At 69.2% G+C, this 56,531-nt stretch carries 55 protein-coding genes and 1 pseudogene (2 of these 56 cut by a window edge); 26 read left to right on the plus strand and 30 right to left on the minus strand.

The window, feature by feature from the left end:
• A protein-coding gene (locus QSK35_RS38465) for an ATP-dependent DNA ligase (RefSeq protein WP_285752794.1) crosses the window boundary here: on the minus strand, positions 1–118 show its 5' portion. Its footprint begins 1,421 nt before the window's first position; only the first 118 of its 1,539 coding nucleotides appear in the window; its start codon is at positions 116–118; its stop codon lies beyond the left edge, outside the window.
• 149 nt (positions 119–267) lie between these two features.
• Between QSK35_RS38465 and QSK35_RS38470 the strand changes: the two genes are divergently transcribed.
• On the plus strand, positions 268–2,085 hold the full coding sequence (locus QSK35_RS38470) for a tachylectin-related carbohydrate-binding protein (RefSeq protein WP_285752796.1): 1,818 nt from the start codon (positions 268–270) through the stop codon (positions 2,083–2,085).
• Between the two features lie 69 nt (positions 2,086–2,154).
• Here the strand turns inward: QSK35_RS38470 and pdxR are convergent, their stop codons facing one another.
• Positions 2,155–3,510 carry a MocR-like pyridoxine biosynthesis transcription factor PdxR gene (pdxR, locus tag QSK35_RS38475; protein WP_285752797.1) on the minus strand — a complete coding sequence of 452 codons (1,356 nt, stop codon included), beginning with the start codon at positions 3,508–3,510 and terminating at the stop codon, positions 2,155–2,157.
• Positions 3,511–3,556: 46 nt separating this feature from the next.
• Between pdxR and QSK35_RS38480 the strand changes: the two genes are divergently transcribed.
• Positions 3,557–4,465 (plus strand): DMT family transporter, encoded by a 909-nt coding sequence (locus QSK35_RS38480; protein WP_285752798.1) that lies wholly within the window; start codon positions 3,557–3,559, stop codon positions 4,463–4,465.
• Between the two features lie 407 nt (positions 4,466–4,872).
• Here QSK35_RS38480 and QSK35_RS38485 read toward each other — a convergent pair whose 3' ends face one another.
• Entirely contained in the window at positions 4,873–6,267 is a 1,395-nt protein-coding gene (locus QSK35_RS38485; protein WP_285752799.1) for a class II fumarate hydratase, read from the minus strand.
• 63 nt (positions 6,268–6,330) lie between these two features.
• On the opposite strand from QSK35_RS38485, the gene QSK35_RS38490 reads away from it, so the two are divergent.
• From QSK35_RS38490 to QSK35_RS38500, 3 genes are read left to right on the plus strand one after another with little or no spacing between them, the layout of a single operon-like run.
• Positions 6,331–7,299 (plus strand): NAD(P)/FAD-dependent oxidoreductase, encoded by a 969-nt coding sequence (locus QSK35_RS38490; RefSeq protein WP_285752800.1) that lies wholly within the window; start codon positions 6,331–6,333, stop codon positions 7,297–7,299.
• Between the two features lie 9 nt (positions 7,300–7,308).
• Entirely contained in the window at positions 7,309–7,803 is a 495-nt protein-coding gene (locus QSK35_RS38495; protein WP_285752801.1) for a GNAT family N-acetyltransferase, read from the plus strand.
• A 45-nt stretch (positions 7,804–7,848) separates the two neighbouring features.
• Positions 7,849–10,104: an ATP-binding protein gene (locus QSK35_RS38500; protein WP_285752803.1), complete on the plus strand. Its 2,256-nt coding sequence runs from the start codon at positions 7,849–7,851 to the stop codon at positions 10,102–10,104.
• Here the strand turns inward: QSK35_RS38500 and QSK35_RS38505 are convergent.
• The 3 genes from QSK35_RS38505 to QSK35_RS38515 form a co-directional block, all read right to left on the minus strand.
• A complete protein-coding gene (locus QSK35_RS38505) occupies positions 10,061–11,329 on the minus strand; it encodes an FAD-binding protein (protein WP_285752805.1) in 1,269 nt (422 codons plus the stop codon). The two genes, QSK35_RS38500 and QSK35_RS38505, sit on opposite strands and share 44 nt — an antisense overlap.
• A gap of 114 nt (positions 11,330–11,443) precedes the next feature.
• Positions 11,444–11,632 (minus strand): DUF397 domain-containing protein, encoded by a 189-nt coding sequence (locus QSK35_RS38510; protein WP_285752806.1) that lies wholly within the window; start codon positions 11,630–11,632, stop codon positions 11,444–11,446.
• Positions 11,633–11,646: 14 nt separating this feature from the next.
• Entirely contained in the window at positions 11,647–12,456 is an 810-nt protein-coding gene (locus QSK35_RS38515; protein ID WP_285752808.1) for a helix-turn-helix domain-containing protein, read from the minus strand.
• Between the two features lie 116 nt (positions 12,457–12,572).
• Here QSK35_RS38515 and QSK35_RS38520 point away from each other — a divergent pair, with 116 nt between their 5' ends.
• Positions 12,573–12,782 carry an HC3 family zinc finger protein gene (locus QSK35_RS38520; protein WP_285752809.1) on the plus strand — a complete coding sequence of 70 codons (210 nt, stop codon included), beginning with the start codon at positions 12,573–12,575 and terminating at the stop codon, positions 12,780–12,782.
• Positions 12,764–13,021 (plus strand): hypothetical protein, encoded by a 258-nt coding sequence (locus QSK35_RS38525; RefSeq protein WP_285752812.1) that lies wholly within the window; start codon positions 12,764–12,766, stop codon positions 13,019–13,021. Before QSK35_RS38520 ends, QSK35_RS38525 begins: the two co-directional genes overlap by 19 nt.
• On the opposite strand, the gene QSK35_RS38530 is transcribed toward QSK35_RS38525, so the two are convergent.
• From QSK35_RS38530 to QSK35_RS38565, 8 genes are all read right to left on the minus strand, one after another.
• Positions 12,965–13,378 (minus strand): L,D-transpeptidase, encoded by a 414-nt coding sequence (locus QSK35_RS38530; RefSeq protein ID WP_285752813.1) that lies wholly within the window; start codon positions 13,376–13,378, stop codon positions 12,965–12,967. The two genes, QSK35_RS38525 and QSK35_RS38530, sit on opposite strands and share 57 nt — an antisense overlap.
• A gap of 32 nt (positions 13,379–13,410) precedes the next feature.
• A complete protein-coding gene (locus QSK35_RS38535; RefSeq protein WP_285752815.1) occupies positions 13,411–13,938 on the minus strand; it encodes a L,D-transpeptidase in 528 nt (175 codons plus the stop codon).
• 122 nt (positions 13,939–14,060) lie between these two features.
• The gene (locus tag QSK35_RS38540; protein ID WP_285752817.1) at positions 14,061–14,822 is read right to left on the minus strand and encodes a S1 family peptidase; all 762 of its coding nucleotides are present in this window, start codon (positions 14,820–14,822) and stop codon (positions 14,061–14,063) included.
• A gap of 120 nt (positions 14,823–14,942) precedes the next feature.
• Positions 14,943–15,983, minus strand: a complete 1,041-nt coding sequence (gene glpX, locus QSK35_RS38545) for a class II fructose-bisphosphatase (RefSeq protein WP_285752818.1) — start codon at positions 15,981–15,983, stop codon at positions 14,943–14,945.
• Positions 15,984–16,034: 51 nt separating this feature from the next.
• Positions 16,035–16,247 carry an exodeoxyribonuclease VII small subunit gene (locus QSK35_RS38550; RefSeq protein ID WP_285752820.1) on the minus strand — a complete coding sequence of 71 codons (213 nt, stop codon included), beginning with the start codon at positions 16,245–16,247 and terminating at the stop codon, positions 16,035–16,037.
• Positions 16,244–16,585, minus strand: coding sequence for a sugar ABC transporter substrate-binding protein (locus tag QSK35_RS38555; protein WP_285752822.1), 342 nt, complete (start codon positions 16,583–16,585; stop codon positions 16,244–16,246). The genes QSK35_RS38550 and QSK35_RS38555 overlap by 4 nt, the downstream gene beginning before the upstream one ends.
• Positions 16,578–17,819, minus strand: coding sequence for an exodeoxyribonuclease VII large subunit (xseA, locus tag QSK35_RS38560; RefSeq protein ID WP_285752824.1), 1,242 nt, complete (start codon positions 17,817–17,819; stop codon positions 16,578–16,580). The genes QSK35_RS38555 and xseA overlap by 8 nt, the downstream gene beginning before the upstream one ends.
• Entirely contained in the window at positions 17,816–18,304 is a 489-nt protein-coding gene (locus QSK35_RS38565; protein ID WP_285752825.1) for a lipid droplet-associated protein, read from the minus strand. The genes xseA and QSK35_RS38565 overlap by 4 nt, the downstream gene beginning before the upstream one ends.
• Positions 18,305–18,367: 63 nt before the next feature.
• Between QSK35_RS38565 and QSK35_RS38570 the strand changes: the two genes are divergently transcribed.
• The 3 genes from QSK35_RS38570 (at position 18,368) to QSK35_RS38580 (ending at position 20,793) form a co-directional block, all read left to right on the plus strand.
• The gene (locus QSK35_RS38570) at positions 18,368–19,312 is read left to right on the plus strand and encodes a 4-hydroxy-3-methylbut-2-enyl diphosphate reductase (protein WP_285752826.1); all 945 of its coding nucleotides are present in this window, start codon (positions 18,368–18,370) and stop codon (positions 19,310–19,312) included.
• 107 nt (positions 19,313–19,419) lie between these two features.
• Positions 19,420–20,349, plus strand: coding sequence for a trypsin-like serine peptidase (locus QSK35_RS38575; protein ID WP_285752827.1), 930 nt, complete (start codon positions 19,420–19,422; stop codon positions 20,347–20,349).
• 201 nt (positions 20,350–20,550) lie between these two features.
• Entirely contained in the window at positions 20,551–20,793 is a 243-nt protein-coding gene (locus QSK35_RS38580; protein ID WP_285752828.1) for a carboxypeptidase-like regulatory domain-containing protein, read from the plus strand.
• Here QSK35_RS38580 and QSK35_RS38585 read toward each other — a convergent pair.
• Together QSK35_RS38585 and QSK35_RS38590 are read right to left on the minus strand one after the other, a co-directional pair.
• On the minus strand, positions 20,790–21,509 hold the full coding sequence (locus QSK35_RS38585) for a DUF6542 domain-containing protein (RefSeq protein WP_285752830.1): 720 nt from the start codon (positions 21,507–21,509) through the stop codon (positions 20,790–20,792). The two genes, QSK35_RS38580 and QSK35_RS38585, sit on opposite strands and share 4 nt — an antisense overlap.
• A gap of 462 nt (positions 21,510–21,971) precedes the next feature.
• Positions 21,972–22,883: a DNA recombination protein RmuC gene (locus QSK35_RS38590; protein ID WP_285752832.1), complete on the minus strand. Its 912-nt coding sequence runs from the start codon at positions 22,881–22,883 to the stop codon at positions 21,972–21,974.
• Positions 22,884–22,982: 99 nt separating this feature from the next.
• On the opposite strand from QSK35_RS38590, the gene QSK35_RS38595 reads away from it, so the two are divergent.
• The gene (locus QSK35_RS38595; RefSeq protein ID WP_285752833.1) at positions 22,983–24,122 is read left to right on the plus strand and encodes an exonuclease SbcCD subunit D; all 1,140 of its coding nucleotides are present in this window, start codon (positions 22,983–22,985) and stop codon (positions 24,120–24,122) included.
• Positions 24,119–26,995 carry an AAA family ATPase gene (locus QSK35_RS38600; protein WP_285752835.1) on the plus strand — a complete coding sequence of 959 codons (2,877 nt, stop codon included), beginning with the start codon at positions 24,119–24,121 and terminating at the stop codon, positions 26,993–26,995. Before QSK35_RS38595 ends, QSK35_RS38600 begins: the two co-directional genes overlap by 4 nt.
• 231 nt (positions 26,996–27,226) lie before the next feature.
• Here the strand turns inward: QSK35_RS38600 and QSK35_RS38605 are convergent, their stop codons facing one another.
• On the minus strand, positions 27,227–27,733 hold the full coding sequence (locus QSK35_RS38605) for a methylated-DNA--[protein]-cysteine S-methyltransferase (protein ID WP_285752837.1): 507 nt from the start codon (positions 27,731–27,733) through the stop codon (positions 27,227–27,229).
• Positions 27,730–29,052 (minus strand): DNA-3-methyladenine glycosylase 2 family protein, encoded by a 1,323-nt coding sequence (locus tag QSK35_RS38610; RefSeq protein WP_285752839.1) that lies wholly within the window; start codon positions 29,050–29,052, stop codon positions 27,730–27,732. Before QSK35_RS38610 ends, QSK35_RS38605 begins: the two co-directional genes overlap by 4 nt.
• 80 nt (positions 29,053–29,132) lie before the next feature.
• On the opposite strand from QSK35_RS38610, the gene ychF reads away from it, so the two are divergent.
• A complete protein-coding gene (gene ychF / locus QSK35_RS38615; protein ID WP_285752841.1) occupies positions 29,133–30,212 on the plus strand; it encodes a redox-regulated ATPase YchF in 1,080 nt (359 codons plus the stop codon).
• On the opposite strand, the gene QSK35_RS38620 is transcribed toward ychF, so the two are convergent.
• Positions 30,209–30,430 (minus strand): hypothetical protein, encoded by a 222-nt coding sequence (locus QSK35_RS38620; protein ID WP_285752842.1) that lies wholly within the window; start codon positions 30,428–30,430, stop codon positions 30,209–30,211. The two genes, ychF and QSK35_RS38620, sit on opposite strands and share 4 nt — an antisense overlap.
• Before the next feature lie 107 nt (positions 30,431–30,537).
• The gene (locus QSK35_RS38625; protein WP_285752844.1) at positions 30,538–31,377 is read right to left on the minus strand and encodes a hypothetical protein; all 840 of its coding nucleotides are present in this window, start codon (positions 31,375–31,377) and stop codon (positions 30,538–30,540) included.
• 147 nt (positions 31,378–31,524) lie between these two features.
• On the opposite strand from QSK35_RS38625, the gene QSK35_RS38630 reads away from it, so the two are divergent.
• Positions 31,525–31,680 (plus strand): DUF6131 family protein, encoded by a 156-nt coding sequence (locus QSK35_RS38630; RefSeq protein ID WP_167974098.1) that lies wholly within the window; start codon positions 31,525–31,527, stop codon positions 31,678–31,680.
• A 237-nt stretch (positions 31,681–31,917) separates the two neighbouring features.
• Positions 31,918–33,132 (plus strand): mannosyltransferase, encoded by a 1,215-nt coding sequence (locus QSK35_RS38635; RefSeq protein WP_285752846.1) that lies wholly within the window; start codon positions 31,918–31,920, stop codon positions 33,130–33,132.
• On the opposite strand, the gene QSK35_RS38640 is transcribed toward QSK35_RS38635, so the two are convergent.
• Both QSK35_RS38640 and QSK35_RS38645 read right to left on the minus strand, forming a co-directional pair.
• On the minus strand, positions 33,049–34,026 hold the full coding sequence (locus QSK35_RS38640; RefSeq protein ID WP_285752848.1) for a glycoside hydrolase family 88 protein: 978 nt from the start codon (positions 34,024–34,026) through the stop codon (positions 33,049–33,051). The two genes, QSK35_RS38635 and QSK35_RS38640, sit on opposite strands and share 84 nt — an antisense overlap.
• Before the next feature lie 77 nt (positions 34,027–34,103).
• A complete protein-coding gene (locus QSK35_RS38645) occupies positions 34,104–34,397 on the minus strand; it encodes a 4a-hydroxytetrahydrobiopterin dehydratase (RefSeq protein WP_285752849.1) in 294 nt (97 codons plus the stop codon).
• Between the two features lie 131 nt (positions 34,398–34,528).
• Between QSK35_RS38645 and QSK35_RS38650 the strand changes: the two genes are divergently transcribed.
• From QSK35_RS38650 to QSK35_RS38660, 3 genes and pseudogenes are all read left to right on the plus strand, one after another.
• Positions 34,529–35,527, plus strand: coding sequence for a thiamine ABC transporter substrate-binding protein (locus tag QSK35_RS38650; protein ID WP_285752850.1), 999 nt, complete (start codon positions 34,529–34,531; stop codon positions 35,525–35,527).
• A gap of 32 nt (positions 35,528–35,559) precedes the next feature.
• Positions 35,560–37,113, plus strand: a complete 1,554-nt coding sequence (locus QSK35_RS38655; RefSeq protein ID WP_285752898.1) for an ABC transporter permease — start codon at positions 35,560–35,562, stop codon at positions 37,111–37,113.
• A pseudogene (locus QSK35_RS38660) lies at positions 37,113–37,742 on the plus strand (ABC transporter ATP-binding protein); the annotation flags it as partial. The gene QSK35_RS38655 and the pseudogene QSK35_RS38660, both read left to right, overlap by 1 nt.
• A gap of 567 nt (positions 37,743–38,309) precedes the next feature.
• Here the strand turns inward: QSK35_RS38660 and QSK35_RS38665 are convergent.
• The 3 genes from QSK35_RS38665 to QSK35_RS38675 are packed head-to-tail and all read right to left on the minus strand — an operon-like array spanning position 38,310 to position 41,172.
• The gene (locus tag QSK35_RS38665) at positions 38,310–39,119 is read right to left on the minus strand and encodes an ABC transporter permease (protein WP_285752852.1); all 810 of its coding nucleotides are present in this window, start codon (positions 39,117–39,119) and stop codon (positions 38,310–38,312) included.
• On the minus strand, positions 39,116–40,126 hold the full coding sequence (locus QSK35_RS38670; protein ID WP_285752854.1) for an ABC transporter ATP-binding protein: 1,011 nt from the start codon (positions 40,124–40,126) through the stop codon (positions 39,116–39,118). Before QSK35_RS38670 ends, QSK35_RS38665 begins: the two co-directional genes overlap by 4 nt.
• The gene (locus tag QSK35_RS38675; protein ID WP_285752856.1) at positions 40,123–41,172 is read right to left on the minus strand and encodes a LolA family protein; all 1,050 of its coding nucleotides are present in this window, start codon (positions 41,170–41,172) and stop codon (positions 40,123–40,125) included. The genes QSK35_RS38670 and QSK35_RS38675 overlap by 4 nt, the downstream gene beginning before the upstream one ends.
• Before the next feature lie 112 nt (positions 41,173–41,284).
• On the opposite strand from QSK35_RS38675, the gene QSK35_RS38680 reads away from it, so the two are divergent.
• From QSK35_RS38680 to QSK35_RS42795, 3 genes are read left to right on the plus strand one after another with little or no spacing between them, the layout of a single operon-like run.
• Entirely contained in the window at positions 41,285–42,013 is a 729-nt protein-coding gene (locus tag QSK35_RS38680) for a response regulator transcription factor (protein WP_285752858.1), read from the plus strand.
• The gene (locus QSK35_RS38685) at positions 42,010–43,272 is read left to right on the plus strand and encodes a sensor histidine kinase (protein WP_285752860.1); all 1,263 of its coding nucleotides are present in this window, start codon (positions 42,010–42,012) and stop codon (positions 43,270–43,272) included. Before QSK35_RS38680 ends, QSK35_RS38685 begins: the two co-directional genes overlap by 4 nt.
• Before the next feature lie 9 nt (positions 43,273–43,281).
• Positions 43,282–43,923 carry a (deoxy)nucleoside triphosphate pyrophosphohydrolase gene (locus QSK35_RS42795; protein WP_352244192.1) on the plus strand — a complete coding sequence of 214 codons (642 nt, stop codon included), beginning with the start codon at positions 43,282–43,284 and terminating at the stop codon, positions 43,921–43,923.
• Here the strand turns inward: QSK35_RS42795 and trpS are convergent.
• Positions 43,916–44,839, minus strand: a complete 924-nt coding sequence (gene trpS / locus QSK35_RS38695; RefSeq protein ID WP_285752862.1) for a tryptophan--tRNA ligase — start codon at positions 44,837–44,839, stop codon at positions 43,916–43,918. The genes QSK35_RS42795 and trpS overlap by 8 nt on opposite strands.
• 172 nt (positions 44,840–45,011) lie before the next feature.
• Here trpS and QSK35_RS38700 point away from each other — a divergent pair, with 172 nt between their 5' ends.
• On the plus strand, positions 45,012–45,314 hold the full coding sequence (locus QSK35_RS38700) for a YciI family protein (protein WP_285752864.1): 303 nt from the start codon (positions 45,012–45,014) through the stop codon (positions 45,312–45,314).
• Positions 45,315–45,355: 41 nt separating this feature from the next.
• On the opposite strand, the gene QSK35_RS38705 is transcribed toward QSK35_RS38700, so the two are convergent.
• From QSK35_RS38705 to QSK35_RS38715, 3 genes are read right to left on the minus strand one after another with little or no spacing between them, the layout of a single operon-like run.
• Positions 45,356–45,505: a hypothetical protein gene (locus tag QSK35_RS38705; RefSeq protein WP_285752865.1), complete on the minus strand. Its 150-nt coding sequence runs from the start codon at positions 45,503–45,505 to the stop codon at positions 45,356–45,358.
• A gap of 34 nt (positions 45,506–45,539) precedes the next feature.
• Positions 45,540–46,763: a lanthionine synthetase C family protein gene (locus tag QSK35_RS38710; RefSeq protein ID WP_285752866.1), complete on the minus strand. Its 1,224-nt coding sequence runs from the start codon at positions 46,761–46,763 to the stop codon at positions 45,540–45,542.
• Entirely contained in the window at positions 46,760–49,708 is a 2,949-nt protein-coding gene (locus QSK35_RS38715) for a lantibiotic dehydratase (protein ID WP_285752867.1), read from the minus strand. The genes QSK35_RS38710 and QSK35_RS38715 overlap by 4 nt, the downstream gene beginning before the upstream one ends.
• 163 nt (positions 49,709–49,871) lie before the next feature.
• Between QSK35_RS38715 and QSK35_RS38720 the strand changes: the two genes are divergently transcribed.
• Positions 49,872–51,041 carry a lanthionine synthetase C family protein gene (locus QSK35_RS38720; RefSeq protein WP_285752868.1) on the plus strand — a complete coding sequence of 390 codons (1,170 nt, stop codon included), beginning with the start codon at positions 49,872–49,874 and terminating at the stop codon, positions 51,039–51,041.
• A gap of 11 nt (positions 51,042–51,052) precedes the next feature.
• Positions 51,053–52,912 carry an ABC transporter ATP-binding protein gene (locus QSK35_RS38725; protein ID WP_285752869.1) on the plus strand — a complete coding sequence of 620 codons (1,860 nt, stop codon included), beginning with the start codon at positions 51,053–51,055 and terminating at the stop codon, positions 52,910–52,912.
• Here the strand turns inward: QSK35_RS38725 and QSK35_RS38730 are convergent.
• Positions 52,909–53,058, minus strand: coding sequence for a hypothetical protein (locus tag QSK35_RS38730; RefSeq protein ID WP_285752871.1), 150 nt, complete (start codon positions 53,056–53,058; stop codon positions 52,909–52,911). The genes QSK35_RS38725 and QSK35_RS38730 overlap by 4 nt on opposite strands.
• A 162-nt stretch (positions 53,059–53,220) precedes the next feature.
• Between QSK35_RS38730 and typA the strand changes: the two genes are divergently transcribed.
• Both typA and QSK35_RS38740 read left to right on the plus strand, forming a co-directional pair.
• Positions 53,221–55,116: a translational GTPase TypA gene (gene typA / locus QSK35_RS38735; RefSeq protein WP_285752872.1), complete on the plus strand. Its 1,896-nt coding sequence runs from the start codon at positions 53,221–53,223 to the stop codon at positions 55,114–55,116.
• Positions 55,117–55,214: 98 nt separating this feature from the next.
• Positions 55,215–56,531: the 5' portion of an ABC transporter family substrate-binding protein gene (locus QSK35_RS38740; RefSeq protein ID WP_285752875.1), read on the plus strand. Its footprint extends 357 nt past the window's final position; the window shows 1,317 of its 1,674 coding nt (coding positions 1–1,317); it begins with the start codon at positions 55,215–55,217; its stop codon lies off the right edge, out of view.

The raw sequence follows: 56,531 nt of genomic DNA on the forward strand, positions 1-56,531 counted from the left end.
CTTCGACAACCTCGGGGGTTGCCGACCGCAGCAACGCGGACAACGCCTTGACCTTGGCCAGGCGGGACCGCGTCGCGGCTACCGCGACTGATGTGTCTACGACCTCGGAGAGGAGCACGTCTCCATGGTGCACCCGGGGTCTGACAATTTTGGTTTCGCGCTGGTCCGAAGCGTCCCGTGTGGACGGCAACAAAACTGTCGGACCCCTCCGCGAAGCTGTCGGCACGAGGCAGAATGCGCCTCGAAGCACACTCCAAGAGGGGAATCATGCGCACACTGGGGGTAGCCGGCTCGATGCTGGCTGTCATCACTCTGTCCACCTCGCTCACGAGTCCGGCCGCGCAGGCGGCCGACGAGCAGCCGTTGAAGTGCACCGCGCCCGCGCAGGTCTTCACGGTCCAGCCGAACGGCGACCTGTGGCTGTTCGAGCACTCGAAGCCGGACACGGGCGACTTCGCCTGGGGCAACGGCAGAAGAATCGGCACGGACTGGGCGCACGGGCGCACGCTCGTCGGCTGGGCCGGCTTCGTCTACAGCATCACCGGCACGGGTGACTTCCGCCGCTTCTGGTGGAAGGACGGCCAGTGGCAGGGCGGCGGCACGTACAGCGTCATCGGCCGCGGCTGGGGCATCTACGCCACGGACACCGCCTACGCCAAGCGGATCACGGTCGACCAGCGCAACCACGTCTACTCGATCAACCAGTCCGGCGAGCTGGTCTGGTCGTCGCAGCCGGACGGTTCCCAGCTGAAGTCCGTGGTGATCGCGAAGGACTGGGGCAAGTACACGTCGATCGTGGCCTCCGGTGAGGGCGTCATCTACGCGCGTGACGCGCAGGGCGAGGTGTGGCGCTACCGGTTCCACGCCGACTCCGGCCGGTTCTACGAAGCGCGGACGCCGGTCACCGGAAACGGCGGCTGGAACAACTACAAGGGGCTCAGCGGCGCCGGCGGCGGCGTGATCTACGGCGTGAACAGCGCGACCGGCGATCTCGAGTGGCGGCGCGACGCCTCGGTGAACAACGACGCGGACGTCTCGAACTGGAAGCAGACTCGGGTCATCGGCCACGGCTGGGGCAACGACGTCGACACGGTCGTCGTGCCGGACACGTGCCGCCGTGAACCGGACCACGGCCCGTCCCGGCCGGTCGTCTCCGCGGAGACCGGAACGCCCAGCGCCCTCGTCAACGCCGACGGCAAGCTCAAGATCGCGTACAGCACGAGTGACAAGGGCCTGCGCGTGCTGACCGAGGACAGCGAGAACTCGTGGAGCTCGAAGGTCGTCGGCGACTTCCACATGCTCGACGTCACCGCGCAGCCCGGTCCGCAGGGCGCTCTCAACGTCGCCGCCGAGTACTACGACGGCGTGAAGACGTTCACCGTGGGCGCGGACGGCCAGATGTCGGCGCCGGTCGAGCTGGGTGGCTACTCGACCGCGATGCCGGTCGTGACGGTCAACGGCAACGCGTACTTCATGGACGGTCAAGGCGCCCTCTGGTACCGCTACGCGGGCAAGCCGTGGCAGCGCAAGCTCGGCTACGACACCTACGGCGGTCTCCGCGGGATCACGCGGCCGGACGGCGTCGTCGTGCTCGTCGCGGTGAAGAAGGACACCCTGGACACGGTCGTGATCACCGACGACCACGGCCAGATCAGCGGCGGACAGGTGATCGAGGGATACGCGTTGGAGCCGGCGCTCTCGCTCGACTCGGACGGCACGGTTCGCGTGACGGTCAAGGATGTCGTCGAACGCAACGTGAAGACGCGTCGCCTTGGGGCTTCGTCGTGGACGGTGCTGCCGGATGTGGAGCCCGCGTACTACGGCCAGGTGTCGGGCGCCGTCCAGGACGGCAAGGTCGACCTCGTCATGCGGGGCAACGCCGGCAAGATCGTGGTGAGCTCGCAGACCCAGGTCAACGGCTCCGAGTTCGGCCCGTGGGTCGAGGTCGGCAACGGTGACGCGTCCACGCCGAGCATCGTGCGGAACCAGAACGGGCAGCTGGTGCTCACCTACCGCGACTCCTCGAACAACGTATTCGTCTACAAGAAGACGCCCGAGGGTTACGTCGGCGGGAAGATCGGCTGATCAGTCGCGGCGATGGCGGTGGCCGCTTCTGTGGGCACCGCCTCGTCCGTCGGCTCGCCACCAAAACTGTCAGACCCCCGCGGCACAATGAATCTCACGGACCGCGTCGCGGAGTCGGTCCGGCGAGAGCGCCGCGTATCCGAGTACCAGACCGGGGTAGCTCGGCTCGCCGGCGTAGAAGTTGGCGAGTGCCATGGCGTTGACGCCCCTGCTTGCGAGTTCCTGTTGCAGGGCAAGGTCGTCCGTGCCGTCCGGCAGTCGCATCACCACGTGCAGGCCGGCGGCGACGCCGATCGGCCGCCATGATGGGAGGTGGTCGGCGAAGGCATTCAACAGAGCGTCCCGACGCTTGCGGTACAGCGCGCGTGTGCGACGCAGGTGCCGGTCGTAGCCTCCCGTGCGGATGAGGTGGGCCAGGGCAGCCTGCGGGATGGTCGCGCTGCCGAGGTCGTCGAGACGTTTGCGGTCCACGACGGTGTCCCGGAGCCGATCCGGCACCACCAGCCAGGCGAGCCGCATCGCCGGCGCCAGCACCTTGCTGGTGCTGCCTTGGTAGACGACGTGCTCAGGGGCGAGCGACTGCAATGCTCCCAGCGCGGGACGGTCGTAGCGGTGCTCGGCGTCGTAGTCGTCCTCGATGATCAGGGCGTCGCGGGACTGGGCCCACTCGACGAGCGCGCGTCTGCGTTCGGGATGCAGCACCACGCCCAGCGGGAACTGGTGCGCGGAGGTCACGAGCACCGCACTGCAGTCCGTTGTGGACAGCAGATCGACGCGGATGCCGTGGTCGTCCACGGGAATCGGCACGGTACGCATCCCATGTGACGCCAGCATGCTCACGGCGCCGAAGTGGCTCGGCTCCTCCACCGCGATGCTGCCCTTGAGCATCCGTGCGAGCAACGAGAGTGCGTCGGCCGAGCCGTTGGTGATCACGACGTCCCGTGCCACGACACCGCGGACGCGCGCGAGGTAGTCGGCGAGCTCCTTGCGGAGGCCGGAGTACCCGGCCGGATCGGGATACGACAGGTCGTCGTCCGGGAGTTCAGCCAGAGCGGCGCGGTGGGCGGCGACCCACTCCGCTCTGGGGAACGCGCTCAGCGCCGGCAGGCCGGGGCGGAGGTTGTAGCGCCACCGCTCGGCCGGCTCCGGCGTGCGCTCGGCGCTCTCCGGACCGAGCGAGGCGACGGTCGTGCCGGAACCGCGGCGTGCCGTCAGGTAGCCCTCGCCGATCAGCTGCGCGTATGCCGACGTGACGGTGCCGCGGGCGATGCCGAGCTGCTGCGCCAGGTCGCGGCTGGACGGCAGCCGGGTGCCGGGCGCGAGCCTGCCCTCACGGATCGCGCGCCGGAGCTCCGCCTCGACGCCGCGGCGGCGGTTGTGCTCGGGGAGCAGCAGCTCGCGAAAAGTGGTCCAGTTGGTCTCCATCGAAGTGGAGCTTAAACCTGGACCACCTGGCGTTGAAGCTGGTCGCATGAGAATCGGGGTGGCAGCGGGCGCGACGGCCGTGACGATCGTGGGGGCGTCGGTTCCGGTCACGGGGATGCTGGAGGGCTATCCCGTGCTGACCGGCCAGGCGATGCGGTACGCGCTGGGCGGAGCGGTGTTGTTGCTGGTGGCGCTGGTGACGGGCAAACGTTTGCCGTTGCCGCGGTGGCGCGACCTGCCCGCGCTGCTCGGCCTGGTCGCGACCGGGATGCTCGGCTTCAATGCCGTCCTGCTCGCGGCACAGCGCTACGCCGAACCCGGCTTCGTCGCCGCCGTGCTCGGCGCGAGCCCGATCGCGCTGGCGTTGCTCGCACCGAAGCGGTCGCTGGCTGCCATGGTCGGTGCCGTGGTGGTCGGTGGCGGTGTCGTCGTGCTGTCGGGCGGCGGCGCGTGGCACGGACCCGGCCTGGTGCTCGCGTTGCTGACGATGGCCGGCGAGGTGAGCTTCACCCTGTTCGCGGTGGGCGTCGTGCGCCGGCTCGGCGTGCTCGCCGTCTCGACGTGGACGTGTCTGCTCGCCGCGACGATCGGTGCTGTGGCAGGCACGTTCGCCGGCGGCTGGCAGATGCCCGACACGCGTCAGATCGTGGCGCTGGCGTTGCTGGGAACGCTGCTGACCGCCGTGGCGTTCGGGCTCTGGTACTTCGCGGTCAACACACTCGGCCCTGGGAGGGCCGGCGTGCTGATCGGGATGATGCCCGTCTCAGGACTCGTGACGTCCGTGCTTCTAGGGGCGCAATCTCTCACGGTTTCGTCCGCGCTTGGTGCCCTCACGGTCGCACTCGGCTGTGTCATCGGCTTGAGGAAAAGCCAAAGCGGGCGTCCCCTCGAGGGGGACACCCCAAAAACAACGTTTCCACATGGCACCGACATTTCTGCCGATGTCGTGCGATGAACGGGCCGTTCATCGATCGTCCAGACGCTGACGCCACCACGCCGCCGCATGCCACGAGCTGATCGAGCTCGCGTTCGGGTCCGGAAGCGTCCGCCGCATGAACTCCTCGTCGAGTGGAGCGAGGACACGGCGCAGCTTGGCTCGGGGCCGGCCGGGTAGCGCGGCCAACGCGCGTTCGAGAGCGTCACGGGCATAGATCGGGTCGCAGCAATGGCAGACCCATGACGGGTACAGCCGACGGCCGGGCCGACGCAGGAACTGTCGATATGTCTCGAGTTCCTGACGGACATCATGGAAACGTGGTCGATCGGCACGAACAGCGCCCGGCGGCCTACGCGGCATCGCCCTTTCGAGTCGACTTCATGGGCGAGATAGTGCCACGTTGGCCGCCGGGCATCACCACGAATTCAGCGGCCGCCGTTCGCCATCCGCAGCACGTCGAGAGCGGCGTCGAGCTGCTCCTCCGTGAGCTTGCCCGGCACGTGACCGCGCTCGAGCACGACCGCACGGATCGTCTTGCGCTCCTTCAACGACTGCTTGGCGATCGACGCCGCCTCCTCGTAGCCGAGGTACTTGTTCAGCGGCGTCACGATCGACGGCGACGACTCGGCGTACTCCCGCATCCGCTCGACCTGAGGCTCGACTCCGACCAGAACCTTGTCCGCGAGCAGCCGTGCGACGGCGGCGAGCAGGCGGGAGGACTCCAGGACGTTGCGGGCGATCACCGGCAGCATCACGTTCAGCTGGAAGTTGCCCTGCGAACCGGCGAACGCCACGGCCGCGTCGTTGCCGATCACCTGGGCGACGACCATCATCGTCGCCTCGGAGATCACCGGGTTCACCTTGCCCGGCATGATCGACGAACCCGGCTGCAGGTCCGGCAGGGCCAGCTCACCGAGACCCGTGCGTGGACCCGAGCCGAGCCAGCGCAGGTCGTTGGCGATCTTGAACAGACCGACGGCCGTTGCCCTCAGCTGACCGGAGATCTCGACGACGCTGTCCTGCGTCGCCTGCGCCTCGAAGTGGTCGGGAGCCTCCGTCAGGGGCAGGCCCGTGACGGCCGCGAGCTCGGCGGACACGAGAGCGCCGAAGTCCGCGGGCGCGTTGAGCCCGCTGCCGACGGCCGTGCCACCGATCGGCAGCTGGGCGAGCCGCGGCAGCGACGACTGCAGCCGCAGGATGCCGTAGCGAACCTGCGACGCCCAGGCGCCCGCCTCCTGGCCCAACGTGATCGGCACGGCGTCCATCAGGTGCGTTCGGCCTGACTTGACCATGGACGACCACGAAGTTGCCTGAGACTCGAGGACAGAGGCGAGATGCTCGAGCGACGGGATCACGTCGCGCGCAACCGCCTCAGTTGCCGCCACACGCAAGGTCGTGGGGAAGGTGTCGTTCGACGACTGCGACGCGTTGACGTGATCATTGGGGTGAACCGCGCGGGAGAGCGATTCTGTCGCCAAAGTCGCGATCACTTCGTTCGCGTTCATGTTCGAAGACGTTCCTGAGCCCGTCTGGAACACGTCGACCGGGAAATGCGCGTCGTGCTTACCGTCGGCGACCTCGTCGGCGGCCGACGCAATCGCTTGCGCGACGTCCTCGGGCAACACGCCGAGCCGGGCGTTCACCCGCGCGGCGGCGGCTTTGAGCAGGCCGAGCGCGCGGATCTGGGACCGTTCGAGCCCACGACCGGAAATGGGGAAGTTCTCCACGGCGCGTTGCGTCTGCGCTCGCCACAGCGCGTCCACTGGCACCCGGACCTCGCCCATGGTGTCGTGTTCGACGCGGTACTCCTGTTCAGACATGCTTCCGAGTCTCTATGGTCGATCTCAGCACTGCCACCCACCACTGGCAGAAGGGCTCAACTGATGGAGCGTGACGTCGACCTCCTCATCGTGGGCGCTGGACCCACGGGGTTGTTCGCCGCCTACTACGCGGGATTCCGGGAGCTGTCCGTCGCACTCGTCGACGCACTGCCCGAACCGGGCGGCCAGGTCACCGCGATGTATCCCGAGAAGATGATTTTCGACGTGGCCGGGTTCCCCGCCGTGCGCGGACGCGACCTCGTCAGCGCACTCGTCGAACAGGCCGGCCAGTACAAGCCCACGTACCTTCTCGGACAGCAGGCACGCACACTGTCCACACTGGAGGACGGACTGGCCGTGGGCCTCGCCGACGGCACCACGATCCGCGCGGGCGCCGTATTGGTCACCGCCGGCATGGGCGAGTTCAACCCACGGCCGCTACCGGCAGGCGACGGCCGGCTCGGCCGCGGCATGGTCCACTTCGTGCCCGTCCTCGCCGAACACGCCGACCAGCACGTCGTCATCGTCGGTGGCGGCGACTCGGCGTTCGACTGGGCGCTCGCACTGCACCCGATCGCGAAGAGCGTCACGCTCGTCCACCGCCGCGCCACGTTCCGTGCCCACGCCGGCACGGTCACCAAGGTCCGCGAGCTCGGCATCGAGATCATCACCGACGCCGAAGTCACCGAACTGCGCGGCGAGCCACTGTCCGAAGTGGAGCTGAAGCTGAAGTCGGGCGACCAGAAGGTGTTGCCGGCGGACACGGTCGTCGCCGCACTCGGCTTCACCGCCGACCTGGGCCCGATCGAGTCGTGGGACCTGGAACTGGACCACCGCGCGATCGTCGTCGACTCGACCGGCAAGACCAAGCGCGACCGGGTGTACGCGGCGGGCGACGTCGCGAACTACCCCGGCAAGGTCAAGCTGATCGCGACCGGGTTCGGCGAAGCGGCCACCGCCGTCAACAACATTGCGGTCGCGCTCAACCCCGATGCTCACCTTTTCCCGGGACATTCCAGCAATGCTGGCTAACCTGGGTTCATGGGGGACATCGAACTGAGGGCGTGGACGGAATCCGAGGCGCCCTTCTACGCGGAGTGGACCAAGGACGCGGACGTCCAGCGGTTCACCACGGACGGACCGGACATCACGGCGGAGACCGTCGCGCGGGCCATCAGGGCCCAGCGCGCGAACCCCGCCGTGGTGTCGTTCCTCGTCGCGGACAGTCACACCGGCGAACGCCACGGCAACGTCGCGCTCGAGATCCACGACGGCGTCGGCGAGGTCTCGTACCTGATGGCGAGGGAAGCACGCGGCAAGGGCATCGCCACCGCGGCGCTGACGACCTTCGTCGGCTGGATCTTCGCCAACATCGCCCTCGACGAGCTCCGGCTGTGGACGCACGCGGACAACGTCGCGTCGCGCAAGGTCGCCGAACGAGCGGGCTTCGTGCGCGATCCGGACAACGATCGGGACCGCGAGATCAAGGGTGAAATCTGGCCCACCGCCGCATATCGACAACCTCGACCCAATTGACACAGAGCGACAACGCGGCCGCGCACAGTGTCCTAGTGTAAGGAAATGCTGTCCTCGTTCGTCGGCCGTACGCAGGAGATTCGCGACGTGCGGGACCGTCTCACCGAGTCACGCGTCGTCACGCTGACCGGCGTCGGCGGCAGCGGCAAGACGCGCCTGGCCGTCACCGTCGCGGACCTCGTGCAGGAGACCTATCCGGACGGTGTGTGGCTGGTCGAGCTCGCACCCCTGCGGGACGGCGACGCGGTGCTGAGGGCCGTCGCACGCGCGGTCGGCATCCGCGACCAGTCGTCTCGCAACGTGCTGGACACCCTGCTGGACCACCTGCGCCACTACCGGAAGATGCTGCTCGTCCTGGACAACTGCGAGCATCTCGTCGACGAAGTGGCCGGTCTCGTCACGACGCTGCTGGGCCAGAGCGAACTGCGGATGCTGGCCACGAGCAGGCAACAGCTCTCGATCCCCGGTGAGAGCGTGATGGTGGTCCCGCCGCTGGCCGTGCCGCCGGACGACGAGACCACCAAAGCCGCGATGAAGTACGAGTCGGTGCAGCTGCTCGTCGAACGCGCGGAGAGCAGCGCGCCCCGCTGGACGATCACCGACGACCAGTGGCCGCACATCGTCCGGGTGAGCCGTCGGCTCGGTGGGCTGCCGCTGGCTATCGAGCTCGCCGCAGTGCGGCTGCGCAGCATGTCCGTCGAAGACCTGGAACACCGGCTGGACAACGTCTTCCGGGTGCTGACGCGCAACGACCGGACGGCACTGCCGCACCATCGGACGATGCACGCGATGGTGGTCTGGTCGTACGACCTCTGCACCGTCGCCGAACGCTCGCTGTGGGCACGGGTGTCCATTTTCGACGGACGGTTCACCCTGGCCGACGCCGAAGCCGTCTGCGAAGAGGACATCGCGGACGCGCTCGCGGGACTCGTCGACAAGTCCCTCGTCGAAACGACCCCGGATCGAACGGGGTACACGCTGCTCGAACCGATCAAGCAGTTCGGCGTGGAGTTGCTGACCGAAGGCGGCCGATACGAGACCATGCGCGCCCGCCACGCGACGCACTACCTCCGCAAGGCCGCGCGGATCGCGAACACCTGGTTCGGGCCCGACGAGCTCGCGATGTTGCGCGGCATCCGCGCCGACATGCCCAACTACCGTGCCGCGCTCGCATACTTCCTGGAACACCCGGTGCACGACGGCGAGGACGTCGCGCTGCAACTGGCCGTCGACCTCGGCCGCAGCCGGGAATACTTCTACAACGGCTGGCTCCCGGAAGGACGGGAGATGCTGGAACGCGCACTCGCGGCGACACCGGTACGGCCGACGCCGCAGCGCATCGGCGCACTGGCGTTCCTCGGCTGGATCATGCTCTGCCAGGGGGATCGCGAAAACACGATCGCGACGATGAACATAGCCACCACGCTGGCCGACGACTACCCGATGCCGGGACCGTTGCCACCGCTCGACTTCGTCCTGGGCACAGCGGCGGCGTTCATGTACGGCAAGAGCGACGAAGCCTTCGAACAGTTGGAGCGTGCCCGCGACGGGTTCGCCGCGATGGGGCCGGACTGGGCGGGCGACTGGTCGATGGCTTTGATGATGCTGGCCGTCAGCACCTCATTGCTCGGCGACGAACAGCAGGCGCACGACGGACCTGCCACCTGCACGGCCGCACTCGAAGCCGCCGGTGAACCATGGGGCATCTGCTTCGCCCAGTGGACGACAGCCGTCGCCAGGCTGCGGTTCGGCGCACCAGCCGAGGCCGAAGCGTTGCTGCGCGACGCTTTGCGCGCGCAGCAGGACATCGGCGACCGGTGGGGGCCACCGTGGTCGTGCGAGGCCCTCGCCTGGTGTGCCGCCGCACGGGGCGAGGCGAAGCGGGCGGCTCGCCTGCTCGGCGCCGCCACCAGCATGCAGCGGACGACAGGCGTCGACATCGTTGGACTGGTGCCGATGGCCGAACGCCGTGAGAGGGCGGTCGAGCAGGCCCTCACGGCGCTGTCCAACGAGACCTACGAGCAGCTGTACGCCGCCGGACTCGCGATCACGGACTACGAGGAGGCGATCGCCCTCGCCCTCGGGGAACAACCGGAAGAGCACGTCCTGACCCCGGTCCAGCTCGAAGTGGCCCGGCTCGTCGCCACCGGCATGAGCAACAAGGACATCGCCGCCAGGATGGTGATCTCCATCCGCACGGTCGAGTCCCACGTCTCGGCCATCCTGCGCAGGCTCGACGTCGCCAACCGCCGCGGCATCATGCTGTGGGTATCGGAGCGAACACGCCCGGACCAGGCGTAAGCACACCACGTGGATCGTAAAGACGCTTGGCGTGCAACAACCTCTCCCACATGGGGCCGTAGTGCGCCGCCCAGTCGCTTTCGGACATCGCGGTCGCGCCGATCGGATAGATCGTCCCACCCGCCGCGCGCGTGATCGCAGCCAGTCGCTGGTTGCGCGCGAGCATCCGATCGGTCCACAGTGGAGCTGATTCGCTAGGGCCGACGGTGAGGACGTCGAACAGCCACACCCAGTCGTCTCTCTCGGGAACCCGCAGCATCGGCGCCTCGAACGCGGCCCGGCGGTGTGGGAACAGCAGCACCCAGCCACCCTCCACGCCAGGAGGCGTCCAGTCCTCGGCGGTGAACGAGTCCAGCGCGTCCGCGACGACCGTTTCCACGATGCTGTCGGGCAACCAGGCGTCGAACCACGGCTTTGGGCGCTCGTCCCACCCCGCCACCCGGTAGCCATCGACCAGACGGGTGGTCTCCCCGACATGCCGTAGCCATGGTTCCTCGTTGTGCAGCAACGGTTCCGGCAGCACCATGTCGTCGTGATCATACGTGCAGACGACCAGCCGGAAGCCCCCGCCCGGCGGCATGACCTGCACGTAGAGTTCGTCCACCTCGTCGCGGTGCAACAACATCCGCGCGTCCGTGAAGAGCTTCGCCTGGTCGGTGTACGCGAATACGTACTGGTGCACCCGTTCCGGAGCGGGTACGAGGTCGAGCACCGCGCGGGTGATGACGCCGAACTGTCCCAGCCCGCCGCGGACCGCGTCGAACAGTTCCGGCTCGTGCTCTCGCGAGCACAGCAGGACCTCACCGGTACCGGTGACGACTTCGAGTTCGCGCACCCGCTCGACCTGACCGCCCTCCCATGGGGCCGCGCTGACCCCGCCCACGCTCAGCGTGCCGCCGACCGTGAGCCCCAGATACGCCGTCAACGCGGGCGGCCGCTGACAGGTCTCGTGCGCCGCCCGGACGACGTCGGCCCACCGCGCGCCGGCGTCGACCGTGATCGTCCCGGGCCGGACCTCGTGCACGGTGTTGAGGGACGTCATGTCGATGGACACCCCGCGGTGAACGAGGCTCTGGCCGTAACACGAGTGCCCGCCGCCGCGCGGGGCGACCGGCAGGCGGTGCTCGGCGCACCGCTCGATGATCGCCGCGACGTCCGCGGCATCGCGCGGTCTCAGCACCTCGGACGGGTCTGCCGTGACCAGCCTTCCGTTGTCTGCCTGCACAGCGCAGACTCTGCGGGCCGGGGCGGCTGGGGCGCATCGGTGTTTCCACGGAACTACGTGTCTTCACCGCATTCCGTGGTTACACGGACGACGCCGGGGACAGCTGAAGACAAGCTAAGGGCGTGACACTTCGTGACTGGCAAGGCGCACCTGCTTGACGGCATCGAGGAACTCGCGCCACGAGCGAGCGCTGAGCGATATGTGCTGGTCAGGGGCCTTGCTGTCCCGGATGCCGACGCCTGTGCCAACCTCCACGCAGTCCGACTGTGATGCGCTGTAGCTGCTCTTGCGCCACTCGCTCATGCGGGAGGTCCTCCTCAGGCGACGATTTCGGTGATCAGCCTCCTCGATTCTGCCTCGCCAAGGGCCTGGGTTTCGAGGGCCTTCACGACGTTGGAGTAGGCCTGGACCTGGGTCTTGTCTTCGATGAAGAGGGTCGATGTCTGCGTTTCCGCGTGCGCGATGGGCTCGATGCCGTCGAATTTGAGCAGCACGAACGGCCCGGTGAGGCCCGCGCAAGGGCCGATGGATGACGGCACGATACGCAAGCTGACGTTGGTCCGAACCGACATTTGCAGCAGGTGGTGTAGCTGCTCCGGCATGATCTCAGGGGCGTCGAACTGTAGCCGGAGCGCCTGCTCATGCACGTAGAAGACCAATTTCACCCCGCGCTCGATGATTTCCTGGCGCGTGAGGCGCGCCTGCACGCGCTGGTCGACCTCGTCGGCAGGCACATTCGGGTCCGCTGTGATGACCGCGTGCGCGTAGGCCGGGGTTTGCAGCAGGCCCGGAATGAGGTTGATCTGCCAACAGATGATTTCGGTCGCGACGTTTTCGTGCTCGATCAGGGTGCGCAACACAATGGGCAGGCGGGAGCCGTGTTGCTGCCACCAGCCGCGCACGTTTGCTTCTCGGTACAGGGCAAGGAGATGCGCGTGTTCGTCGGGCGGTGCGTGGCACGCGCCCAGCAACGCCGCGAGCTCGACCTCGGTCACGCCCAGCTTGCCGTTCAACAGGTCCACGAGCTTGACGTGGTCCCAACCGAGCAGCGTCGCGAGCTTGCGGCCGGAGAATCCTGAGCGGGTGAGCACCTTGCGCAGGCCGTCGCCCAGCTCGCGACCGCGCACCGTGGAAAACCTTCTCGGCATAGGAGAAAAGCTAGGCCCAGCAAAGTCCTTTGGCCAAGAAGGACAACCCGAACAGGCGTTCTGGTGGAAGGTGCGCACCAGGCAATATCGTGGTCATGAGGTATCGCTGGCTGCCGCACTCGGGTCGTCGTCACGCGATCCCGGACGAGCTGTATCCGGGCGACGAGGGGGAGACGTTGTGCGGCGATCCCATTGTGCCGCCACGGAATCCGTGGCAGGGGAACAACACCTGGGCGACGTGCTGGGAGTGCGATCGCGTGTGGCGCGAGCGGGAGGGGTTGCGGCCGTGGCCGGTGACGTGTTGACCGACGACCTGCTGCGGCTGAGTCTGCAACGGTTGTCGCAGGAGGTGCGTAAGGACATTCCGGAGCTGGGACCGTTGCTGGCCAAGCATTTGCTGGGCACGTGCGGACTGATCCCAGCACCCGAACGCGCGTCACGCTATCGGGAGCTGGGTCAGTTCCTCATCGATCTCGGCAATCTCTACCTACGGGAGCACCTGGACCTGCTCGCCGAGCATCAGGTTGTCGAAGAAGACCTGTGATGCCGCGGGTTCCAGGTGGACGCAACCGTGCGACTGCACGTAGATGCTGTCCAGGTGGAACGCGATGCCGGACGACGTGAAGTACACGGAGTTCGGCATCGGAGCGTTGTACGGAATGCTCCAGTCGTTCTTCACCTTGCGCAGCACGGAGAACATGCCCGTGGGTGTCTCGTAGCCAGGCTTACCAGTGCTGACCGGGACGGGTCCGTAGCTCGTCGTTCCGTTGTACACCAACCAGGCCTGGTTGGTGGAGAGCTTCAGACACGCTCCGTTGTAGACGGTGCACCCTGCCTCGGCTTGCGCCGGCACGGCCATGCCGAGGAGGAAGAGCGCCGCGATGGCGAGTATCCGCATCATCTCGAATCACCCCTCATCACAAGGGGTAACCACTACGGCACGACTTGAACCGTGTCGCCGACGGCCAGTTCGCTGAAGTACGTTGCCGCAGCTCCGCGCGCCAAGTGGATGCAGCCGTGCGACAGCTGCGTCAGGCTGCCCTCGTGGAACGCGATGCCGCTGTGCGTGAAGTACGTCGAGTAGGGCATCGGGCCCTGGTACGGCTTGCTCCACTCGTCCTTCACCTTGCGCAGCACGGGGAACTTGCCGACCGGCGTCTCGTAGCCGGGGCGGCCGGACGTGATCGGGTACGGGCCGTAGGCGATCTGGTTGCCCCGCAGCAGCCACGTCTGGTTGGTCGAGAGCTGCACGCACGCGCCGTCGGTGATGTCGCACGGCGTGGGCGGCGGCGGTGGGGGAGGAGGCGGCGGCGTGGAAGACGACGGCTCAGGCACAACGGAAGACGACGACGCGGCCGCCGAACTCGAACTGGAAGTCGGCTCAGCGGTCTGTGCGTGCACCGCTTGCTGAGCACATCCCGACACCGACAACAACGCGATCGCCAAGAGCAGCTTCTTCATCGCGCACCCCCCCGTCATGGATCCCTTGTCGATGTAGACGACGCGGGATCTCGACAGGTTGCCGCGAAAAGGCCCGCCTCCCATAACGAATGGGAGACGGGCCCGTTTCACCGAGGGAGCTGCTACACAGCTCCGGCGTACTGGCTGATCCAGGTGCGGAACGCCGGGACGTCGACGTAGATCGACGGCGCCGTCGCGCACACGGAGCCGCCGCCGCTGCGGCTGGTGGCACCGATCAGCTGCCACGCGCCACCAACGGACTTGATCTGCGGGCCACCCGAGTCGCCGTAGCAGGCGCCCTTGTTGCCACCGGTGTTGTTGGTGCAGATCTCGGTCGACGCGCGGATGCCGCCACAGCGGCTGTCAGCCACGATCGACGTGTCCAGCTCCTGCAGGATCGTCGGAGCGCCACAGCCACCGGGCTGCGGACAGGTCTGGCCCCAGCCGATGATGCGGGTCTGCGTGCCGACCGGGCCCGACTCCGCCGCGATCTTTACCGGCGTCTGGGCGACCGAAGTGGACAGTCGCAGGAGCGCGATGTCGCCGCTCGGGTTCGTCACGATCTGCGCGCCGGTGGCGACGGTGCCGCCGCTGGTGCGGTTGGTCGTGCCGATCCGGGCGCGGATCGATCCGGGAGTCTTGCCACTGACGCAGTGCTTCGCCGTCACCACCCAGTTGGCCTTGATGAGCGAGCCACCACAGAAGTGGCCGCCAGAGGTGCTCTGCAGCGACACCATGAAGGTGTACGTCTGCGTCGCGTTGTGGCCGCCGACGATGAACGGCGTGATGTCGCCGTCCGGAGTGTCGGCCGTAGCCGCGCCGGCCGAGGCGAGCAGGGCGCCCGCGGCCACGGCAAAAGCGGTAAGCAGGGAACGTGCCCTCATAAGTTTCCGTTCCTTCCTTCCCCGGCGCAGGGATGCCGGGGTCGGAACGAAAACTATGGACTTTGGTCACAATGTAACCAGGGCCACTCGGACGGTTACGCTCGGTTCACCGTTGACGCATTACGGCATCGGGGGGAGTGCGTCCTCCGGACGGTCGAAGTCGACCGACGCGTACTCGCGCAGCTTCGTGAGCCGATGGAACCCATCGATCATGCGCACGGTGCCCGACTTCGACCGCATCACGATGGACTGCGTGGTGCAGCCACCGGCGCGGTAGTGCACACCCCTGACCAGGTCACCGTCGGTCACACCGGTGGCGCAGAAGAACACGTTGTCGCCACTCACGAGGTCGTCCGTGGTGAGCACGCGGTCGAGGTCGTGGCCGGCCGCGATGGCCTTCTCACGCTCTTCCTGATCCTTCGGCCACAACCTGCCTTGAATGGCGCCACCGACGCACTTCAGCGCTGCGGCCGCGATGATGCCCTCCGGCGTGCCGCCGATGCCGATCAGCATGTCCACGCCGCTGTTCGGCCGGGCCGCCGAGATCGCGCCCGCGACGTCGCCGTCGGAGATGAAGTGGATGCGGGCACCGGCCTGGCGCACCTCCGCGACGATCTGCTCGTGCCGCGGCCGGTCGAGGATGCACACCGTCACGTCCGAGACCTCGCTGTGCTTGGCCTTGGCGACGCGGCGGATGTTCTCCGCGATCGGCGCGGTGATGTCGATGGCGTCGGCCGCCTCGGGGCCGACGGCGAGCTTCTCCATGTAGAACACGGCCGACGGGTCGAACATCGCACCACGCTCCGCCACGGCGAGCACGGCCAGCGCGTTCGGCATGCCCTTGGCCATCAGCGTCGTGCCGTCGATCGGGTCCACCGCGACGTCGCAGTCGGGGCCCTCGCCGTTGCCGACCTCTTCGCCGTTGTAGAGCATCGGCGCGTGGTCCTTCTCGCCCTCGCCGATGACCACGACACCGCGCATCGACACGGTGTGGATGAGCTTGCGCATGGCGTCGACCGCCGCGCCGTCTCCGCCGTTCTTGTCGCCCCGGCCCACCCAGCGGCCCGCGGCCATCGCGGCGGCCTCGGTGACGCGCACGAGCTCCAGCGCCAGGTTGCGATCAGGGGCTTCGCGACGCCGTTCCGAGGGGGTGTTCACCATTGCGGCCTCCACATGCGATTACCGAGCGGTACGCCCGATCCTTGCATGGAGTTACCCCTCGGAGACGTCCTCCTCCACCACGGCGAGAGCTGCATCGATTCGCTCACGTGCACCGGCGAGATGCTGCTCACACGTCCGGGCGAGCGCCTCGCCCCGTTCCCACAACTTGATCGACTCTTCGAGTGACAGCCCGCCGGCCTCGAGCTTGCGGACGACCTCCACCAGCTCGTCCCTGGCTGCCTCGTATCCCAGCTCGGTCGTCACGCGGGTGTGCTCCTCAGTCGGCTCAGGACGGTCGCGACCGCCTGGTCGTAGCCGACGAACGCTTCGGCGTACTCGGCCCCGTCACCCTCTCGCACGGCCTCGTCGATGCGGCACTCGGCCTGCATGACACGCCGGTAGTGCGACGAGCCGACGGTCGCCTCGGACAGGTCGTGCAACGTCAGGATGAGCCGATCGCGGCTGCGTGAGTTGCAGCCGCCGAGCAGCGCGGCCCAGCAGTCGGCCGCGGCCCGGTTGGCCGCCTCGGCGACGCTGCGCACACCCGAGGTGCAGTCGTCGGCCGCGGCCATGGTCAGCGGGAGGAACACAGGGTCAACCACCGGTACCTCCCCCTTCCTCTTCCGATTCCGTGACGACGGCGCGTATCGCCCCGTCAACGACCCGTACCCGCAGTTGCGTTCCCGCGGGTGCCTCAGCTGTGGACCGGAGCACACCGTCAACCCCGTCAGGTGTGACGAGTTGCACAACGGCATATCCGCGGGCCAGCGTGGCGGCCGGACCGAGGGTCGTCAAGCGAGCTTTCGTCCCCGACAGGTTGATCTCTTCCCGGTCGAGACGGCCCTCGACCGCCCGTTGTGCCTGTTCACGAAGCCTTTTCACGTCTTCTGCGCGCCGATCCAGGGGACCGTACGGATCCGAAAGTGCTGGTCGGGACCGCAGTTGGTCCAGCAGACGGCGCTCGCGGTCCACCCAGCCGTGCAGTGCCCGGCGGCCGCGGTCGCGCATCTGGCGGACCCGCTCTGTTTCTTCCGCTACATCGGGAACCACCCGTTTGCCCGCATCGGTCGGCGTCGAGCAGCGCACGTCCGCGACGTGGTCGACGAGTGGCGTGTCCGGCTCGTGCCCGATCGCGGACAGCACGGGCGTGCGGCACTCCGCGACCGCCCGGCACAACGCCTCGTCCGAGAACGGCAGCAGGTCCTCGACGCTGCCGCCGCCCCTGGCGATGATGATGACGTCGCACTCGGGGTCGCGGTCCAGGGTGGACAGTGCCGTCACGACCTGTGGCACCGCCTGAACCCCTTGCACCGCAACGTTGATAACCCGGAAATGGGCTGCGGGCCAGCGGCCGCGGGCGTTGGTCAGCACGTCGCGCTCGGCGGCCGACGCACGTCCGGTGATGAGGCCGATCTTGTTCGGCAGGAACGGCGGCCGGCGCTTGCGGCGGGGATCGAACAGGCCCTCGGCGTGCAGCAGCTTGCGCAGCCGTTCGATCCGGGCGAGCAGCTCACCGATGCCGACCGCGCGGATCTCGTCGACGCGCAGGCTGAGCGTGCCGCGAGCCGGGTAGAAGTTCATCTTCCCGTGCACCACGACGCGGCTGCCCTCGGTCAGCTGCATGTCCCTGAGCAGCATCGACGGCGCCGTGAGCGACATCGACATGTCGACGCTCGGGTCGCGCAGCGTGAGGAACGCGGTGCTGCTGCGGCTGCTCAGCTGCGTGACCTGGCCCTCGACCCACACCGGGCCGAGGCGGTTGATCCACTCCAGCACCTTGCGCGCGACCGTGCGGACCGGCCAGGGGTTCTCAGGAGTGGATGGTGCGTCGGTCACTGGGAACGCACGGTGGTGATGCGACGGTTCAGCATGCCGACGAACTCCGGTCGCGCGGCGTGGGCGCGTTCGTACGTGAGCAGTTCCTCGAGATCGTCGATGCTGAGGTTGCGCAGACGTGCCCGCAACTGGGCGATGGAGAGGTCGTCGTAGTTGGGCAACGCCTCCGGCACCTCGCGGGCGAGCGCGCGTTCCTCCTCGGCCCACGGGTCGCCGTCGTCGTCGGTCGCCTCGGGCTCTTCGGCGTCCTCGTCGAACGTGGCCCACTCGGGTTCGTCCTCGACCGGGCGAAGTCCGGAGAGAATGTCGTCACCCTTGATGGCGAGTTCGGTCACATGCTGCTGCACGCGCATGGACAACTGCAGCGCCTCGCTGACGACCGTGACGGGTAGCCCGGCGAGCTGCTGCGGCAGCCTGCGGGCCTGTTCGAGGGCGGTCGCCGCGAGTCCGGCTGCGACGCGGACCGGCAACGGCAGTGGCTTCATGGTGCTAAGCCTGCCGTAGTCACGTGACAAATGCCTAGGAACAGGCCTGGGTACCCTGGGGGCATGTCCAAGCGAGTCCTGTTGGCGAAGCCGCGTGGCTACTGCGCGGGCGTTGATCGTGCCGTCGAGACGGTCGAGCGCGCTCTGGAGCAGTACGGCGCACCTGTGTACGTCCGAAAGGAGATCGTCCACAACAAGTACGTCGTGGAGACCCTGTCGGATCGCGGCGCCATCTTCGTCGACGAGACCGACGAGGTGCCCGAGGGCGCACTGGTGGTCTTCTCCGCGCACGGCGTGTCGCCGATGGTGCACGAGGAGGCCGCGGCGCGGTCGTTGCGGACCATCGATGCCACGTGCCCGCTCGTCACCAAGGTGCACAACGAGGCCAAGCGGTTCGCCCGCGACGACTACGACATCCTGCTTATCGGCCACGAGGGCCACGAGGAGGTCGAGGGCACCGCCGGTGAGGCGCCCCAGCACGTGCAGCTGGTGGATACCGCCGAGGACGCGGCGACCGTCGAGGTGCGCGATCCGTCCAAGGTGGTCTGGTTGTCGCAGACGACGCTGTCCGTCGACGAGACGATGGTGCGCGTGCGGCAGCTGCGCGAGCGGTTCCCCGAGATGCAGGACCCGCCGTCCGACGACATCTGCTACGCCACGTCCAACCGGCAGACGGCCGTGAAGACGATGGCGCCCTCGTGCGACCTGGTCCTCGTGGTCGGCTCGAAGAACTCGTCCAACTCGGTGCGGCTCGTCGAGGTGGCGCTGCAGGCAGGTGCCCGTGCGTCGTACCTGATCGACTACGCGAAGGAAGTCGACCCGGCGTGGCTCGAGGGCGTCGAGACGATCGGCGTGACGTCGGGTGCCTCCGTGCCGGACATTCTCGTGATGGAACTGCTGAAGTTCCTCGAGTCGCGTGGCTGGGAAGAGGTCGAGGAGATCACCACGGCCAACGAGAAGATCGCATTCGCCCTGCCGCGGGAATTGCGCAAGGACCTCGTGCGATAGGTAATACATATACGACCGAACAGAGCATTTTGTAGTTCGGAAAGTATCTGAACGAACCAGGCGCTCCCCTGTTGAGTCGGAACATCCACTCACAGAGGAGCATCCTGGTGAGCAAATTCTCGATGCGTGTCGCGGCAGCGGTGGGGAGCCTGCTGTTCGCGTCGGTCTTGACCGCGGTGTCGGCGCAGGCCGCGCCTTCCGCTTCGGTGGAGACCGTCGCAAGCGACACAGGGGCGGGCATCAAGTCGGCCGCGGTGAGCGGGCTGAGAGGCGTGTCCAGCTACCGTGGCACCGGTGTGCCGTCCGACGTGCGAGCGTACGGCGCCACGCCCGTCGCCGACGGGCACAAGATCGCCGGGCTGGACTTCCAGACCCAGTCGATCATCGGGCCCGACAACCGGATCCGCGTCAACCCGACCACCGGGTTCCCGGCTCGGGCGACGGTGCTGATCACCCGCACGGTCAACGGCGTGGAGAGCCAGCACTGCAGCGGCTGGATGTACTCGCCGACGCTCGTCCTGACCGCCGGCCACTGCGTGTTCAACGGCACCAGCTGGTACACCGGTCAGCTGCGGTTCTACCCCGGTGCCAACGGGTTCTCGTACCCGTACGGCTCCTGCACGGCCTCGCAGCTGCTGTCCAACACCGGCTGGACCGTCAACCACAGCCAGGACGCCGACTACGGCGGCGCCAAGCTGAACTGCACCATCGGCAACGCCACCGGTTGGTACGGCTCGTACTGGCAGACCGCTTCGCTGAACGGCACGCCGTCGGTGGTGCAGGGCTACCCCGGTGACAAGGCGCAGCAGCAGTGGGTGTCGTACGACCAGATCCGCATCAGCGACCCGTTGCGGCTGTACTACGACAACGACACCGTGGGCGGCAACAGCGGCAGCCCCGTCTACACGAACCGTCCCGCCGGGTCGCCCGGTTGTGCCGGCCAGTGCTTCCTCGCCTGGCACGCGTACGGCGGTTCGCACAACAGCGGCGCCCGGTTGACCGAATCCCGGTTCAACCTGATCGCCGGCTGGCGGTAATTGTTCGGGGCATTCCGGTTGTTCGTCGCAACCGGAATGCCCCTCTCCTCCGTCCTTTGAGCGGAGAAGGGGAGGAGCGGATCGATCGTGAGATCTCTTTGTGTGGTTCTTGTATTGGTACTCGCCGCGTGTACTACCGAGCTTCCGGCGAATGATTCGCGGGGGCCCGCCGTCCCCAAGACGAGCGGTCGGGCCGGTCAGGTGACGGGGACCGTGACCGACGCGACCGGCAAGCCGGTCGAGGGGGCGCTCGTGCAGGTCAACTCGCACGAGATGCACCCGCTGCCGGACATCGCGGTGCACTCGTTGCCTGACGGGCACTACTCGTGGCCAAGCCTGGAACCGGGGAAGTACCAGTTCACGGCGTTGAAGGACGGCAAGACCGGACCCGCGGTCGAGGTGACCATCGACGGTCCCACGACCGCTGACCTGCGGCTGCCCTAACGGTCGTCGCGGGGCGGCCGGGGACGTCGCTGCGGGGCCCGCTCGCCCTGCGCGGGACGTGGCCTGCGCTCGCCCTGCGGTGCGGGACGGCGTGCGGTGCTCTCACGGCGCGCGGCATCGGGACGCGGGCGGCGCGGACGTTCGCCCTCGTCCTGGGCCGGGCGGCGGCGCGGCTCGCTCGACGGCTTCGGCCGCCGCTTGAGGTCCGCCTTCGCCTCCCTGACGTCGGCCTTCGACGGCCGGTTCGGGTCCTTCTGCGAGAGCATGCGGGCGATGCCGATGCCGACGGTGAACAGCGTCGTCACCGCCATCACGGGGAAGCTGTCGATGAGCGGCTTGCCGAGGCCGAGCGCCATCGCGGCGAGTGCCGCCTTCGGGACACCGCCGGTGAGCAGGACCAGCGTCGGGACCGTCGCGGCCAGGATCAGCGGTGGCTGCACCATCGGCGCGAACAGGCTGCGCCGCTGGACCAGGCAGATGCCCGCGATGGCACCGACGAAGAACAGGATGTTGAAGACCCAGCCGACCGTCTTGCCTGAGCTGATGTCGATGTACGCGCCAATGACGGCGGGCACCAGCGCGCAGAGGATCGACGCCCACCACGGGATGCCCTTGAAGGTCCCGGCGATGGCGCGGTAGTTCCACGCGGGGATGTCCTGGCCCTCGAAGTCGTCATCGTCATCGAGTGCCACACGGCGGTCACGCAACTCACTCACGGCGCACACGGTAGCCGCTTCGACATGTGCTGTTCGTCAGTCCACGGTTATCTCACTCACGGGCAACCTCGCATCGCCCGATCGCGTTGTGCTCAGTGACGCCCGTCTCCGGTCGGGACGGGGTCGCCCGGCTTGTCCCGTATGCGGTTGTTGTGCAGTTTCGTGGGCGCTCTCCTCTCGTTCGGGACGGTCCGAACTCAAGCTAGCGCCGGGGTCTGACAATTCCGGTTCACGTTCGTCCGCCCGGAAGCCCTCCAGAGCGTCCAGCTCGCGCGTGCGCGCGTACGGATCGAGGTCCGACAGTTCTTGGTTCACGCCGACTGTTGGTCCGCCCGGCGCACCAGCGGGATCGGCGTCGGGCTGCCGGCGGCCTCCGTCAGCGGTTCGACGGCCGCCCGGAAGCGCTCCAGGGCGTCCAGCTTGCGCGTGTGCGCGCACCGTTCGAGGTCTGACAGTTCCGGTTCACGCCGACTGTTCGTCGGCCCGGCGCACCAGTGGGATTGGGGTCGGGCTGCCGGCGGCCTCCGTCAGCGGCTCGACGGCCGCCCGGAAACCCTCCAGGGCGTCCAGCTCACGCCTGCGCGCCGACAGGAACCGCTGCAGGTGCGTGCTGGACAGGTTGAGCGCCTCGATGGCCGTATCGGCCGCCCGGTGAGCGTGCCCGGCCTGCGCGCGCACCCGTTCGACGTCGTCGGCCAGCGCGCGTTCGGTCACCGCGAACATCGCCGCCGAAGCGATCACCGCGAACCCGGTCGGCCCGCACAGGAACACCCGGCGGTCGAGCAGCCAGCGCAGCAGCTCAGGGTCGGTGTCCAGCGCGGCGACGACGGCGCCGTCGTTCGGCACGAACATGATCGTGCCGTAGATGGCGTCCGCCCAGCGCTGGTAGCCCTTGCCCGCGAGCTCGGCCGCGCGCGACCTGATGTTGCGGACATGTACGCGCAGCGCGTCCGCCCGTTCCCGCGGGTCGTCGGTCTCGACCGCTTCCGCCCAGCAGGCCATCGACATCTTGGAGTCGACCGGCACCAGCCGGTTGCCGCCGACGTTCAGCACCATGTCCGGTCGCACGGAGCCGCCGCCCGCGACGTCGGTCTGCAGGGAGAAGTGCAGTCCTTCGCGCAGGCCCAGCGCTCGCGCCGTCTCCACCAGTACCTGCTCACCGAGCTCGCCCCGGCCGGACACCGACGAGAACGCGACCTCATAGCGTTGCAAGGCGATCTGCTGTGCGTCGAAGCGCTCGCGCTCGGTCTGGATCGCGGCCAGCGCGACGTCGGTGCGACGCACACTGTCCTGGTAGAGCCGCCACACAGCGGCCAGCGCCCCGGCGCAGACGAGTGCCAGGACGATCGCGGCTGTGATGATCACTGCGGTCACGGCACTGATGATGCTCCACCACACCGACAATTCTCGATCGGGTGACACGCCGGGGACCCTCGCCGAGTTTTGTCAGAGACCGCCGCTAGCGTCGTGGGCATGCGAATCCTGCACACCTCCGACTGGCACGTGGGACGGACGTTCCACGGCCGCGACCTGCTCGCGGAGCAGGAGTCGGTGCTGGGCGGACTCGCTGACCTGGTCGTCGACGAGAAGGTAGACGTCGTCGTGGTGTCGGGCGACCTGTACGACCGCGCGGTTCCGTCCGCCGACGCGGTCGGGGTCTGCGCCCGTGTCCTGATGAGGATTCGCGAGGCCGGAGCGCGCATCGTCATCACGCCGGGCAACCACGACTCCGCGGCGCGCATCGGCGTGTTCGGTGAGTTCGCCAAGTTCGGCGGGCTGTTCCTGCGCACGCGGATCACCGACCTGGATCAACCGGTGTTGCTCGAAGACGCGCACGGGCCGGTCGCGTTGTACGGAATCCCTTTCCTGGAGCCGGAACCGGCGCGCCACGCGTTGAACGTCGAAAGCCGCAGTCACGCGGGCGTGCTGACGGAGGCGATGCGGCGCATCCGTTCGGACCTGGCGACTCGCGAGTCGAGATCGGTGGTTCTCGCGCACGCGTTCGTCACCGGGGGAGCGCCGTCGGAGTCCGAACGCACCATCGCGGTCGGCGGCGTGCAGGACGTGTCGTCGGCGGTGTTCGAAGGCATCGACTATGTGGCGCTCGGGCATCTGCACGGCCCGCAGACGCTCGCGGAACACCTGCGGTACTCGGGTAGTCCGTTGGCGTACTCGTTCTCCGAGGCGCGGCAACGGAAATCGGTGTGGCTGGTCGAGCTGGGACCGGAGGGTCTCTCCGGAGTGGAACGCCGCGAGTTGCCCGTTCCGCGCCGGCTCGCGACGTTGACCGGACGGCTGGACGAGCTGTTGTCCGCTCCCGAACACGAAGAAGTGGAGGATCACTTCCTGTCCTTCGTCCTCACCGACCAGGTGCGGCCGATGGATTCCCTGCGGCAGCTGCAGAAGCGGTTCCCGCACGCGGTGCACGTCGAGTGGCGTCCCGAGGAGGGGCGTGCGCACACGATGACGTACGCGGAGCGGGTGCGCGGGCGGACGGACGAGGAGGTCGCGTGCTGTTTCGTCAGCGACAGCCGCGGCGCCGAGCCGAACGATCGCGAACGCGACCTGTTGCGTGAGGCGTTCGCCGCCGTGGCACGGGAGAAGCTGACATGAGGCTGCACACGCTCGAGCTGACCGCGTTCGGGCCATACCCGAGTACCGAGGCCGTCGACTTCGACCTTCTCGGTGCCGATGGCCTGTTCCTCCTGCACGGTGACACCGGTGCCGGCAAGACGACGCTGCTGGACGCGGTGGCGTTCGCGCTGTTCGGCCGGGTGCCCGGTGCGCGCGGCGAGGTGAAGAAGCTGCGCTGCGAGTACGCGGATCCGGAGACGCCGACGTCGGTGGCGCTGGAGCTCACGGTGCAGGGCCGGCGGCTGCGGATCGTGCGTAGTCCCGAGTTCGACCGGCCGAAGAAGCGCGGTGGCGGGTTCACCACGCAACCGGCGAAGGCGTCGCTCACCTGGTTGGAAGGCTGGGACGGCGACGCGGTGACCAGAATCGACGAGGTCGCCATGATCGTCGAGGACCTGCTCGGCATGACGCACGAGCAGTTCTTCCAGGTCGTCCTGCTGCCGCAGGGCGAGTTCGCGAAGTTCCTGCGCGCGGACACCGCCGAGCGGGAGAAGCTGCTGGAGAAGCTGTTCGGTACGCAGCGGTTCCTCGACGTGGAGAACTGGTTCCGCGACAAGCGCGTGGCCGCCGGGCGCGTGCTGGAACAACGCAGACAGGTGGCGCGTGACCTGGTCGGCCGGGTCGCCGAGGCCGCCGCTGAGGAGCCACCTGATGACGGTGCGGACGCGGAGTGGTTGAGCGGGCTGGAGAAACGCCTGCAGGAGGGCGTTGAGGAAACCACGCAGCGCGCCGCGGAGATGTCGGCGGCGCGGCAGGCCGCGGATGCCGCGCTGACGGAGGCTCGTGTGCACGCCGAGCGCGTGCAACGGGTGCGGCAAGCTCGTCAGGCGTTGGGCTCGCTCGGCGACCCGGCGCCATGGATCGCGGAGCGGGACGCTGCCCGGCGCGCGGTGACCGTGGTTCCCGCGCACCAGGCCATCGGCAGGCTCAGCACGTCGCTCGACTTCGCGGTGTCGGACGAGGCGAAGGCTCAAGCGGCGGTGTCCCGGCTCGGGTACACCGGGTCGGACCTGCGCGACGACGCCTCCCGGTTGCGCGAGGAGGCCGGGGCGTTGAACCAGCTCGCGGCCGAGGCGAAGCAGCACCGGCTGGACATCCTGCGGATCGAGGAGATCGAGGTCGTCGAGCACCGCGTTCAGCACCGGCTCGAACTGCTCAACGCCGAGCTGGAGACGTTGCCGGAGAAGCTTTCGGTGTGCCGTTCGCAGCTGGACCAGGCGCAGGAGGCGGCCGCGCGGCTGGACGGTCTGCGGATGCGGTTCGAGGCGGCCACCCACCTGCCGGACGCTTTGGAGGCATTGACTCGCGCCGAGGACTGCCTGCGACAGGCGATCGACGTGCACCAGAACGCGAAGGACGTGCTGCAGCGGGTGCGTCAGCAACGCCTCGAGGAGATGGCGGTCGAGCTGGCGGGGGCGTTGCGGAAAGGACGTCCGTGCAAGGTATGCGGGTCGCGTCAGCATCCGTCGCCCGCGCAGCCGATGCTGGACTCGGTGGACGCTTCCGACGAGGAGGCGGCACAGGCGGGCGAGCAGTCCGCGCTGGAGCAGCGCAGCCTGGCCGAGCAGGCGCGTCAGGCGGCCGCGTCGCGGCTCGACGGCTATCGCGAGGTGCTCGGTGCCGCGGATCCGAGCGAGGTGATCGCCGAGTTCCGTGAAGCCGCGGCTCTTGCCCGCACCAGGTCACAGCGGCAGAACGAGTTCGTCGGCCTGGAAGCGCGCATGCGTGACCTCGGTGCGGAAAAAGGCCGCATCGAACAGGAGCTGGCCGGCCTGCGCGCCGAGGACAAGAAGCTGCGCGAAACCGTTGCGGCACGGGCGGTTCGCCTCGACGAGGCGCGCGGCGAGCACCTTGATGTGGTGACGCGCCGCGCCCACCTGCTCGACCTCGCGCATGCGTTGACCGATCTCGCGGACCGCCAGGCAGCCGTCGTCACGGCCCGCGCCCGGCTGGAGGAGCAGCGGGAGTCGGCGGCGGCACTGGCGGCCGAAGCCGGTTTCGCCGACGTGGCCTCGGCGTTGGCAGCGGCAAGGCCGGAAGCCAGGATCGCCGAGCTGGACGAGCAGATCGGCGCCTGGGAACGAACGCGTGCCACGGCGGAGGCGACGCTGGCCGAGCTGCCGGACGTGTCGCCGGACGAGGAAGTCGACCTGGAGGAGGTCACCGCCCGTGCCTCCGCCGCCCGTGCCGCGGCAGAGCAGGCGGCCGCTGTTTTGAGCCGGCTGCGTTCGTCGCACGAACGTGTCGCCCAACTCGCTTCCCGCCTGCGTGCCGAGTGGACGTCGCTCGAACCGCTGGAGGCTTCGTTCGCCGAACTGGACGCTCTGACGGACGTGATCAACGGCCGCGGCCAGAACTCGAAGAAGATGACGCTCCGCTCGTACGTGCTGGCGGCACGCCTGGAGGAGGTCGCCGTAGCCGCGAGCGCCCGCCTGCACCGCATGAGCCAGGGCCGCTACAGCTTCGTGCACTCCGACGAGGCGGGCGCGCGCGGCACCCGCGGCGGCCTCAGCCTCGACGTGCTCGACGACTACTCGGGCCGCGAGCGCCCGGCGAAAACCCTGTCCGGCGGCGAGTCCTTCCTCGCGTCCCTATCCCTCGCTCTCGGTCTGGCCGACGTGGTCGCGAACGAGACAGGCGGCGCGCTGCTCGACACCCTGTTCGTCGACGAGGGCTTCGGCACTCTCGACTCCGACACGCTCGACACGGTGATGAACACCCTCGACGAACTGCGCGCAGGTGGCCGCGTGGTCGGTCTGGTGTCACACGTCGAGGAACTGCGGCAACGAATCCCGACACGGCTGCGCGTACACAAAGCGCGCACCGGGTCGACGCTGGAGGTGATCGCCTAGCGACCTGGTCGACCAACAACTACCAGGGCTGGCCGGTGTGGCCGGGCGCTGAGTTCAGCGCCGCCGGGTTCGGACAGCAGGCCGAGCAGCAGCACTCCGCGTCTCCCGTCCTGGACATCTGGTGCGAGCGCGTTGACGTAGATCAACTCGGCGATGCCCACGGGCAAGGCGCGGTCGTCTCGATCAGCGTGAAGGCTTGCACCACGGCAGTCCAGCAGCCTAGCCATCTGGTCACGAGACCTTGGACTCGTGCTCCAGCAGCCAGCGCTTGACGTCCACGCCCCACCGGAACCCGCCGATCCCGCCACCGGCCCGCACCACGCGGTGGCACGGCACGAACAACGCGGCGGCGTTGCGGGCGCAGGCGGTCGCGGCCGCGCGGACCGCTGCCGGGCGCCCGGCGAGCGTGGCGTAGTCGGCGTAGGAGACCGGCTTGCCGGCGGGGACGCCGCGCAGCACCGACCATGCCCACTCCATGAACTCGCCGGAGCGTTGGCGTACCTCGATGTCGTTGACGACGTCGAAGTCGCCGCGGTGGTAGGCGACGATGGCGGCCGTGACGGCGCCGAGGTCGCGGCGGTCGCGGAGTTCCGTGGGACGCAGCGAGGTGTGGACCTGCGGCAGCAGCGCGTCGATCGACGCGGTCCAGCCGCTGGCGAGCACCGCTCCGTCCGCTGCGACGATCGCGGTGAACGGCCCCGCAGGGGTGTCCACAGTGGACGAATGTGCCACGGTCATGACATCGCCTTTCTGGTCAGGTGCGCTCCGGCGTAGGAGCGCCACGGTCGCCAGCTGCGGCCGCGTGAGGCTAGGTCGGTCAGTCCGAGCGCGGCGGCGCCGGCGAGTACCGGGTCCGACAGTGGCAGGACGTCGGGGGCGCCGAGCACGCGCATCACCACCGTGTCCGCGACTACCGGGCCGACCAGCGGGATCAGCTCGGCGCGCAGGTCGTCGGCGTCGCGGCCGACGTCGACCACGAGGCTGCCGTCGGCCAGCGCAGTGCACACCGCGCAGTCGTCGATGGTGGTGGGGAAGAGGTGGGTGAGCGCGTCGTCGGGCTGGGCCAGAGCCGCACCCACAGGCACCGCCGGGTGTGTGAGGCGAAGCAGCGTCTCGGCGCCGTCGACGCTGCCGGCTACGCGGATCCCTGGGGTGGCGCGCACCAGCGGACCCAGCGCGGGGTCGGCGCCTAGGAACTCGTCGACGGCGGCGGGGTCTGCGTCCAGGTCGAGCAGCCGACGCACGCGCGTCACGGCGCTGCCGAGGTCCCGGACGTCGGACAGGCGCAGCGAGCATTCGACGTGGCCGTCGAGAGGGACCAGCCGCACGGTCGCGACACCGAAAGGCAGGCGCAGGGTTCGCGCGTAGGACGTCGAGGTCACTTCCTCGACGCCTGGGATTGCGTCAGCAGCCAGGTGAGTGAGCAAGCCCTCGGCGAAGAACGGGGGGCGGTACGGCAACCGCAGGACGATGCGTCCTGGCGAAGCCTTCGGCACACGGCCACGTCCTCGCATTTCCGAGGGCGTTGAGGCGAACACGGCGCGGATCGTGTCGTTGAACTGGCGGATCGACGCGAAGCCCGCCGCGAAGGCGATGTCGGCGAACGATATCGTGGTCGTCTCGATCAGCAGCCTGGCGGCGTGGGCACGGTGGGCGCGAGCCAATGCCAACGGCCCCGCGCCGAGCTCGGCGTTGAGCACTCGGGTGAGGTGTCGTTCCGAGTAACCGAGCCGGGCTGCGAGACCGGGGACGCCGTCGCGTTCGACCACGCCGTCGGAGATCAGGCGCATGGCGCGGGCGGCCAGGTCGGCTCGCAGGTTCCACTCCGGAGAGCCCGGCACCGCGTCCGGCAGGCAGCGGCGGCACGCGCGGTAGCCGGCGGTCTGAGCGGCGGCCGCGGTCAGGAAGAACTGGGTGTTGCGCCGCTTCGGGGTCACCGCCGGGCACGACGGCCGGCAGTAGATCCCGGTCGTGCGCACGGCGAGGATGAAACACCCGTCGAACCGCGCGTCGCGGGCGGCGACCGCTCGGTAGGCGCGTTCCTCGTCGACGAACATGACACCGATCCTGCCAGCGCAAACCGCATAGGGCTCGCGGGAATCGGACATGACCTTCCGCTGCCGTAGACTCGTCGCTCGTGAGTTTGACCCTCGGTATCGTCGGCCTGCCCAACGTCGGCAAGTCCACCCTGTTCAACGCGCTGACCCGCAACGACGTGCTCGCCGCGAACTACCCGTTCGCCACGATCGAGCCCAACGTCGGCGTGGTGCCGTTGCCGGACGCCCGCCTCACCAAGCTCGCCGAGATCTTCGGCTCCGAGCGCGAGGTGCCCGCCGTGGTGTCGTTCGTCGACATCGCGGGCATCGTGAAGGGCGCGTCCGAAGGCGAGGGTCTGGGCAACAAGTTCCTCGCGAACATCCGCGAGGCGAACGCGATCTGCCAGGTCATCCGCGTCTTCGACGACCCGGACGTCGTGCACGTCGACGGCCGCGTCGACCCGTCGAGCGACATCGAGACCATCAACACCGAGCTGATCCTCGCCGACCTCCAGACCCTCGAGAAGGCCATCCCGAGGATCGAGAAGGAGGCGCGGATGCAGAAGGACCGTCGCGCCGCGCTCGACAACGCCAAGAAGGCCAAGGAGATCCTCGACTCCGGCCGCACGCTGTTCGCCGCACAGTCCGAAGTAGACGGTGAGCTGCTCAAGGAGCTCAGCCTGCTCACCACCAAGCCGTTCCTCTACGTCTTCAACGCCGACGAGGGCGTCCTGGGCGACGAGGCGCGCATGAAGGAACTGCGCGAGCTCGTCGCACCCGGCGACGCGGTGTTCCTCGACGCCAAGGTCGAGTCCGAGCTGCTGGAGCTGGACGAGGAGTCCGCGCGCGAGCTGCTGGAGTCCATCGGCCAGCACGAGCCGGGGCTGCACGCCCTGGCCCGTGCCGGTTTCCACACCCTCGGCCTGCAGACCTACCTCACCGCGGGGCCCAAGGAAGCGCGTGCCTGGACGATCCCGCGGGGCGCGACCGCCCCGCAGGCCGCGGGCGTCATCCACACGGACTTCGAGAAGGGCTTCATCAAGGCCGAGGTCGTGTCGTTCGACGACCTGGTGGCGGCCGGTTCGAAGGCCGACGCGAAGGCGGCGGGCAAGGTCCGCATGGAGGGCAAGGACTACGTCATGGCCGACGGCGACGTCGTGGAGTTCCGCTTCAACGTCTAGTCAGTGTAGATCTCCAAGTAGTAGTAGCCGTCCGAGAAGTAGGTGCACGGCGTCTTGAGCCTGCCGTAGGCGATCGCCGCCCGCTGGGCCGAGTTGCACTGCTTCCACGTGAACGGGTCGCTCCACTTGCTCGGGCGAGCCGCCGCGCCGGCCTGGGCCGGGACGCCGAGTACGAGCGCGCTCATCAGGGCGATGAGCGCGGCCTTGCGCATGGTCATCAACTACTGCTCCTCTGTGCATGTGGGAGCGCTCTTGCTCACACGCCCCACTCCACGCTCGTTTGCCGGCACGCGGTTCGTCTCAGCTGGGGCGGGTGGTCGATGGATTAACCGCCGATCCATTCCCACTCGATGCCGAGCACCCCGGCGGTCATCCCGGTCGACGTGAGGTGCACGGCGTGGTGGGTGTTGAGCGTCAGCTCGGTCACCCGCCGCCGGTCGTCGTACAGGTCGGCACGGATGTAGCCGCGCACCGCCGAGGGCAGTTCCTCAGGGTGGAACCTGACCTCCACCACGTATGTGCCCTCCGGGTGCACGACGCCGTGTGCGAACTCGTCGCACGGTGATGAGCTGCGCATCTCGTACTCGTACAGCCACGTCTCACCCGCGGCGAGCGGCTGGCCGAACAGCAGCTCGTACACCATCGCCGCGTTCGATGGGTGCCGTAGCAGCCTTCCGGTTGAACAGTTGCGGATCGGCGTGACGAGCAGCTGGTCGACGGGCTGCTGGGGCTGTCTGAGAAACCGGACCACCGCTCGGTCCACGCCGTCGCGGCGGGCGCGCACCAGCTTGCGGGTGCGGAACGTCGCGCGGTGGTCCGCGCCGACCACGACGGTGCTCTCCTCGGTCAGGGACTCGAGATCCCACGCGCGAGCACGCGGCAGCGAACCCAGGAGCTCTCCCAGGGGGCCGCTGTGCTCGTCGAGGCCCTGCTGCGTGCCGAGCAGGCCGGTCAACGAGCGTTGCGGCAGGTTGAGGATGTCCTCCAGGGCGTCGATCGCCCGCACCGAGTTGGGATGCGGCCACGTGCGGCCGTGTTGCCAGTCGCTCAGCGTGGCGAGGCCCACCCTGATCCCGCGTTGCGCCAGATGAGAGCGCAGGCGATCGAGCGGTAGGCCGCGCTGCCGGATCGCGTCACGCAGCACGATGTGAAATGGCGCGGTCACGCTCCGATCATCGCGCGCACGTCAACCGGCACGCTCGGAAATCTGGACTGGTCGGAATGGCGTAATCAACCCGTCACGGAAAGAAAAACGGGTTTCACGGCACCGGTGCGGGGTATCTCAGGAAAGGTTTCCCCACTTGGAGGTGTCATGATCGTTCTCGGTCTGATCCTGCTGGTCGTCGGGTGGTTGGCTGGTATCAGCATCCTGACGACGATTGGTGTCGTACTGCTGGTTATCGGCGCGATCCTCGCCGTTCTCGGCGCTGTTGGTCGTCCGGTTGGCGGTCGTGCGCACTACTTCTGACAATGCATGAGAAAGGGGCCCGGCCGTGACGGCCGGGCCCCTTCGTGCGCACTCAGAGCCCCTTGGTACGTGCGGCTACCGCGAAAACGCCGAACGCCGTCGCGAGCATGCCGAGAGCGGCCAGGCCGGCGACGACCAGATCAACAGACATGATCAGAAGAACTCCCTCGAGTAGATCTCTCCATGTCACCTGACGCCCGAGTACCCGGTGATGTTGCCTCCGGTAACGTGATTTCGGTGAAACTCCGTGCTGTGGAAGCACGTGTGCTCTCCGTAGCACCGTGGCTGCTCGCCATCTCCGTCGCCGGCCACCTGCTGATGGTGAAGTTCCAGACCAAGATGACCATGATCGATCTCCTGGTCTACCGGAACGGATCACCCCACCTGTTCAGCGGTGACCTCTACGAATGGCGGCTCGATCAGTACGCCGACGTCTTCCCGCTGCCGTTCACGTACCCGCCGTTCGCGGCCGCGATCTTCACGCCCATGAGCTGGATCTCGTGGGAGGCGTCGCGGTGGGTGTGGCAGATCATCTGCCTGGCGTGCCTGTGGTTCATCGTCCGCACGAGCCTCAAGCTCATCGGCAAGGCCGACCCGCGGCGCGTCATGCTGTGGACCGCGCTGACGCTGTGGATCGAACCGGTGCGGACCACGCTCAACTACGGGCAGATCAACCTCGTGCTCGCCGCGATCCTCATCGGCACATTGGCCGCCGCACGCAGCTACATCGCCGGCGCCGGCGTCGGGTTCACCGCCGGGATCAAGCTGACCCCGGCCATCAGCGGCCTCTACTTCCTGATCACGAAGCGCTGGGCCGCCGCGGTCTGGTCGTTCGTCGCGTTCGTGGCCACGTTCGGGATCGGGCACCTCATCTCGGCAAACCAGAGCAACAAGTTCTGGTTCGAGCTGCTCGGCGACGCCAGCCGCGTCGGACCCGTGGGCAGCGCGATCAACCAGTCGATGCGCGGTGCGATCAGCCGCACGCTCGGCTACGACGTCAAGACCGGGCTGCCGTACATCGTGTGCGTGCTGGTCGCCGCCGCGTTCACCTGGTACGCCGTCAGCAAGACGAAGGACACGCTGGCGCTGATCATCAGCGTCCAGTTCCTCGGCCTGCTGGTCAGTCCGATCTCGTGGAGCCACCACTGGGTGTGGATGGTGCCCGCCCTGATGTGGCTCATCTACCGGGGCGGACACCGGCTCTGCGCGGTGGCCGCCGGCCTGTGGGTGCTGCTGACCGGCGGCTACCTCGTCTCATTCCTGCTCATGGCCCAGCCGAACATCTGGGACTTCCCGCGCCCCTGGTACTACTCCCTGCTCGGCTGGGGCTACCCGGCCGCGGGCCTGCTCACGCTGGCCGCGATCGGACTAGCAACCCGGCGTCAGCTTGGCGACCTGCTGCCCGGCGATCAGGTAGCTGCCGACCGCGAACCCAGCGGTGTCAGCGGCTGACGAAGGCTTGTGCGAGCCGCGCGCCTGCACGTAGCCGAACTTCCCGTCGGCCTGGAGCGCCTTGCCGGTCAGCGCCGCCCAGCCCTTCTGCACCACGGGCAGGTAGGTGGCGCTGTCCAGGACGCCCGCGTTGATGCCCGCCGCGATCGCGTAGGTGATCATCGCGGTCGAGGCGGACTCAATGCCGCGACCGGCGATCAGCGAGGAGTTCCAGAAGCCGTCCGGGCGCTGGAAGTGCTTCAACGTCGCCGCCGTGCGCTTCAACGACCTGGCGTAGTCGGCCCGCGCCGGGCTGTCCGCGGGCAGCCACAGGATCGCCTTCGCCAGGCCCTGCACCGCCCAGCCGTTGGTTTGCGTGTGGAACGACCACAGGCCGGTGAACTCGTTGAACGACCGCGCCTTCAACACGCGGAACGACCGGTGCGCGTAGTCGAGCATGGCCTGGTCCTTGTCGGCCAGCGCGATGCGCGTCATCGACGGCAGCGACATGTTCAGCGCGTCCGGCGACTTCCAGTAGAACTTGCCCGACGCGACCTGGGCGCGCAGGTTGTCCCGCAGCGGCTGCAGCACCTCGGGCTCCGGGTGGAAGTACGACACGTCGAGGTAGGCCTCGCCGGACGACTGCGCGTCGGGTGCGAACGGGTGCTCCGCGTCCAGCGGCAGCAGGAACTTGTTCGCCTTCACCCACGGCCACGTCTTGTGGTTGCTGATGCCCGTCGTGCGCACCAGCGCGAGGTTGCCGACGTGGTAGTTCGCGTTGGACCAGTTGTTCGCCGCGAGGTCGGGGCCGTTGGTCAGCCAGTTCTGGCTGGCCTTCGTCATCGCGTCGGTGACCGCGCAGGGGACGGCCTGAGCGGCGACCGGCGTCACGAACAGGCCGGTCAAAGCCGACAAAACCACCAGTGTTGTGCGCAACCGCATCGAGGAATGCCTCTCACTCGAGGCGGCGGTGACGCACATCCTGGCGGACGTCAGCTCACGCTGTCGAGCACACCGTCGATTTCCTCGGCCAACGACACGTCCAGCGCCGTGATCCCGCCCTTCGAGTGGGTGCTGCAGCGGAACGTCAGCGTGCGCCAGCGGATGTCGATGTCCGGGTGATGGTTGTCGTTCTCCGCGATCTCGGCGATGCGGTTCACCACCATGATCGCCTGCGGGAAGCTCGCCAGCTCGGCGGTCCTGACCAGCGCGGAGTTCTCCGCGGTCCAGTCGGGCAGCTTGCCAAGAACCTCGGTCACCTGATCGTCGGTCAGCAGCTCGGCCATGCCCAGATCGTCCCACCACATGGCGTAAGCTGCGCGTTTGCCACGGGAGTCCGGTGCTGCGCCGGGCTGAGAGGAGGGCGCGCCAGCCCTCGACCGTCCACCTGATCCGGTTCATGCCGGCGTAGGGAGAGATGATGAAAAGGATCTTGCTCGTAGCCCTGCTCGCCGCAGGTTGCTCGACCGCGCCGCAGGCGCCGAAGTCGCACGAGGTCACCCTCGCGACGCACGACTCGTTCGTCGTGAAGCAGGAGGTGCTGGACGAGTTCCAGCGCACCAGCGGCATCACGGTGAAGCAGCTGGCCAGCGGCGACGCCGGTGAGCTCACCAACAAGCTCGTGCTCACCAAGGGCAACCCGATCGGCGATGTCGCGTTCGGCGTCGACTCGACGTTCGCCTCCCGCGCGCTGCAGGAGGGCGTCTTCGCCGAGTACAAGTCGCCCGAGGACGACAAGGGCGCGCAGCGGTACAAGGCGGATGACTCCGGCAAGCTGCACGCCGTCGACATCGGCGACGTGTGCCTCAACATCGACCCCGGCGCGCTCGCCGGTAACGAGCCCAAGTCGTACGAGGACCTCACGGACCCGAAGTACAAGGACAAGCTGGTCGTCGAGAACCCCGCGACCAGCTCGCCGGGCCTCGCGTTCCTGTTCGGCACGATCGCGAAGTTCGGCGAGAACGGCTGGCAGGACTACTGGACCAAGCTCAAGGCCAACGGCGTGAAGGTCGTCAGCGGCTGGGAAGAAGCCTACAACCAGGAGTTCTCCGGATCGGCGGGCAAGGGGCCGCGCCCGATCGTCGTCTCCTACGCCTCGTCGCCGTCCGCCGAGGAGGGCCGCACCAAAGCGCTGCTCGACACCTGCTTCCGTCAGGTCGAGTACGCGGGCGTGCTGAACGGCGCGAAGAACGCCGAGGACGCGCGCAAGGTCGTGGACTTCCTGCTGGGCGAGAAGTTCCAGGCCCAGGTCGCGGAGCAGATGTACGTCTACCCGTCCCGCGAAGGCGTCGCGCTGCCCGAGTCGTGGGCGAAGTCCGCGCCGCTGCCGGAGAAACCGCAGACGCTGCCCGCGGACAAGGTGCGCGACAAGCGTGAAGAGTGGGTCGAGCAGTGGCGCAAGCTCGTGCAAGGCTGACCCGGTCTAGTTTGGCCTGGTCAGCGGCAGCCCTGCTGCCACTGGGTTTCCTGGCCGTCTTCTTCGCGTGGCCCGTGCTGGCGATCATCACGCTCGGGCTGCGTGAAGGCGGCCTCGATACGGCTCTGACCAGCTCGGACACGTGGGACCTGGTCGCGTTCACACTCGGCCAGGCCGCCGCGTCCACCCTGATCGCCGTCGTAGCGGGTCTGCCGGTCGCGTTCGTGCTGGCCCGCTGCCGGATCCGCGGACTCGGGCTGATCCGGGCCGCGGTGATGGTGCCGTTCGTGCTGCCGACCGTCGTGGTGGGCCTGGCGTTCCGTGCGTTCTGGCCGGACGGCGGCGTAGTGCCGATCGTGCTGGCCAACGCGTTCTTCAACGTCGCGGTCGTCGCGCGCACGGTCGGCGGCCTCTGGGCGCACACCGACCGGCGCGCTGAGGACGCCGCCCGCGCGCTCGGTGCGTCGCGGCCCAGGGCGTTTCTCAACGTCGTGTTGCCCGCGCTGATGCCCGCGATCGGCTCGGCCGCGGCGGTCGTGTTCCTGTTCTGCGCCACCAGTTTCGGCGTCGTGCTGATCCTCGGTGGCGCGCGGTACCGGACGCTGGAGACCGAGATCTACCTCCGCACGGTCGAGCTCTTCGACTTGTCCGGTGCGGCCGCGTTGTCCCTGCTGCAGTTCACCGCGGTGCTGGCGGTGCTGCTGCTCGGCGGCCTCGCTCGGCGGCGCCGGGAGACCGCGCTGCAGTTGCGCGGCCGGGAGGAGCTGGCGCGTAAGCCCGTTGGTGGCGAGTGGGCGGTGGTCGGCGTTGCCGCGGCCGTGGTCGTCGCGTTGTTCACGCCGGTGGTCGGGCTAGTGCTGAAATCTCTGTCCACAAGGGATGGTTGGAGTCTGGCCGGCTATCGTGCTCTGGCGTCGACCGGAGATCGTGGAACCCTAGCGGTGTCAGGTCTCGATGCGGCGCTCAACTCGTTGCGCACGGCCACCGACGCCACCGCGATCGCGTTGGTCGTCGGCGTCTTCTCCGCGTTCGTGCTGATCGGCCTGAAACGTTCGGGCGGCCGGCTCGCCGAGGCGCTGGACACCGCGCTGATGCTGCCGATCGGCGTGTCCGCGGTGACGGTCGGCTTCGGCTACCTCGTCACCATGGACGCGCTGCCCGGTGATTTCCGTACGTCACCAATGCTTGTGCCGCTAGCCCAGGCGCTCGTCGTCACGCCGCTGGTCGTGCGGATGGTGCTGCCGGTGCTGCGGTCGGTGGACGAACGACTGCGCCAGGCCGCCGCGACGCTCGGCGCGAGCCCGGCGCGGGTGTGGGTCGAGGTCGACCTGCCGATCGTCGGGCGGTCCTTGGTGGCGGCGGCGGGTTTCGGTTTCGTGGTGGCGCTGGGGGAGTTCGGCGCGACCAGCTTCCTCGCGCGGTCGGACGCGCCGACGTTGCCGATCGTGATCGCCCGGCTGATGTCGCGGCCCGGTGCGTTGAACAGCCAGATGGCGTACGCGGCCTGCGCTCTGCTGATGGTCGTGACGATCGCGTGTGTGCTGCTCATCGAGCGGCTGCGGGTGCCGAGCGGTGAGGAGTTCTGATGCTGCGGGTCTCGAACATCACCGTCCGATATGGACAGACTGTTGCCGTTGCCGGCGTGGATCTATCGGTGGCGAACGGCGAGGTTGTTGCTCTGCTCGGCCCGTCCGGTTGCGGCAAGTCGACGTTGCTGCGCACGATCGCCGGGTTGGAGACGCCGGCCAGTGGATCTGTGTGCTGGGACTCCTTGGATATGGGCTCGGTTCCCGTGCACAAGCGGGGGTTCGGCATCGTTTTCCAGGACGGGCAGCTGTTTCCGCATCGCGATGTTTTTGGCAACGTGGCTTTCGGGCTGCGGATGCAGGGGGTTTCGCGTGGCGATCGGGCGGAGCGGATCTCGGAGCTGCTGAAGCTCGTCGGGCTGGACGGTTATGAGCACCGCAAGGTCACTCAGCTGTCCGGTGGTGAACAGCAGCGGGTTGCGCTCGCCAGGGCTTTGGCGCCTCGGCCTCGGCTGTTGCTGCTGGACGAGCCACTGTCCGCTCTGGACCGGGAGTTGCGTGATCAGTTGGCCGACGATCTCGCTCGGCTGCTGCGGTCGTCGGGGACTACTGCGATACTGGTGACTCACGATCACGACGAGGCCCGCAGGATCGCGGACCGCGTCGTGACGATGCGGAAGGGCCGCGTCACCTCTTAGGGTGACATCGTTGGTAGCACCACTCGGTGGAGCGCCGAAAATTGTCGGACCCCGGCGGTACGCTTGAAGCGCAAAAGGAAGCGCGCGGGGGCAGCGAGCGATATGAGCGGAGTCGGGGTTCCGTGGCCGGACACGGAGCAGCCGGAACGATCACTACGAGGTCGACGGATCCACGCACACGACGAGGCCCGTACGCGGGCGCACGGAGCGCGTCGTGATCGGTGAATGCGGACGGCCGGATCGCGGACCCGTGTCGTGACCGAGCCGGGGACACGATGAGGCCCGGCGGAATGCGGACGGCCGGATCGCGGACCCGCGTCGTGACCGAGCCGGGGACACGATGAGGCCCGGCGGATCGCGGATCGTGTCGTGACCCGAAGTAGGGGCTCGCCGGATTGCCGATCCGTGTCGTGACCGAGGGAAGGACACGACGAGGCCCGCTGGATCGCGGACCGCGTCGTGACTGAGGTAGGGGCCCGCTGGAATGCGGAACCCCGGTCATGACCGAGCGAGGACACGACGAGGCCAGCCGGTTGGCGGACCCGCGTCGTGACCGGGTCAGGAGTCCTTCGTGACCAGCCGGATGGTGGCGAGGGACAGGCCGATGATCAGGTAGCAGCCCGCGAGCAGCGTGCTGTCCCAGATCTGGCCGGTCGGGATCGGGTCGCGCATCACGTCGACCAGCCCCGGCAGGGCGTTCGTGATCAGGAACGGGTGCAGCCAGTCCAGCGACGGCAGGCTGCCGAGGACCGCGAACACGATGAGTCCCGCCATGATGGACGCCTGCACCACCAGTGGGTGCTCGGTGCACGCGGAGATCGCCAGACCGACCGCGCCGATCGACACCATCTGGAAGGTCACCAGCACCACGAAGAACGCGATCCGGCCGAACGCCTCCCAGCCGGACAGCACGTTGCCGGACAGCGTGAGCATGCCGTCGTTGCCGAGGAACGCGATGCCCGAGATGACGCCGACGACCGCCATCAGGGTCACCGCGAACAGCGACATCGTGGCCAGGCCGAAGAACTTGACGCCGAGCAGCCGCACCCGTGACACGGGTGCGATGAGCAGTCCGCGCAGCGTGCCGTGCTGGGATTCGCCGGCCAGCCCGTCGGCCGCCCAGATCGACGCCACCATCGGCAGCAGCAGTGCCGCCGACAGGAACAGGGTGAAGATCGGCAGCACCAGGCCGTTGCCCTTGAGGATCGCCTCGAGGCCGCCACCCCCGCCGCCGTCGCCGTCCCTGGTCGCGAGCCATGTGCCGAAACCGAAGACGATCGGCACCAGGCACAGTCCGACCAGCCCGATCAACGTGCGCGGGCGCCGCAGCATCCAGCGCAGCTCCGACCGCATCTGACGCACGATCATCGCGACGCACCCCCGTCCAGAGTGTCCACAGCGGACAGACTGTGCTCGGATTCCTCGGCCTCCGTCAGCCGGGCGAAGAGTTCCTCCAGGCCGGTCTTCCACCGCGTCGCCTCGTGCACCGGGACTCCTGCGTGAACGAGGGTTTCGACGACGGCGGGTGCCGATGTGCCGGTGAGTTCCACGCGCAGGCCCTCACCCAGTGGGCGGGCCGAGATTCGGGCCTGCCGCAGGGCGGTCAGCGCGAGCTCGACCTCCGGTGTGATCACTTGCAGCGCGGAACCGCCCGCCTGCAACAAATCGCTTAGTTCCCCTTGCGCCACAACGGTTCCGCGGTGCAGCACGCAGACGTGCGTGCAGGTTGCCTCGACCTCGCTGAGCAGGTGCGACGACACCATGACGGTCGTGCCCGCCGCGTGCAGGTCCGCGATCACCTTGCGCACCTCGCGGGTGCCGGCCGGGTCGAGGCCGTTCGTGGGTTCGTCGAGCACGATCAGCTTGCGCTGCACCAGCAACGCGGCGGCCAGGCCCAGGCGTTGCTTCATGCCCAGCGAGTACCCGCGGTAGCGGCGGTGCGCCGCGGCGGCCAGGCCGACGCGTTCCAGGGCGTCTTCCACGGCCGTTTTCACTGAACCGGTGGGTAGCAGCGGTTCGAAAGCGGCGCACCGCAACAGGTTCTCCCGCCCGGACATGAACGGGTGGAACCCAGGACCCTCGACCAGCGCACCCACATGCGGCAGCACGTGCTCGGCGCCGTCCGGCAAGGGCCGGCCGAGCAGCTCGATCTCCCCCTGCGTCGGCCGCACCAAGCCCAGCAGCATCCGGATGGTGGTGGTCTTGCCCGACCCGTTGGGACCGAGCATGCCCAGCACCGCTCCCTCCGGCAGCTCCAGGTCGACGCGGTCGACCGCGACCGTGTGCCCGTACACCTTGCGCAGACCGCGGGTTCGAGCGGCGACGGCCGTTGAAACAACCGGCGACGTCACCGGCACGCTGGTCGAGGTGGTCACTTCACCTGTCCGATCGTGTCGAAGAGCACCTGCTCCGGCACCGCGCCGGCGACCACTCGGCCGTCGTCGGCCAGCAGGATGTTGCCGACCTTCGTGGTGAACAGCTTGCCGCTGCCCCACGCGCCGTTGACCTGCTTGGTGAACTTCTCGATCAGGCCCTGCCCTTCGGCCGGAACCTGGCCCAGGGCTTCAGCCGGGACGCGAACCCCGATGACCGTGTCCCAGCCCTCGCCGAAGATCTGCGGCTTCGCGGAGGTGAAGGCCTGGTCGACGGTGTCGACGTGCTCCTTCGCCTGCTCCTTGTCACCCTCGACGACCTTCGAACCGGGCGCCGGCGTGAACTTGAACAGCGCCGGGTCCTGCGGGCCCACGTTCATGTCGCTGAAGCCGACCTGGGCGGCGGGCGCGTTCGTGCCGTTGGTGTAGATCGCGGCACGCAACGGGATGCGCATCTCGGAGTCGACCGCCACGCGCACCTCGCGCAGCAGCGTCTTCTCCGTCGGCTTCGGCGTCAGCACCAGCTCGTACGCGGCGCGGTTGGCCACGCGGGCGGTGCCGTCGACCTTCACGTCACTGGACTTCTGGATCTCCGCGACGAGTTCACGTGCGGTGGCGACAGGATCGGCCTTCGACGTCTGCGGCTCGGAGTTCTGGCCGTGCTCGAGCTTGCCGACCTCGTTCCTGCGCGAGTCCCACGACCAGGTGGTGGTGCCGTCGTCGACGATCGTCTGCTCGGACTGGCCGTCCGGCAGCGACAGCCGCAGGCGGCCCTCGCCATCGCTCCACATCCGCGCGCTGTGCGTGCCGTCCGCGAGCTGGGGGATGCCGCTGATCGCGGGCAGGCCCAGGCTGTTCACGGCCTCGACGGTTCCGCCGAACGCGCCGGGCTTCGCGGTGAGCACCGACTGTACGAGTGACTGGGCGTCGACCTCGGGCAGGTTCGGCGGCTGGCCCGCGCCCGCCGGCATCGCGAGCGCCCCCAGCCCGACGACGCCCGTGACCACACCGGCCGCCGCGGCGGCCAGGGTCACCTTTCGCTTGTTCATGTCCCCTCCTGTTGTCTCGGACACCTCACACAGTGCTCGGGCCTTGCTGAGACCCCGCTGAGATGCTGAGAAGGCACTGAGGAACCGCCAGCGATTGTCCCCTCGAAGCGGCATGCTGTGCCGTGTGAAGCCTCGGGTGCTGGTCGTGGACGACGAGATCGGCGTGCGCCGCGCGCTGGAACGCGGACTGTCGGCGGAGGGCATGGAGGTCGTCACCGCGGCCGACGGGCCCACGGCGCTGCGCGTCGCGCTGACCGGCGCGTTCGACGTGGTGCTGCTCGACATCATGCTGCCGGGCCTGTCCGGCTACCGGGTGCTGGAGCGGATGCGCGCCGAGGGCGTGCGCACGCCGGTGCTGATGGTGTCCGCGAAGGACGGCGACTTCGACCAGGCCGACGGGCTCGACCTCGGCGCCGACGGCTACCTGGTCAAGCCCTTCTCGTTCGTCGTGCTCGTCGCTCAGGTGCGGGCGCTGCTGCGGCGCGGAGGCGGGGAACGGCGCAGGCTGACGCTGGGGGAGCTGGTGATCGACCGCGCGTTGCGCGAGGTCACCTGGGGTGGTGAGGCACTGTCGCTCTCACCGCGCGAGTACGCGGTGCTGGACGTGCTCGCCTCGCGCGCGGGCTCGGTCGTGACGAAGGACGAGCTGCTGCGCACGGTGTGGGGCGACGAGCAGGCCGCCACGCGCAACGCGGTCGAGGTGTACGTCGGCTACCTGCGGCGCAAGCTCGACGCGATGGGAGCGGGCGAGGTCGTCAAGACCGTGCGCGGGCACGGGTACATCGCGTCCACACCGGACCTCGACTCCGCGCTGAGCCAGTCGAAACAGGGCCGCAGGTGAACCCACGCCGCTGGTGGTTGCGGCGCACGCTGCGGTTCCGGATCACCGTCGTCGCGACCGGCGTGGCCCTGCTGTGCCTGCTCGCGTTCACCCTGCTGGCGCCCGGCCTGATCGGGCGCGTGCAGGTCAGCGCGGTCGACCAGGAGATCGCGCACGGTGGCCAGAAGCGCGTGCTCGACATCTCCGGCGCGCCGGTGGACGGCGGGCCGCCGCTGGACCTGACGCCCGCCGAGATCCGGCAGCTCAAGGGCGGTGAACCGGTCCTGCGGCTGGAGGGCGCGTCCGCGCACCGGTGGCGCGGGTCCGTCGTGTTCGCACCGGACGGCACGCCGCGCCTCGAGGTGGCGGGCGACGTGCTGCTCGGCTACCGCAACGCCAACGAGCTCGGCACGCGCTGGCTGGCCGTGGCCGCGGTGCTCGTCGCCGGGCTCGTGGGCATCGCTACCTGGCTCGCGGTGCGGTCGTCGTTGCGCCCCGTCGAACGGATGCGGCTGGCCGCCGCCGAGCTGCCTCGCGGCGAACGCCTGCCGGTGCCCACCGCGCGCGACGAGCTGCAGGCGCTGGCCGAGGCGTTGAACGCGCTGCTGGCGCGGCGCGACGAGGCGACCGAGCGGCTCATCCGGTTCACCGGCGACGCCGCGCACGAGCTGCGGTCGCCCGTGACGTCCGTGCGTGCCCAGGCCGAGGTCGCCGTCGCGCACCCCGACCCCGACTTCTCGATCGAGGTGCTGGAGTCCGTTGTCGAGGAGTCCCAACGGCTTTCGGCCCTCGTGGACGCGCTGCTGATCCTGGCCCGCGCGGACACCGGCGAGCCGCCGCGCGCCGAACCCGTGGACCTCGTGCTGGCGGCCGAGGCCGCGATCGCGCGGCTGGACACCGAGTTGCTGGTGCGGCTCACCGCACCGCCTTCTGCGTGCCTGGTGTCGGCGACGCGGTCCGAAGTCGAGCTGGTGATCGACAACCTGCTCCGCAACGCCGCCACGTACGCGCACACGCTGGTCACGGTGTCCGTGCTGCCCGCGGGCCGGGACGTGCGGCTGATCGTCGACGACGACGGGCACGGGATCCCGGCTGAACACCGGACCCGCGTGTTCGACCGGTTCTACCGAGTCGAGGAGCACCGCGGCCGCGCGTCGGGCGGCTTCGGCCTCGGGCTGGCGCTGGTGGCGCACCTGGTGAGACGGCGCCGCGGGTCCGTTCGCGCGGGCGAGTCGCCTTCGGGCGGCGCGCGTTTGGAGATCCGCTGGCCGTCCTGGTAAGGATCGCTGGTGCCCGAACTTCGCTCCTCCGCGCTGGTCGAAGCGCCGCTGCCCACGGTGGCCGGCGCGCTGCTGGAGTTCACCGGTGACGGCCGCTGGACCGTTTCGTCCGATCTGGTCGAAACGGGTGCGGGAACACTGGCCGTGCACCGGGTTTCGTGGCGCTCCCTCGGAAAGCCATTGGACTTCACGATCGGGCGCTGGATCGCGTTGCGGTTGCTGCACAGGCGTTCCGCGGCGCTCGCGGCCCGAGCGGCCGAACTCGTGGACGCGCGGGTCGTCGTGGGTGCGGCGATCGTGCGGGACGGGAAGCTGCTCGCGCAGCAGCGCGCGTACCCGGAATCCCATGCGGGGCAATGGGAACTGCCCGGCGGGCGGGTCGAGCCGGGCGAGACGCCGGCGGACGCCCTGGTGCGGGAATGCCTGGAGGAACTGGGCGTCGCGGTCGTCGTGGGCGAACAGGTCGGCCCGGACGTGCCGCTCAAGACGGACCTGCTGTTGCGGATCTTCGCCGCGAAGCTCGACGGCGGTGAGCCGGAAGCGTTGGAGCACAAGGCACTTCGGTGGCTCACCGCCGGCGAGCTGGTGGATTTGGACTGGCTGCCCGCCGACCGGTTGCTGGTCGCGGATCTGGAGCACCTCCTCAGGTGAGACCGGACAACCGCAGCGCCGCGTCCAGCGTGTGCTGTGCGCGGGAGCGAGCTCGCTCGGCACCCGTGGCCCGGATGCGGTCCAGTTCCGCGCGGTCGCCGAGGAGCTCCGTGGTCCGCTCGCGAACCGGGCGCAGCTCCTCGATGACGGCGTCGGCGACGACGTCCTTCAGCTCGGCGAACCGGTCCGCGTAGTCCTCGGGCTCCTTGCCGGTGCAGGCGACGAGGACGTCCACGAGGTTCGCGACGCCCTCCGGCGAGGTGACCGCCTTGCGGATCTTGCGGCGCACCAGGTCCGGCGGGTCGAGCACGAACACCGTGCCGGCCGAGTCACGGGCGGACTTGGCCATCTTCTTCGTGGGATCGGCCAGGTCCTTGATACGCGCGCCCGCCGGCGGCAGCACCGCCTTCGGCAGGGTGAACACCTCGCCGTACGTCCGGTTGAACCGCCGGGCCAGCGCGCGGGCCAGCTCGACGTGCTGCTGCTGGTCCTCGCCGACCGGCACCTCGGCCGCGTTCTGCAGCAGGATGTCCGCCGCCATCAGCACCGGGTAGGTGAGCAGGCTCAGCCGCACGGACGACCGGCCCACGGATTTCTCCTTGAACTGCGTCATCCGCGCGGCCTCGCCGTAGGTACAGGTGCACTCCAGCACCCACGTCAGGGCGCCCAGCTCGCGCACGAGGTCGGACTGGACGCACACGCTCTCCGGGGCCACCCCGGCCGCGATCAGGACCGCCAGTTGTTCCGCGGTGAGACTTCGCAGGCGGGCCGGGTTGTGCGGGGTCGTCATCGCGTGCATGTCGCTGATGAAGTACACGTCGCTTGGCGTGCCCTCGCGGGCCCACCGCCGCACGGCGCCGAGGTGGTTGCCCAACTGAACGTGACCGGACGGAGTGATGGCCGACAACCGGATCATTACTTTGCTGCCCTTCGGTAAAGGGCCGCCACACCGGGCGCAAAGAGAAGGCCACCCGACGCGGGCGGCCTGTGGTCGTTGTCAACGCACAGCTACTGCGGCCGCCTGAAAGCGGCCCACCAGAAGGTGATGAGAGTGCGCACGATCACCATTCTAGGACTACCGTTGGTCCATGTTCATCGTGCTGCTGCATTACGACGCGCCACTGGAACAGATCGACTACGTCCTGCCCGACCACCGCGCGTGGCTCGAGAAGCAGTACGAGGCGGGATACTTCATCGTCTCCGGCAGGCAGAAGCCGCGCACCGGCGGCGTGATCCTGACCCGCCCCATGCCGCGCGGGAAGCTGGACGCCCTGATGGCGACCGACCCGTGGATCCAGCAGAAGCTGGTCAAGTGCCAAGTGGTCGAGTTCGAGGCCACCAGGACCGCGGCCGAGGTGGCGGTGCTGAACGAAGCCGTGCTGACCGGCTGACCCGAGCGCGGGCGAGAACGCCCGCGCCCGAGATCATCAGCCTAGAAGCACTGGCACGGACGGCCGGTCTGGCCCAGGCTGGGGCAGCTCGAGGCCTCGGTGTTCAGGGCCTTGACGGTCTCGGCCGGCGTGGCCGGAACGATGTCGAGGTCCAGGTCGAACAGGTCCTCGGTGATGGTGGCGGTGGTCATTGTCCTTCTCCTCCAGTTGTGTTGAGTTCTGCTGTCAGAGCAGCAGGCATGTGGGCCACGAGGTCGCGGTCGACCCCCTGGCGTAGCGGAGCAGCGCCAGCGCGATCCCGGCGACGCCCTCCAGGAACCCGGCGCGGTCCTGCGGATCGGCCCGGTAGGTGTAGCGATAGCCGAACGGCGACTCCGGCTCGAACGCGTCGAGCAGCAGCACGGCCAGCGCGTCGAGGTCGTCCTGCAACGCCGTGGCGCCGTTCTCGACCATCGTCTGGGTGACGGTCAGCAGCCCGGCCAGGCCGTGGCACAGCGACGAGTCCACCAGGCCCCAAGCCTCTCGGGGCGCTGCCAGAGCGGATCGCATCGCGCCGACCGCCAGGTCCGTGCCGGCGGGGTCGCTGCTGAGCTGCAGGGCGTGTGCGACACCGGCGGTGCCGTAGCACCAGGCGTTGATCTCGTGCGGCACCGGTCCGGCCTCGTCCGGCCACGTCACGTGGCTCGGCCAGCACGTACCGTGCTCGCCGTCCAGTCGCAGGCCCGCCAGCCACGTCCTGACCCGTTCGATGGCTTCGTCGAGCCCCGGCACGGTGCCTCGCGCGCGGACCAGCAGCGGCAGCAGGCCCGTCACGCCGTGCGCGAGGCCGAGGTTGAAGTGGCCGGTCGGCAGTCCCGGCGCCGGCGGGGCGTCGACCCACCAGCCGGGCACCTCGACGCCCTGTACCCGCACCGGTTCCGTCATGGCGACGAGGCAGGTGAGGACGTCGCGCACCACCGGGCTGTCGCGGTTCAGCAGGTGAACCCCGAGGCCGACCAGGCCGTTGATCAGGTCGTACGAGGACGTCTCGGTGAGCGGCCTGCCCGCGGCCATTCGTTCGTTCTCGGCATTGATCAACGTGCGTGCGCGGTCGGCGACCAGCTCGTCGAGCCTGGTCAGCAGGCGGTCGTAGTCACCGGGACCTCGGCGAGCGCGGTCCGCCGCAAACGCCAGCGCGGGCGCTCCGGTGAACAGGCTGGGGTGCTGGTTGGACACACCTGGCGCGGCCGCGGTGATGTGCGCGTGCGCGGCCCGGCGTGCGCCGGGGTCGTCGGCCGCCAGCTCCGCGAACAGCAGCGCGATGCCCGCGTGGCCCTCGCCCAGCGATGCGGGCTGCCACGAGCGCGCGTGGTCCACGACCGCGGCCGGGTCGGCGAGCCTGGTGGCGATGTCGGTGGCCACCTCGGTGGCACGGGTGCGCGGGTCGGTCAGCGGAGTCGGCTCGGTCATCGGCTCGCCGCCCGTTGCCGGTCCAGGTGCGCTCGCACGGCGCCCGCGGCGATGGCGAGCGAGTCCAGTTCGAGCGGCCGGTTGATGCCGACGTGCCGGTTGAAGTGCATGTGCATCAGGCCGGACAGCGCCACGTCGCGCGGCGTCCACGACTCGGTGCGGCGGAACAGCTCGCCGTACTCGGCCACCGCGTCCCGCCAGGATTCGTCCATTGTGGACTCTTGGTCGAGCAGCCGGACCGCCGCGGCGCGATGCCGCTGGAACGCCTGGTGGTGCGAGTCCTTCGGGAACGACGTGACCAGCCACGTCATCCAGTCCTCGGCGCCGAACGAGCGGAGCAGGTCGAGGTAGTTCGCCGCCGCGGTCAGTTCGGGAGACGTGGTCTTGGCGCGCGTGATCGCCGCCGCGCTGTCCGCGTGGAAGAAGCGTTCGGCGGCCTCGATGAGCTCGGGCCCGCCGTAGCGCTCGAGTTCCGGGTCGTAGGTGTCCAGCAGCAGGGCGCCGCACTCGCCGCGGCGGCGCAGGCCGGCGGCCCAGTCGTGCAGCGCGGGCAGGAGCCGGGCGGGGTCGCCGTGGAACCGCAGCCGCAGGTGCGGGTCCGGATCGCGGTAGCGCAGGAAGAACCACCGGTCGACCTCGTCCGGCAGGGCGCGCAGCAGTTCCGGCAAGGCCTGGGTGATCAGCTGGTCGTGCCGGTTCTCCGCGGCGTACACCTTGGCGTACAGCCAGTCGCCGCCCGGCAGGTGCGCGTGGTCGGCCGTGCGCATCGGAGCCCGCGGCAGCGTGCGGGGACGCTCGGGCTCGGCGGTCGGCAGCAGCGTGAAGACGACCTCGTTGCGGTGACCGTCCAGCCAGCCGGTGTCGCCCGGTGGCTCGACCAGCACCGTGTCCGGCTCGCGGCGCAGCTCGTCGCGCAGCAGGTGCAGGTGCAGGTCGTAGTCCAGGTTCAGCTCGATCCGCTGGTCGGCGAACGTCGCCTGCACGATCGAGGGCACGTCCCATTCCTCGCGCCACGCCCGGAAGCGCTCCGTCCAGTTCGAGTCCGAAGTGGACAGATCGGGACGCCAGCGGGCGGGCGACAGCACCGTGCGGCCGTGACGGATCCGCGGCAGGAACGGCAGCCGCCGGGCCGCGCCCCACACCCACGGGTTCCAGATCGTGCGGAACCCGCGCGGCAGCTCGAACAGCAGCCGGGCGACGTTCGGCGCCAGCGTGCGGATGTTGACCATGTGGAACGTGCTGGGCCTGATCTCGTGGCCGAGCGAGAGCGAGTACAGGTGCAGCCCGTCCGGCGTGGCCGCGACCGCCAGGTCGTCGAGCCCCAGCACGCCCGGTGCGCCGCGGTCGGTGAACACGCCGGCACCGATGCGGCGTTCGGCGACCGACGGCACCTGCGCCACGTTCGCCAGCCGGGTCGAGCCGGTCTCGAACGTCAGCTGGACGTCGCCGTCGGCGATTTCGGCGAGCTGCTCGGTGAGGTCGTCGAAGAGGTACGCGAACCGGCCGGTCACGGCGCCTCCCGACCCCCCACCGATGATCGGCGTGACGAGCCGGAAGTCGCCCGCCCGCAACGCTTCCGCCGACGACGCCACGACGGTGGCGGAGAAGTCGAGCGACTCGTGCGGAGCGGCCGGTCGTTCCGGCGCCAGGTGCGCGATCAGGTCCTCGTCGAGAACGATTTCCCGCTGCCGTGACCACGCCGCCCGGTGCGCCAGTGCGAACAGCCGGTCGTCGTTCTGCTCGGGCGGGGGACCGGGCGTGCGCGTCGAGACCGGGACCCGGTAGCCCGCGGGAGCACCGAGTCCGCGCTGCGGGTCGAGCAGCTCCTTGACCGGCACCAGCCTGCCGAGGCCGTAGCGCTCCACGAAGTCGCGCAGGAACTCGTCGAGGTGGTGGTGCCGGGACACTTCCGGCGTCAGTCGCCAGAGGACGGACGCCGCACTTTCGGCCTCCTCCGCGACCGCGCGTGGTAGCCGGACGTCCGCGTCCAGCACGAGATCGACGTGGAGCTGTTCTCCGTCCGGGTGCAGGCGCTTCATCGCGGTGGTCGCGGCCCGCCACGCGGGCAGACCGTGGCCGAGCGGCTGACGGGCGTACTCCGCCGCCAGCCGGTGAGCGTCGCGCAGCTCGGCGACGTCCGGCAGGCCGGTGTTCCCCAGCAGGTCGAGCACGTGGCGCACCGGGTCCGGCGCGTGCGCCGGGGGACGCAGGTCGGTGAGCAGGATCCGCTGTGCGACGAGACCGCGCACGAGCCCCTCGACGCGGTCGCGCGGCGCACCGGCGAAAGTCGAGCACACGCCGTCGACCAGGTCCGGGAAGCGGATCGGTCGCGACGCTCTCGCCAGCACCTCGGCGACCACCGGGGTGTGCCGGACGGACAGCTCGTCCGGTCGTTCCTCGGCGCCTTCGGCATCCTGCGGTGCGAACGGCAGCACGAGCCGGTCGCCGCGGAGGAACGCCAGGTCGTTCGCGACGAGCGAGAGGTGCGGCAGTACGGCCGGGTCCTGTTCCCACCGGCGCAGCACGGCGGTCAGCCAGCCGTGGTCGGCGCGCACCGATCGGCGGTGGTCGCGCCCCAGCCGCGTCTTGGCCTCGGTGCCCGACGTGTCGGCCACGGCGACGCCGGCGAGCAGGCCGTACGGGGTGGGCCGGGACGCCATCCGGAGCCGGTAGCGGGTGAGCGCTGTCGCGAGGCGGCGGAGCCTGGCCTGCCCCGGCTCCGCGCCCGCCTCCAGGGCGTCGATGCCGTGGGCGAGCGATGCGCTGGACACCGCGACCGCCTCGCGCACGACCGGGTCCGCGACCAGCCGCGACACGTACTCGCGGACCGCGGCGGAGTCGGAGAGATCGAGGTCGGTCCAGGTGTCCTCGGCCGTGGCGGACGGCATCGTGGCGGCGCGCAACAGCGCCAGCCGCGCAACGGTGAACAGGCCTTGGCCAGGCATCCGAAAAGTTCCCCCCAGAACCGAGTGCCGACGCAGAATGACACACGGCCGGCGAAATCGCACGCGGTGACCTGAGTCACAACGCGGCTCGTGCGATCGTGGTACACGTTGGACGGTTCCGTCGCTGGGGGGCGAGACGACAGTGGTTCATCAGGCGTGCGCGGTGGTCGACGATGTCGCCGCACGGCTCGCGGACGAGCAACGGCTGGGCGACGCCGTGGCACTGGCGATGGCACAGACGTCGCATCCGGAAGTCAACGTGTGGCGACCGATGTCGCTCGCGTTCGGCGACAGCGGTGTCGCGCTGCTCCTCGGCGTCCTCGGGCACGACGTGGCCGGACATCGGTTGCTGGCCGGCGCGGTGGGCGGGATCGCCGCGGGCAGTCCGCTCGGGTTGTTCGACGGTGTGCACGGCGTGCGTGCCGCGGCGTGGGCCCTCAGCAAGGACGGCGCGAGGTACACCGGTCTTCTGTCCAAACTGGACCGATTCGTCGCGACCGGTGACGCCGGAACCGTTGCCGGAGGCGTGGCCTCCGCGTACGACCTGATCGGCGGGATCACCGGCTGGGGAGCCGGGCTGCTCGCCCACCGCACCGCGGAGACCGGCGACGCGCTGGCCGGGGTGGTGCGCGCTGTCGGCCGGCTGCTGTCCGAGGACGACGAAGGGCCGCGAGCGTGGATGGTGGTGGACGAGCGCAGAGCGGTCGACACCGGTGTCGCGCACGGTATTCCGGGACTGCTGGCGTTCGCGTCGCTGGCGCTGAGCACGCCCGATCTCGCGACGCCGGAGCTGCGCGACGCCGTGGCATGGGGTTCGCGGTGGTTGTTGCGGCTGGGGAAGTCGTTGCCGCAAAAGGGTTTCTGGCCACAGATCGTGTCGATGGAGCTCGAACCCGGTCCGATGGTCGGTCCGAAGTGGTGCTACGGCACCGCCGGTGTCGCGCGCGCATTGTGGTTGGCGGGCAAGGCCTTGGACGACCAGGAGGTGCTCGCCGAGGCGGTGCGGATGGCACTGGAGGTCGCCGGTGCCGACCCGGCTGAGCTGCCTTCGCCGGGACTGTGCCACGGACTCGCGGGAACGCTACTCGTGCTGCGGCACTTCGCTTGGGACACCGGCCGCGCCGAGTTCGACGTGGCTGTGCGGGACCTCTCGGCCGCGCTGCTCGACCGGTACGACCCGGACAGTCCGATGGGGTTCCGCGACGTAGAGAACAGCGGCGCCGAGGTCGACAACCCCGGCCTGCTCAGCGGAGCCGCGGGGATCGCGCTCGCGCTGCACGCGCTCGACCTGGGTGAACGGCCGTGGTGGAGCCGGCTGTTCCTGCTCGGGTGAAAGGGAGAGTCGTGGATCCGTTGTTCGGTGCGGGGATCAGGTTCGACGGCGACGCGCCGAAAGCCGAGGCAGGACTTGGTTTCCTGGCGATGGCCCGGCGGCTGCCGAGGCTCGTCGCGGTCGTGCTGCGGCTCGCCTGGGCCGCCGACCGGTGGGCGTTGACCGCGGTGCTGGCCATCCAGATCGCCGTCGCGCCGCTCACCCTCACGGGCCTCCTCGCGACGAACCGCGTGCTCGAACCGTTGCTCGCCGGCGGCCCGACTCCGGAACGCGTGCTCGGCGCGTTGCCCGCGCTCGCCTGGCTGGGCACCGCGACCGCGTTGGTCAGCGTGTTGACGGCGGTCGGCAACGCGGCCCGGACCGCGCTGGCGCCCAAGGTGCAGCGCGCCGCGGACACCCGGCTCATGCACTGCGCCGTCCGCGTCGAGCTGGCCGCGGCCGAGGACTCGCGGTTCCACGACCTGATGGCGTCCGGCTACCGGGGCGCCGAGGCCACGGCCAAGGTGATCGACTCGGTGGTCGGCGTGATCGGCGCGGTGCTCGGGTTGCTCGCCGCGGCGGGCGCGCTGGCCGTGCTGAGTCCGTGGCTGGTGCCGTTGCTGGTGCTGGCCGTGGTGCCGAAGGGCTGGGCGACCGTGCGGTCCGCCCGCGCCCGGTTCGTCTCGGCGCGAAAACACACCGAGCTGGTGCGCCAGGTCGACCTGCTGGGTTCGCTGACCGTGTTCCCGCAGGCGGCCGAGGAGTTGCGCACCCACAAGGTGGGCGACTTCCTGCTCGGTCACCACGCGCGGCTGTCGGCGCGGGCGGAGGCGGAGAACCAGCGGCTGGCGTGGGCGGAGTCGCGGGCGAACCTGGTCGCGGGTGCGATCTCCGGCCTGACCGTCGCGGTCGTGTACGGCGTGCTCGTGCTGCTCCTGCTGCGCGGCGACGTCCCGCTCGCCACGACCGGCGCCGCGCTGCTCGCGATCAGCCTCGGGCTGACCCGGCTCACGATGCTGGTGAGCCAGGTCAACGTCGTCTACGAGAAGGGGCTTTTCGTACTCGACTGGGAGAACGCCCTGGCCGAGGCCGACCGGCACCGCATGCGCGTCGACGGCCGGCCGGTGCCCGGCCCGCCGTCGGTGATCACCGCGACGGACGTCCACTTCCGCTATCCCGGAGCGCCGCGGCCCGCGGTCGACGGCGCGACCGTCAGCGTGCGGCGCGGCGAGATCATCGCGCTCGTCGGCGAGAACGGCTCGGGCAAGACCACGATGGCGAAACTGCTCGCCGGGCTGTACCTGCCGGAGTCGGGCGCGATCACCTGGGACGGCGCCGACCTCGCCGGGTTGAACCGCGACGACGTGTTCGACCAGGTCGCCCTGGTGTCGCAGAACTTCATGAACTGGCCGTTCGCCGCGCGCGTCAACGTCGGCATCGGCCGCACCGACCGGGAGGCGACCGCCGAGCTGCTCGAGGATGCGGCACGGGCCGGCGGTGCCGACCGGATCGTCGCCCGGTTGCCGCACGGGTGGGACACGCTGCTCGCCCGTGAGTTCCTCGGCGGGACGAACCTCTCGGGCGGTCAGTGGCAGCGGATCGGGCTCGCGCGGGCCTGGTTCCGGGACGCCTCGGTGCTGATCTTCGACGAGCCGACCGCCGCGCTGGATCCGGTGACGGAGATCGAGGTGTTCGACCGGGTGGCGAAGCTCGCGAAGGCCGGTAAGTCCGTCATCCTCGTCACCCACCGGATGGCGTCGGTGCGGTGTGCGGACCGGATCTACGTGCTGGACGCGGGCGTGGTCACCGAGTCCGGCACCCATGACGAGCTGATGGCGGCCGGCGGCCGGTACGCGGCCATGTACAAGGTGCAGGCCGAGCAGTTCGCTTAGGCGGCGGCCTTCTTCTTCGCGGCCTTGGCCGCCTTCTTCTCGGCCTTCTTCCTGCGCTTGTCCCGCTCCTTCAGCAGTGCGACGACCGGGCAGCCCTTGCAGCGAGGCTTCGACCGGCAGCACTTCTTCTTCAACTTCTTGCCCACCAACGCTCCACTCAGACGGATGACGCTAGGGTAGGTGAGGCTCACCTCACGGGGCAGTACTGTGTGGTATTTGCGACGCTGCCGGTACTCTGGTACTCGGCGGTGCGCATCATCGTGTCCGGCGCATGCCCCTCCCTCGCCTACAAGCTCTAGGAGTTCTGCGTGCCCACGGCCACCGCGTCCGCCACTGAGACGCGCACTGACCTGCGCAACGTCGCCATCGTCGCCCACGTCGACCACGGCAAGACGACGCTGGTCGACGCCATGCTGCGTCAGTCCGGCGCCTTCTCCGCGCGTGCCGAACTCGTCGACCGGGTCATGGACTCCGGCGAGCTGGAGCGCGAAAAAGGCATCACGATCCTCGCCAAGAACACCGCTGTGAGGCGACACACACCCGACGGTGACGTGATCATCAACGTCGTCGACACGCCGGGTCACGCGGACTTCGGCGGCGAGGTCGAGCGCGCGCTGTCCATGGTGGACGGCGTCGTGCTGCTCGTGGACGCCTCCGAGGGCCCGCTGCCGCAGACCCGGTTCGTGCTGCGCAAGACGCTGGCCGCCGGACTGCCGGTCATCCTCGTGGTGAACAAGGTCGACCGCCCCGACGCCCGCATCGCCGAGGTCGTCGACGAGGCCCACGACCTGCTGCTGGAGCTGGCCGCCGAGGTCGGCGCGGACGAGTCCGTGCTGGACCTGCCGGTCATCTACGCCTCCGCGCGGGCCGGCCGCTCCTCGCTGAACCAGCCCGAGGACGGCGGCCTGCCGGACGAGGAGAACCTGGACTCGCTGTTCCAGGTGCTGCTCGACTACATCCCGGCCCCGCGGGTCGAGATCGACGCGCCGCTGCAGGCGCTGGTCACGAACCTGGACGCCTCGACGTTCCTCGGCCGCATCGCGCTGTGCCGCATCCACGCGGGCCGGTTGCGCAAGGGCGAGACCGTGTCGTGGTGCCGTGCCGACGGCGAGCCGCAGAAGGTCCGCATCACCGAGCTGCTGATCACCGAGGCCCTGGAGCGCATCCCGGCCGAGGAGGCGCGCGCCGGTGACCTGGTCGCCATCGCGGGCATCCCGGACATCACCATCGGCGACACGCTGGCCGACGTGGAGAACCCGCGGGCACTGCCGCGGATCACCGTCGACGAGCCGGCGATCTCGATGACCATCGGTGTGAACACCTCGCCGATGGCCGGCCGCAACGGCGGCACCAAGCTGACCGCCCGCATGCTCAAGTCCCGCCTCGACTCGGAGCTCGTCGGCAACGTGTCCGTGCGCGTGCTGCCGACCGAGCGCCCGGACACCTGGGAGGTGCAGGGCCGCGGTGAGCTGGCGCTGGCCATCCTGGTCGAGCAGATGCGCCGCGAGGGCTTCGAGCTGACCGTGGGCAAGCCGCAGGTCGTCACCCGCACCGTCGACGGCAAGGTGCACGAGCCGTTCGAGCGCCTCTCCGTGGACTGCCCGGAGGAGCACCTCGGCGCCGTCACGCAGCTGCTGGCGAACCGCAAGGGCCGCATGGAGAACATGGAGGGCCACGGCACCGGGCGCATCAAGCTCGACTACGTCGTGCCGTCGCGCGGCCTGATCGGCTTCCGCACCGAGTTCCTCACCGAGACCCGCGGCACCGGCATCGCCAACGCCGTGTCCGAGGGCTACGGCCCGTGGGCCGGCGAGATCCGCACCCGCCACAACGGCTCGCTCGTCGCGGACCGCGCGGGTTCGATCACCGCCTACGCGATGATCCAGCTCGCGGACCGCGGCACGTTCTTCGTGGAGCCGGGCGCCGACACCTACGAGGGCATGGTCGTGGGCGAGAACCCGCGTGCCGAGGACCTCGACGTCAACGTGACCCGCGAGAAGAAGCTCACCAACATGCGGTCGTCCACGGCCGACGTGATGGAGACGCTGGCGCGGCCGCGCAAGCTGTCGCTGGAGGAGGCGCTCGAGTTCTGCGCCTTCGACGAGTGCGTCGAGGTGGCGCCGGACGTCGTGCGCGTCCGCAAGGTCACGCTGGACGCGAACCTCCGCGGCCGCGAGCGCTCGCGCCTGAAGCAGCGGGGCTGAAAGTAGGGATTGCCGTTAGGGGCACCCTTGCGACGCCAGACGTCGCAAGGGTGCCCCTAACGGCATCTCGTTCACAGTTGTCTGGCAGGCTCGAACCCATGAGGCGACTTGGGGGAGTTCTCGCGGCGGCCGTGTTCGGGCTTGCCGCGTGCACGAACGCGCCCCCGCCGCCGCTCGTGCCGGCCAGTGAGGCTCCGCCGATCCCCACGACGACCGGGCCGAAGATCAAGGAGATCGTGCTCGGAGTCGACGACGTCAAGGGCGGCTACAACCCGCACGTCCTGGGCGGTCAGAGCGCCATCACCACGGCGCTGTCCTCGCTGCTGCTGCCGAGCACGTTCCGCACCGCCGAGGACGGCACGCCGCGGCTCGACCGGACGTTGATGCTCAGCGCGCAGGTCACCAAGGCCGAGCCGTTCACCGTCACGTACGAGATCCGCAAGGACGCCAGCTGGAGCGACAGCGCGCCGATCGCCGCCGAGGACTTCGTCTATCTCTGGCAGCGGATGCGCAGCGAGCCCGGCGTGGTGGACCCGGCCGGGTACCGGCTGATCTCGAACATCCAGAGCCGTGAGGGCGGCAAGATCGTCGAGGTCGTCTTCTCGAAGCCCTATCCGGGCTGGCGCAGCCTGTTCGGCAACCTGCTGCCCGCGCACCTGCTCAAGGACGCGCCCGGCAACTGGAGCAACGTGCTGGCCACCGGGTTCCCGGCCACGGCCGGGCCGTTCGCGGTGCGGTCGCTCGACGAGCCGCGCGGCGAGGTCGTCCTCGAGCGCAGCGACCGGTACTGGGACACGCCGACGACGCTCGACCGGCTCACCCTGCGGCGGGCCAGCCACGGGGCCATGGCCGACTCCCTCAAGGACGGCGACAACCAGGCCGCGCTCCTGCGGGCGGACGCCATCGCGGTGAACCTGCTGGCCGGCGTGCCGAAGGTGGTCACGACACCGGTGCCGCGCAACGAGGTCGTGCAGGTCCTGTTCCGGCCCGGCAGCCCGCAGCTGGCCACGCCGGGCGTGCGCAAGGCGCTGCTGGCGGCGCTGGACCGCGACGCGCTCATCGCGTCCGGCACCAACAACGGGCCGTCCGCCCAGCTCAGGGCCGACTCACTGGTGATCCCGCCGAGCAAGCCGGAGTACCGGGCGACCATCCCCGGCCCGACGTTCGACCGGGCGAAGACCGAGCAGCTGCTCACCGAGGCCGGCTACACCCGCAGTCCGGCGGGCACCTGGGGCAAAGCGGGCAAACCGTTGCAGATCCAGGTCGCCGCACGCGAAGGCGCCGAGCCTTATGTAACGGTTGCGACTCAGGTGGTGCGGCAACTCAAGTCGGCAGGAATTGACGCGAAGCTCATCACGCCCAACGCCGAAGAACTTCACAGCCGCCTTCTGGTCGCGAATCCAACCGACACACCG

This window comes from Lentzea sp. NBRC 105346 (assembly GCF_030269605.1).
In the GTDB taxonomy this organism is placed as follows: domain Bacteria; phylum Actinomycetota; class Actinomycetes; order Mycobacteriales; family Pseudonocardiaceae; genus Lentzea.

Bases quoted from the DNA above. Each gene is read 5' to 3' on its own strand.
- QSK35_RS38470 (WP_285752796.1), top strand. From the start codon at position 268: ATGCGCACACTGGGGGTAGCCGGCTCGATGCTGGCTGTCATCACTCTG.
- pdxR (WP_285752797.1), bottom strand. From the start codon at position 3,510: ATGGAGACCAACTGGACCACTTTTCGCGAGCTGCTGCTCCCCGAGCAC.
- QSK35_RS38480 (WP_285752798.1), top strand. From the start codon at position 3,557: ATGAGAATCGGGGTGGCAGCGGGCGCGACGGCCGTGACGATCGTGGGG.
- QSK35_RS38485 (WP_285752799.1), bottom strand. From the start codon at position 6,267: ATGTCTGAACAGGAGTACCGCGTCGAACACGACACCATGGGCGAGGTC.
- QSK35_RS38490 (WP_285752800.1), top strand. From the start codon at position 6,331: ATGGAGCGTGACGTCGACCTCCTCATCGTGGGCGCTGGACCCACGGGG.
- QSK35_RS38495 (WP_285752801.1), top strand. From the start codon at position 7,309: ATGGGGGACATCGAACTGAGGGCGTGGACGGAATCCGAGGCGCCCTTC.
- QSK35_RS38500 (WP_285752803.1), top strand. From the start codon at position 7,849: ATGCTGTCCTCGTTCGTCGGCCGTACGCAGGAGATTCGCGACGTGCGG.
- QSK35_RS38510 (WP_285752806.1), bottom strand. From the start codon at position 11,632: ATGAGCGAGTGGCGCAAGAGCAGCTACAGCGCATCACAGTCGGACTGC.
- QSK35_RS38520 (WP_285752809.1), top strand. From the start codon at position 12,573: ATGAGGTATCGCTGGCTGCCGCACTCGGGTCGTCGTCACGCGATCCCG.
- QSK35_RS38530 (WP_285752813.1), bottom strand. From the start codon at position 13,378: ATGATGCGGATACTCGCCATCGCGGCGCTCTTCCTCCTCGGCATGGCC.
- QSK35_RS38535 (WP_285752815.1), bottom strand. From the start codon at position 13,938: ATGAAGAAGCTGCTCTTGGCGATCGCGTTGTTGTCGGTGTCGGGATGT.
- QSK35_RS38540 (WP_285752817.1), bottom strand. From the start codon at position 14,822: ATGAGGGCACGTTCCCTGCTTACCGCTTTTGCCGTGGCCGCGGGCGCC.
- glpX (WP_285752818.1), bottom strand. From the start codon at position 15,983: ATGGTGAACACCCCCTCGGAACGGCGTCGCGAAGCCCCTGATCGCAAC.
- QSK35_RS38565 (WP_285752825.1), bottom strand. From the start codon at position 18,304: ATGAAGCCACTGCCGTTGCCGGTCCGCGTCGCAGCCGGACTCGCGGCG.
- QSK35_RS38570 (WP_285752826.1), top strand. From the start codon at position 18,368: ATGTCCAAGCGAGTCCTGTTGGCGAAGCCGCGTGGCTACTGCGCGGGC.
- QSK35_RS38595 (WP_285752833.1), top strand. From the start codon at position 22,983: ATGCGAATCCTGCACACCTCCGACTGGCACGTGGGACGGACGTTCCAC.
- QSK35_RS38600 (WP_285752835.1), top strand. From the start codon at position 24,119: ATGAGGCTGCACACGCTCGAGCTGACCGCGTTCGGGCCATACCCGAGT.
- QSK35_RS38605 (WP_285752837.1), bottom strand. From the start codon at position 27,733: ATGACCGTGGCACATTCGTCCACTGTGGACACCCCTGCGGGGCCGTTC.
- QSK35_RS38610 (WP_285752839.1), bottom strand. From the start codon at position 29,052: ATGTTCGTCGACGAGGAACGCGCCTACCGAGCGGTCGCCGCCCGCGAC.
- QSK35_RS38620 (WP_285752842.1), bottom strand. From the start codon at position 30,430: ATGACCATGCGCAAGGCCGCGCTCATCGCCCTGATGAGCGCGCTCGTA.
- QSK35_RS38630 (WP_167974098.1), top strand. From the start codon at position 31,525: ATGATCGTTCTCGGTCTGATCCTGCTGGTCGTCGGGTGGTTGGCTGGT.
- QSK35_RS38645 (WP_285752849.1), bottom strand. From the start codon at position 34,397: ATGGCCGAGCTGCTGACCGACGATCAGGTGACCGAGGTTCTTGGCAAG.
- QSK35_RS38650 (WP_285752850.1), top strand. From the start codon at position 34,529: ATGATGAAAAGGATCTTGCTCGTAGCCCTGCTCGCCGCAGGTTGCTCG.
- QSK35_RS38665 (WP_285752852.1), bottom strand. From the start codon at position 39,119: ATGATCGTGCGTCAGATGCGGTCGGAGCTGCGCTGGATGCTGCGGCGC.
- QSK35_RS38675 (WP_285752856.1), bottom strand. From the start codon at position 41,172: ATGAACAAGCGAAAGGTGACCCTGGCCGCCGCGGCGGCCGGTGTGGTC.
- QSK35_RS38680 (WP_285752858.1), top strand. From the start codon at position 41,285: ATGCTGTGCCGTGTGAAGCCTCGGGTGCTGGTCGTGGACGACGAGATC.
- trpS (WP_285752862.1), bottom strand. From the start codon at position 44,839: ATGATCCGGTTGTCGGCCATCACTCCGTCCGGTCACGTTCAGTTGGGC.
- QSK35_RS38700 (WP_285752864.1), top strand. From the start codon at position 45,012: ATGTTCATCGTGCTGCTGCATTACGACGCGCCACTGGAACAGATCGAC.
- QSK35_RS38705 (WP_285752865.1), bottom strand. From the start codon at position 45,505: ATGACCACCGCCACCATCACCGAGGACCTGTTCGACCTGGACCTCGAC.
- QSK35_RS38710 (WP_285752866.1), bottom strand. From the start codon at position 46,763: ATGACCGAGCCGACTCCGCTGACCGACCCGCGCACCCGTGCCACCGAG.
- QSK35_RS38715 (WP_285752867.1), bottom strand. From the start codon at position 49,708: ATGCCTGGCCAAGGCCTGTTCACCGTTGCGCGGCTGGCGCTGTTGCGC.